The organism is Microcoleus sp. CZ3-B2 (assembly GCF_036705055.1).
In the GTDB taxonomy this organism is placed as follows: Bacteria; Cyanobacteriota; Cyanobacteriia; order Cyanobacteriales; family Microcoleaceae; genus Microcoleus.
In genome coordinates, this window is sequence record NZ_JAUBTN010000005.1 from 115343 (window position 1) to 168665 (window position 53323).

49 protein-coding genes, 1 tRNA gene and 1 pseudogene (1 of these 51 only partly in view) are annotated in these 53323 nt (G+C 47.0%); 18 read left to right on the plus strand and 33 right to left on the minus strand.

Translation table 11 applies throughout. The features are described from left to right. From QUA97_RS03715 to QUA97_RS03730, 4 genes are all read right to left on the minus strand, one after another. On the minus strand, positions 1–144 hold the 5' portion of the coding sequence (locus tag QUA97_RS03715; RefSeq protein WP_194066308.1) for a hypothetical protein. 15 nt of this gene lie to the left of the window's left edge; 144 of the gene's 159 nt are visible here — the first part of the coding sequence; the start codon lies at positions 142–144; its stop codon lies off the left edge, out of view. 252 nt (positions 145–396) lie between these two features. Continuing rightward, on the minus strand, positions 397–1605 hold the full coding sequence (locus QUA97_RS03720) for a general stress protein (protein WP_194066309.1): 1209 nt from the start codon (positions 1603–1605) through the stop codon (positions 397–399). 445 nt (positions 1606–2050) lie between these two features. After that, positions 2051–2530 carry a BON domain-containing protein gene (locus tag QUA97_RS03725; RefSeq protein WP_194066310.1) on the minus strand — a complete coding sequence of 160 codons (480 nt, stop codon included), beginning with the start codon at positions 2528–2530 and terminating at the stop codon, positions 2051–2053. A gap of 689 nt (positions 2531–3219) precedes the next feature. Next, complete coding sequence (locus QUA97_RS03730; protein ID WP_333193132.1) at positions 3220–3777, minus strand: hypothetical protein; 558 nt, start codon at positions 3775–3777, stop codon at positions 3220–3222. 69 nt (positions 3778–3846) lie between these two features. Here QUA97_RS03730 and QUA97_RS03735 point away from each other — a divergent pair, with 69 nt between their 5' ends. The 4 genes from QUA97_RS03735 to QUA97_RS03750 all read left to right on the plus strand — a co-directional run bounded on the left by QUA97_RS03735 (position 3847) and on the right by QUA97_RS03750 (position 8524). Then, positions 3847–5247, plus strand: coding sequence for an S-layer homology domain-containing protein (locus QUA97_RS03735; protein WP_333193134.1), 1401 nt, complete (start codon positions 3847–3849; stop codon positions 5245–5247). A gap of 433 nt (positions 5248–5680) precedes the next feature. Further along, the gene (locus QUA97_RS03740) at positions 5681–6706 is read left to right on the plus strand and encodes a histidine kinase (RefSeq protein ID WP_333193136.1); all 1026 of its coding nucleotides are present in this window, start codon (positions 5681–5683) and stop codon (positions 6704–6706) included. 609 nt (positions 6707–7315) lie between these two features. Continuing rightward, on the plus strand, positions 7316–8362 hold the full coding sequence (locus tag QUA97_RS03745; protein WP_194066314.1) for a M42 family metallopeptidase: 1047 nt from the start codon (positions 7316–7318) through the stop codon (positions 8360–8362). 89 nt (positions 8363–8451) lie between these two features. Then, positions 8452–8524 (plus strand) — tRNA-Glu (locus QUA97_RS03750). 249 nt (positions 8525–8773) lie between these two features. Here the strand turns inward: QUA97_RS03750 and QUA97_RS03755 are convergent. From QUA97_RS03755 to QUA97_RS03780, 6 genes and pseudogenes are all read right to left on the minus strand, one after another. Next, positions 8774–9154 (minus strand): annotated as a pseudogene (locus QUA97_RS03755) (toxin-antitoxin system TumE family protein). Beyond that, entirely contained in the window at positions 9151–9477 is a 327-nt protein-coding gene (locus tag QUA97_RS03760; protein ID WP_194066315.1) for a hypothetical protein, read from the minus strand. Before QUA97_RS03760 ends, QUA97_RS03755 begins: the two are co-directional and overlap by 4 nt. A 144-nt stretch (positions 9478–9621) precedes the next feature. Then, positions 9622–11301 (minus strand): ABC1 kinase family protein, encoded by a 1680-nt coding sequence (locus QUA97_RS03765; RefSeq protein ID WP_333193140.1) that lies wholly within the window; start codon positions 11299–11301, stop codon positions 9622–9624. A 413-nt stretch (positions 11302–11714) separates the two neighbouring features. After that, positions 11715–13817: a GAF domain-containing sensor histidine kinase gene (locus QUA97_RS03770; protein WP_333193143.1), complete on the minus strand. Its 2103-nt coding sequence runs from the start codon at positions 13815–13817 to the stop codon at positions 11715–11717. Beyond that, positions 13789–14016, minus strand: coding sequence for a hypothetical protein (locus QUA97_RS03775; protein WP_333193146.1), 228 nt, complete (start codon positions 14014–14016; stop codon positions 13789–13791). Before QUA97_RS03775 ends, QUA97_RS03770 begins: the two co-directional genes overlap by 29 nt. Positions 14017–14566: 550 nt before the next feature. Beyond that, a complete protein-coding gene (locus tag QUA97_RS03780; RefSeq protein ID WP_333193149.1) occupies positions 14567–15439 on the minus strand; it encodes a hypothetical protein in 873 nt (290 codons plus the stop codon). 185 nt (positions 15440–15624) lie between these two features. On the opposite strand from QUA97_RS03780, the gene QUA97_RS03785 reads away from it, so the two are divergent. Next, positions 15625–16170 carry a LeuD/DmdB family oxidoreductase small subunit gene (locus QUA97_RS03785; protein ID WP_194066320.1) on the plus strand — a complete coding sequence of 182 codons (546 nt, stop codon included), beginning with the start codon at positions 15625–15627 and terminating at the stop codon, positions 16168–16170. Between the two features lie 397 nt (positions 16171–16567). Here the strand turns inward: QUA97_RS03785 and QUA97_RS03790 are convergent, their stop codons facing one another. From QUA97_RS03790 to QUA97_RS03810, 5 genes are all read right to left on the minus strand, one after another. Then, the gene (locus QUA97_RS03790) at positions 16568–17974 is read right to left on the minus strand and encodes a family 2B encapsulin nanocompartment shell protein (protein ID WP_194066321.1); all 1407 of its coding nucleotides are present in this window, start codon (positions 17972–17974) and stop codon (positions 16568–16570) included. A gap of 187 nt (positions 17975–18161) precedes the next feature. Continuing rightward, positions 18162–19571 (minus strand): family 2B encapsulin nanocompartment shell protein, encoded by a 1410-nt coding sequence (locus tag QUA97_RS03795; protein WP_333193156.1) that lies wholly within the window; start codon positions 19569–19571, stop codon positions 18162–18164. Between the two features lie 83 nt (positions 19572–19654). Then, the gene (locus QUA97_RS03800; RefSeq protein WP_194066323.1) at positions 19655–21949 is read right to left on the minus strand and encodes a family 2 encapsulin nanocompartment cargo protein terpene cyclase; all 2295 of its coding nucleotides are present in this window, start codon (positions 21947–21949) and stop codon (positions 19655–19657) included. 133 nt (positions 21950–22082) lie between these two features. Then, positions 22083–22529, minus strand: coding sequence for an NUDIX hydrolase (locus tag QUA97_RS03805; RefSeq protein WP_194066324.1), 447 nt, complete (start codon positions 22527–22529; stop codon positions 22083–22085). Between the two features lie 332 nt (positions 22530–22861). Then, on the minus strand, positions 22862–23296 hold the full coding sequence (locus QUA97_RS03810) for a DNA-binding protein (RefSeq protein WP_194066325.1): 435 nt from the start codon (positions 23294–23296) through the stop codon (positions 22862–22864). Between the two features lie 146 nt (positions 23297–23442). On the opposite strand from QUA97_RS03810, the gene folD reads away from it, so the two are divergent. Continuing rightward, positions 23443–24318, plus strand: coding sequence for a bifunctional methylenetetrahydrofolate dehydrogenase/methenyltetrahydrofolate cyclohydrolase FolD (gene folD, locus QUA97_RS03815; RefSeq protein WP_194066326.1), 876 nt, complete (start codon positions 23443–23445; stop codon positions 24316–24318). A gap of 198 nt (positions 24319–24516) precedes the next feature. Here folD and QUA97_RS03820 read toward each other — a convergent pair whose 3' ends face one another. Next, complete coding sequence (locus QUA97_RS03820; RefSeq protein ID WP_194066327.1) at positions 24517–25281, minus strand: methyltransferase domain-containing protein; 765 nt, start codon at positions 25279–25281, stop codon at positions 24517–24519. A 69-nt stretch (positions 25282–25350) separates the two neighbouring features. Then, on the minus strand, positions 25351–25839 hold the full coding sequence (locus QUA97_RS03825; protein ID WP_333193161.1) for a GNAT family N-acetyltransferase: 489 nt from the start codon (positions 25837–25839) through the stop codon (positions 25351–25353). A gap of 115 nt (positions 25840–25954) precedes the next feature. On the opposite strand from QUA97_RS03825, the gene QUA97_RS03830 reads away from it, so the two are divergent. The 5 genes from QUA97_RS03830 to QUA97_RS03850 all read left to right on the plus strand — a co-directional run bounded on the left by QUA97_RS03830 (position 25955) and on the right by QUA97_RS03850 (position 30252). After that, the gene (locus QUA97_RS03830) at positions 25955–26842 is read left to right on the plus strand and encodes a LysR family transcriptional regulator (RefSeq protein ID WP_194066329.1); all 888 of its coding nucleotides are present in this window, start codon (positions 25955–25957) and stop codon (positions 26840–26842) included. Positions 26843–27031: 189 nt separating this feature from the next. Then, the gene (crtE, locus tag QUA97_RS03835) at positions 27032–27958 is read left to right on the plus strand and encodes a geranylgeranyl diphosphate synthase CrtE (RefSeq protein ID WP_194066352.1); all 927 of its coding nucleotides are present in this window, start codon (positions 27032–27034) and stop codon (positions 27956–27958) included. A 14-nt stretch (positions 27959–27972) separates the two neighbouring features. Continuing rightward, entirely contained in the window at positions 27973–28431 is a 459-nt protein-coding gene (locus QUA97_RS03840) for a divergent PAP2 family protein (protein WP_194066330.1), read from the plus strand. Between the two features lie 217 nt (positions 28432–28648). Further along, complete coding sequence (locus tag QUA97_RS03845; protein WP_194066331.1) at positions 28649–29773, plus strand: AAA family ATPase; 1125 nt, start codon at positions 28649–28651, stop codon at positions 29771–29773. Then, positions 29770–30252, plus strand: coding sequence for a hypothetical protein (locus QUA97_RS03850; RefSeq protein WP_194066332.1), 483 nt, complete (start codon positions 29770–29772; stop codon positions 30250–30252). The genes QUA97_RS03845 and QUA97_RS03850 overlap by 4 nt, the downstream gene beginning before the upstream one ends. Positions 30253–30340: 88 nt before the next feature. Here the strand turns inward: QUA97_RS03850 and QUA97_RS03855 are convergent, their stop codons facing one another. The 5 genes from QUA97_RS03855 to QUA97_RS03875 form a co-directional block, all read right to left on the minus strand. Beyond that, complete coding sequence (locus tag QUA97_RS03855; protein ID WP_333193166.1) at positions 30341–30844, minus strand: YbjN domain-containing protein; 504 nt, start codon at positions 30842–30844, stop codon at positions 30341–30343. A gap of 271 nt (positions 30845–31115) precedes the next feature. After that, entirely contained in the window at positions 31116–32018 is a 903-nt protein-coding gene (locus tag QUA97_RS03860; protein WP_333193171.1) for a ferritin-like domain-containing protein, read from the minus strand. Positions 32019–32080: 62 nt separating this feature from the next. Next, positions 32081–32287, minus strand: coding sequence for a hypothetical protein (locus tag QUA97_RS03865; protein ID WP_333193174.1), 207 nt, complete (start codon positions 32285–32287; stop codon positions 32081–32083). Then, positions 32284–32508 carry a hypothetical protein gene (locus tag QUA97_RS03870; protein WP_194063180.1) on the minus strand — a complete coding sequence of 75 codons (225 nt, stop codon included), beginning with the start codon at positions 32506–32508 and terminating at the stop codon, positions 32284–32286. Before QUA97_RS03870 ends, QUA97_RS03865 begins: the two co-directional genes overlap by 4 nt. 2 nt (positions 32509–32510) lie before the next feature. Next, positions 32511–32837 carry a hypothetical protein gene (locus QUA97_RS03875; protein ID WP_194008598.1) on the minus strand — a complete coding sequence of 109 codons (327 nt, stop codon included), beginning with the start codon at positions 32835–32837 and terminating at the stop codon, positions 32511–32513. A 76-nt stretch (positions 32838–32913) separates the two neighbouring features. Between QUA97_RS03875 and QUA97_RS03880 the strand changes: the two genes are divergently transcribed. After that, positions 32914–33354, plus strand: a complete 441-nt coding sequence (locus QUA97_RS03880) for a hypothetical protein (RefSeq protein WP_333193177.1) — start codon at positions 32914–32916, stop codon at positions 33352–33354. A 392-nt stretch (positions 33355–33746) separates the two neighbouring features. Here QUA97_RS03880 and glnA read toward each other — a convergent pair whose 3' ends face one another. Continuing rightward, positions 33747–35168 carry a type I glutamate--ammonia ligase gene (glnA, locus tag QUA97_RS03885; protein WP_333193180.1) on the minus strand — a complete coding sequence of 474 codons (1422 nt, stop codon included), beginning with the start codon at positions 35166–35168 and terminating at the stop codon, positions 33747–33749. A 359-nt stretch (positions 35169–35527) separates the two neighbouring features. On the opposite strand from glnA, the gene apcB reads away from it, so the two are divergent. After that, the gene (apcB, locus tag QUA97_RS03890) at positions 35528–36037 is read left to right on the plus strand and encodes an allophycocyanin subunit beta (protein ID WP_194008596.1); all 510 of its coding nucleotides are present in this window, start codon (positions 35528–35530) and stop codon (positions 36035–36037) included. A 108-nt stretch (positions 36038–36145) separates the two neighbouring features. Here apcB and QUA97_RS03895 read toward each other — a convergent pair whose 3' ends face one another. Continuing rightward, positions 36146–36343 carry a hypothetical protein gene (locus tag QUA97_RS03895; RefSeq protein ID WP_333193185.1) on the minus strand — a complete coding sequence of 66 codons (198 nt, stop codon included), beginning with the start codon at positions 36341–36343 and terminating at the stop codon, positions 36146–36148. Positions 36344–36653: 310 nt separating this feature from the next. Here QUA97_RS03895 and QUA97_RS03900 point away from each other — a divergent pair, with 310 nt between their 5' ends. After that, positions 36654–37496: a TlyA family RNA methyltransferase gene (locus tag QUA97_RS03900; RefSeq protein WP_333116060.1), complete on the plus strand. Its 843-nt coding sequence runs from the start codon at positions 36654–36656 to the stop codon at positions 37494–37496. A gap of 136 nt (positions 37497–37632) precedes the next feature. Then, positions 37633–38322: a hypothetical protein gene (locus tag QUA97_RS03905; RefSeq protein ID WP_194066339.1), complete on the plus strand. Its 690-nt coding sequence runs from the start codon at positions 37633–37635 to the stop codon at positions 38320–38322. Between the two features lie 165 nt (positions 38323–38487). Here QUA97_RS03905 and QUA97_RS03910 read toward each other — a convergent pair whose 3' ends face one another. The 6 genes from QUA97_RS03910 to QUA97_RS03935 form a co-directional block, all read right to left on the minus strand. Beyond that, on the minus strand, positions 38488–39147 hold the full coding sequence (locus QUA97_RS03910; RefSeq protein WP_194066340.1) for a type I restriction endonuclease subunit R: 660 nt from the start codon (positions 39145–39147) through the stop codon (positions 38488–38490). Then, positions 39144–40658 carry a GTP-binding protein gene (locus QUA97_RS03915; RefSeq protein ID WP_333193190.1) on the minus strand — a complete coding sequence of 505 codons (1515 nt, stop codon included), beginning with the start codon at positions 40656–40658 and terminating at the stop codon, positions 39144–39146. Before QUA97_RS03915 ends, QUA97_RS03910 begins: the two co-directional genes overlap by 4 nt. Before the next feature lie 198 nt (positions 40659–40856). After that, a complete protein-coding gene (locus QUA97_RS03920) occupies positions 40857–41465 on the minus strand; it encodes a Uma2 family endonuclease (RefSeq protein ID WP_333116065.1) in 609 nt (202 codons plus the stop codon). A 128-nt stretch (positions 41466–41593) separates the two neighbouring features. After that, complete coding sequence (locus tag QUA97_RS03925) at positions 41594–43042, minus strand: YcjF family protein (RefSeq protein WP_333193194.1); 1449 nt, start codon at positions 43040–43042, stop codon at positions 41594–41596. 460 nt (positions 43043–43502) lie between these two features. Continuing rightward, positions 43503–44585, minus strand: coding sequence for an ATP-dependent 6-phosphofructokinase (locus tag QUA97_RS03930; RefSeq protein WP_333116071.1), 1083 nt, complete (start codon positions 44583–44585; stop codon positions 43503–43505). Between the two features lie 130 nt (positions 44586–44715). Then, positions 44716–44958, minus strand: coding sequence for a hypothetical protein (locus QUA97_RS03935; RefSeq protein WP_194011923.1), 243 nt, complete (start codon positions 44956–44958; stop codon positions 44716–44718). 420 nt (positions 44959–45378) lie between these two features. Between QUA97_RS03935 and QUA97_RS03940 the strand changes: the two genes are divergently transcribed. Next, complete coding sequence (locus QUA97_RS03940; RefSeq protein ID WP_194011922.1) at positions 45379–45885, plus strand: hypothetical protein; 507 nt, start codon at positions 45379–45381, stop codon at positions 45883–45885. Positions 45886–46174: 289 nt separating this feature from the next. Next, positions 46175–47281 carry a galactose-1-phosphate uridylyltransferase gene (gene galT / locus QUA97_RS03945; protein WP_333193199.1) on the plus strand — a complete coding sequence of 369 codons (1107 nt, stop codon included), beginning with the start codon at positions 46175–46177 and terminating at the stop codon, positions 47279–47281. Positions 47282–47614: 333 nt separating this feature from the next. Here the strand turns inward: galT and QUA97_RS03950 are convergent, their stop codons facing one another. The 3 genes from QUA97_RS03950 to QUA97_RS03960 all read right to left on the minus strand — a co-directional run bounded on the left by QUA97_RS03950 (position 47615) and on the right by QUA97_RS03960 (position 50479). After that, complete coding sequence (locus QUA97_RS03950) at positions 47615–48067, minus strand: clan AA aspartic protease (RefSeq protein WP_194066345.1); 453 nt, start codon at positions 48065–48067, stop codon at positions 47615–47617. A 112-nt stretch (positions 48068–48179) separates the two neighbouring features. Next, a complete protein-coding gene (gene pdhA / locus QUA97_RS03955; protein ID WP_194066346.1) occupies positions 48180–49214 on the minus strand; it encodes a pyruvate dehydrogenase (acetyl-transferring) E1 component subunit alpha in 1035 nt (344 codons plus the stop codon). Positions 49215–49252: 38 nt separating this feature from the next. Beyond that, positions 49253–50479, minus strand: coding sequence for an RNA-guided endonuclease InsQ/TnpB family protein (locus QUA97_RS03960; protein WP_194066347.1), 1227 nt, complete (start codon positions 50477–50479; stop codon positions 49253–49255). Positions 50480–50955: 476 nt separating this feature from the next. Here QUA97_RS03960 and QUA97_RS03965 point away from each other — a divergent pair, with 476 nt between their 5' ends. Beyond that, positions 50956–53247, plus strand: coding sequence for an IMS domain-containing protein (locus QUA97_RS03965; RefSeq protein WP_194066348.1), 2292 nt, complete (start codon positions 50956–50958; stop codon positions 53245–53247). Positions 53248–53323 lie beyond the last annotated feature (76 nt).

A 53323-nucleotide genomic window follows, 5' to 3' on the forward strand; every position in this document is an offset into this window, starting at 1 on the left:
AGCGTTCAACGCCCATCCCATAAACAATCCGAGTGCGGGAGAGGCACTACCCTGCCGTTCGTAGAAACAATACCCAAACCGAGTTTGAAGTAGTGAACTACCAGACGCTGATGCGTAGCATACAGCACTGGCTTCCTGATTCATTGGGATGTGCTGTTGCTATCCGTTGAAGCAAGTAGTCTGATCTTCCCTCCACAGGCAGGAGTCCTAGTTCCTAAGACCCATACTTTTTCTGGCTACACGCTCCGTTTAGCTTGGTTTTCGCCTAGGAGGATAGTGGTCAAGATAGTGCAATTGTATCACTGATTCGCTATCGCTCAACTTGTTTCTGGTTCGTTTTCATCCCGTCACCCACCTGAGTACAGGTAGGGTGCGGGACTTCCCACTCACATTCAGTTAAATTCTTGGGTGGCCGGTCAGGCCCTGATTGGGGTCGTAAATACCAGGTGTAGTATCAACGCCGGGAGTGCCGGGAGCGCCGTAATCTGCGCGAGCGCCATCGACGCTGGGAGAGTCGTAGATGCTCCAATCCTGAATGCCGCCGCGGCTCAAAATCTTTTCAGCTCTGGCGATTTCTGCTTCGCTACCGTCAAGCAGCACCAAATAATCTCCCCTTGCCACCCGATCGCTGTATACTCTAGCTTGCTCTTCAGGAATTCCCAAACCGACCAAAGCTCCGAGCAAACCGCCTGCCGCCGCACCCAAAGCAGTACCGGCAAGTGTAGTGGCGATCGCCGTAGCGGAAGCTCCTGCCAGCATAATCGGCCCGATACCAGGAATTGCCACCAGGCCCAGACCCACCAACAAGCCCGTCAAACCGCCCAAGGTGCCGCCTGTGAGCGCGCCCTTGGTCGCCCCTTCATCAGCCTTGTTGTCGGCGCTGTCGTGTACGTCAATCCCTGCGATGTCGCCTTGAGAATCAGCATCTTTAGCGATCACCGAAACCCGATTCATGTCAAAACCCGCTGTTCTGAGTTCTCCCAGGGCGTGCTCGGTCTCGCGGCGGGTTGAAAATACCCCCACAGCGCGCTTGTCGTGGGTCGAAGCTCTGCGGCCGGTGTGTGTCGGCACATCGTAAATGCCCCAATCCTGAATGCCCCGCACGCTCATAATTCCTTCAGCAGTGGCAAGTTCGGCATCTGTTCCTTCTACGAATACCAAATATTCTCCGCGCGAGAGGCGATCGCTATAAACTTTAGCTTTGTCTTCGGGAACGCCCAAACCTATTAAGCCGCCCACCAAACCGCCTGCTGCAGCCCCAATCGCACCTCCGACTACAGTATCGGCCAGCAGAGTCGCGATCGCGCCCCCCGCCATGATCGGGCCAACTCCCGGAATCGCCAGCGCCCCAATGCTGCCGAGCAACCCAATCAAACCGCCCGTCACGACTCCCGCCGTCGCGCCAGCTTTCGCGCCGCCGCCCACTTTCTCATCGGTGCTCTTAGCAGTGCTAGCGCCCCCAATTTCGTTCCCATTGAGACTTTCCCCAACTACCGAAACTTTATTCATCGGAAACCCGCTACTTTGCAGTTCCAACAGGGCTAGTTCCGTATCGCGGTAATTAGAAAAAGATCCTACAGCTCGCTTGTTTTGACCTAAAGCCATTTTTTTGTCCTTCAAAATAAACTACTTTTACACAACTACAGAATTTATGCTCTGCTTGCTACCATTAATCACATTTATTCATTTTTTTCGACATTTTTCATCGGTCGCTGGGAATAACTTCGCCCTCTTTCTTCAGGCGGATTTACCCTGATTTTCAGGAATTGGAAATCTGAAATTGGGAATGGGAAATTGCAGGTATTGCACGAGTTTTGAGTTGGGAGTTTTGAGTGCGTGAATCTTAAAACTTTTAACTTAAAACCCCGTTACCCACAAGGAAGAGTCACCTAAGCATTGAGAGCCGCTTTTAAAAGCACTTTTAAAACTCCCAATTTTCCGTTTGCTCTCTTCCTTCTTTCCCTTTTCCTTCTTTTTACCCGCTCGCGACTTGTGAGCCAGCATAGCTGAAGCAAGCCCAAGGGCCTTATTGCTTCTTCCTGCTAATTTATTACTTAGGCGATGCAGGTGCAGCCGGGGCAACAGTAGCCGTAACGTTCACCATTTTGACACCCTTAATTTCTTTAGCTAGCGGCTCAATTTTAGCTAAATCTTCTTGATTGGGAACAGTGCCAGCTACGGTGACAACCCCATCTTTGGCGTCCACAGTTAGCTGACCTTTAGTGATGTTCACTTCCAACTTGGAGCGAACTTCACTTTGGAGGTCGCCATCGGCTCTGATGGCATCGCCTCCAGTCACGTTGTTGCGCTGTTCTCGGGCTCTGATATCAGCATTTGCTTGGTTTTTGCGAATGTCGCTAGTGGCGTCGGACTGAGTTTTTTTAACCGTCTCCGCTGGGGGCGGGCTGGCGGCATTTTCTGTGGTGGTGGTAGAATTAGGAGCGTCAGCACTTGTTTTAGCTCCATCGGTACAAGCCGCAGCTCCAAATAATAGGAGAGCGCTGATGACAATTGGTGTTAGTTTGTTCATAAGATCTAATAACCTCCGGGTAAGCTTTCGATGAGTCTAGACTTGGTTGAGCACTGCGCCGCGCCTGACAGAATCTGTGTTGGCTACGTAGTTTGTGCTTATTGCGGAAAAATCCTTATCTCAAATATATAAATTTGAGGAAGTTCTTACATCGCTCTACAGGTGTAAATTCTATATTATAAGTTACGCAATTGTCACGCTACCATCAACTTATAGGGTACGTCAGACGCATTATTAGATCGAGATCATCAGGGTTTGGACTTCCGGGGCATCCTACTAATTCTGCCATTTGCGTAAGTGGTGTATGTATTTCGTTAGATAGATGACAAAAAACAAAACAATGTGTTGCGTCCTGTTTAACTTGTAGCAAGTTCGAGCCAAATATCGGGTATTGACCGATCGAGTTATCAATCCCCCAATCTAAAATCCTCCAATCTAAAATTATCACCTTTTTGAGAAAAAATATCATTAGTTATAAACCCACTATTCCTCAAAAGCCCGATCGTTCTCGATATTTTTCGTTGCCAAAGTCAATATTTTCGTGCAAACAAAGTTGAAAAGCCTCAATTTTATTAATAAATTCGATCGTCGCCACTCCCAACTAATTTTTCCCTCCCACCTCGAACCTATTACCCACTTCGGCTAAATTCGTTAAACGCCACAAACAATTACTTGCCTATTTTCTGGCTTCAAAACAAACGAAAAGAATCAAGAAATTTTTGAGCGTTTTCTGGTTTTGAGGTAGTCGCAACCAAGCCGTAAACGCGGGTTTCCACCAAAAATACTTGGCCCACACCTACAGGTGCAGCCGGAGAAAGCGGTTGAAACTCAAACTCTTTTCCCGGATAGCTGCCGAGGGAAATATCCCGCACTTGCAGCAATTTAGCATTTGACCCTACAACAAAGAAATCAACGGCATTATTTAAAGTAATTTTGATATTATTATTACTATTATTGTTGCCGATCCGAAAATCGAGATCGAAGTATTGAAGTAAATAACTGTCTTTGTTTTTTAATACAGACCTGTAGGTATGAGCGATAATTTGAGTTGAAAAAGTTTCGGCATTAATTTTAGGATTTCCCGGCATATCGATCGCAAACAAACCCATCGCCGAGCAAAACGGCTGCCACTCTGGCATCTCCAAAGCAGGCCGCTGCGGGGCGGCTTGAGCTTTTGCCAAAGTGGCAAACTTGACAGGGAATATCAGTAATGTAGCAGTAACTAAGAATAAATGCAGCAATTTCATTTGGGTAAAAATTATATTTGCCCGATCGATCTGCGCTAGCCTAGAAAGATATCCGCAAACGAGGGATTTATGCTGAATACTATATTTACTCAACGACAACGCAAGTCGATCGGGCAAGCCAAAACCAGTAAAACCAATAAAACCAATATACTCTTTGGTGTAAAGACTGGGCTGGCCCTGTGTCTGCTAGCTGCTGTCACAGCTTGTGCAAACAGCCCCAACAGCAAAGCACTCGAAGAATCTTTAGCCGCCGATCCCAAATTACAACAAAATCCAGTAGTTTTATCTCCCCCGCCTCCTCCGCCAGCAGTCGAAACCAGCACAACCGCCAAACTTCCTCCCGACTTCCCCACCGAGATTCCACTCTATCCTAACGCTCAGTTAATCGAAGTTGGCGGGCAAACCGATCCGTCGCCAAAAACTGTACGGCTGCGCTGGGAAAGCACAGATCCGATTAATTCCGTACAGAACTTTTACACCAAAGAATTTGGGCGCAGCAACTGGCAAATAGTCAGCAGCCCCAGCGCCGACGAACCAGGTACTTTAGTCGCAACGCGAGATAATTTGCGGGTAACAGTGTCGCTTTCTCCTACTCAAAAAGTAGGGGGTTCTACAGAATTTGCGATCAATTATAGCAAAGAGAGTTCAGAAATTGCCAGCAGTCCCCAACCTAACAATTCCGAGTCTAGCCCATCTCCCACCGCTTCACCAACTCCATCTAACTCAGAGGAAACCACCCCAGCGCCATCAGCTTCGCCAAAATCAGCAAAAGTTAGCGAATTAGACAGCCAAATTCCTCAACAATTGCGCCAGTATGTGGCAGATTTGGCTCAGTTGGAAGTGCTGAAAGTGCGAACTACAGAAAATGCTAACTTAGAAACTAACAGCACTTTGCCCAAACCCAACAAAATTATCACCCGCCGCGAATACGCCCGCTGGTTAGTAGCAGCAAACAACCAGATTTATGCCAGCCGTCAAGGCAAACAAATTAGATTAGCAGTAGACTCTAGCGAACCCGCCTTTTCTGACGTATCCAAAACAGACCCAGATTTTTCAGTAATTCAAGGTTTAGCAGAAGCAGGTGTAATTCCGAGTTCGCTTTCAGCAGACACTAAAGATGTGAAATTTCGCCCCGATGCACCTTTAACTCGCGAAACAATGATTCTTTGGAAAGTGCCTTTAGATACTCGTCAAATTTTACCGACAGCTAACATAGACGGAGTGAAAGAAAAGTGGGGTTTTCAAGACGCTTCTAAAATTGACTCCCAGGCTTCGCGGGCAATTTTAGCTGATTTTAACAATGGAGATTTGGCAAATATTCGCCGAGTTTTTGGTTTTACAACTTTGTTTCAGCCGAAGAAATCGGTGACTCGCGCCGAAGCTGCCGCTAGTTTGTGGTATTTTGGCGTTCAAGATGGGGGATTGTCAGCTAAAGATGCTCTGCAAGCAAAGTCTCAACCTACCCAGTAAAGTTGTTTGAGTGTTTCAAAGTTCACACAAAGCCTCTACTTATTCTGAAGCAAGTTCGATCGTTCCGACTTAGGTTCTCAGCAAAAGAAGCACCCAAGTCAGAACCATCGAACCTTTTTGATTGCGGTAGTCACCGCAGTAGAAAATTCCCGTTTCTGTAATTTCTGTGCGCGAGTCACAGTCACAAATCCTTTCAAAAACCGTACATCAACATCTTTCTGCTTGAACGGCGCACGCTGCGGGATCAATTGTTTTCCCTCAGTCTTCATTTATGTATCCTCCGACACAATTTCTGGGAATTCCGAGAAGATTTTGTACGTATTTTAACCAACAGTTTTCAATCCTCTCAGTAGGACTCCGGATGCGGTAGCGGCCTTAACGATAAATGAAAAAGAGTGTTTGAGCTCTGGGAGAGCGTTTTTTAATGTACGATATGACCCGATTCACCCCGCAAGACATGGCGAAATGCAGCTTAGTCCTGCGCCAGCTAGGTAGAAATACAGCTAGTATGGAGGCTTGCAGCCAGAAAATTGTTAAATTTATTTATCAACATTTTTGCAGTTCGGAAACAGGAGAAAATAGCTGTGTTTTGGTGCGTTTGTTCAAAACTCATCCCTACGGCGAATTAGAAGACTCATTGCAACAATCTGTCCGCCGTTTGATGAACAATAATTCCCCTGCATCCGACATGAAATGCTGGACTTTGCTAGCAGCAGCAGGCTCCCAACCGCAGTGGAATTCTCGGCATACAGCAGCCCAAAATACTGCTATTGGGTTAGTTAGCGCCGAATTAGTAGCCGAAATGCCGGCGATTTCGGCAATAATCCGGCAGTTTGGTTTAGACATTCCTACAGTCATCGGAACCCAGCCAGAAAGGTTTCTGCAATTAGAACCCGCAGTATTAAATATTTTTCACGTTTCAGAGGCAAAAGGCAGTCTCTTGATTCCCGAACAAAAATCTTTAATTATTCCCTACCAAGTCAAATCTGTGTTGGTATTTGGGGGACTTCTGCCGTCTGGGAGTTTGTTTGCTGTAGAGATTTTCCTGAAAGTTAAAATTTCACAAAACACGGCCCAAATGTTTAAACATTTAGCACTGAGTGTCAAAACAGCTTTGTTGCTTAGTGGTGAAAAAGTTGTATTTGATTCCTCAAACACTGCGGCAAAATCGGGCATCAATAATGATTTTCACGAAACTCAATTTCTGGAATATCAAATTTCTAATTTGATTCAATTGCTGGATTTTTCAGAACAAGAAATGCTCAGACAAGCCTCTCGTTTTCAACAGATAATTGATAAGTTGCAACGCGAAATTGCCGATCGCAAAAACAAGGAACAAGCTTTGCCACTAAGTCAAGAGTCATTCACGGGTATCCTCAATGTTCCCAATGATGGTATTGTTCGCCTTGAGGAAAATCAAGGAAGTCAGCGTTTTGATCGAGGAGACGAACAGATTTAACTCAACTTCTGTTGTTAAAATAGATTCGCAGCATGGGAATGCAATTTTTTAGAATCTTAGATTGATGTTTGAGGTGAATTTCAAAATTATAATTAGCTTCGTAGGCGTGAATCACGTTCTGGGAAACTTGTTTTTTGCAGCAAGAGGAAATAGCCCGACCTTGGCTCAAATATCAATAATTGTTCTTGGATATTGGGAGAATTGCTCGACTCCGCAGCAGTCATTTAAAAGCACTTCTATAAATTCTCCCTCTAGGCTTTTTTTTGCAGGGACGTTTACTTGATACCGCTTTTTTTGCACAATTAATTATTTTAGCAATTGAAAGCTAGCAAATATAGCCTTGCTCATAAAGATGAGGTACTATCCGGCATAGGGCTCCGTGGGCATAGGACTATACTCACTTTTGTTATCGCCGCTATATGTTGATTTTTCACTAATTTTTGGGCTATGATTTTGCGCTGCATTAGTTGCGCTAAATCTTTGAAAAATAAAGCCATAATTTACTTTGTCGTTACTGTCAAAATAACAACATTTCGGAGGGTTTGAACTCTCAGGAGTAAATCTGCTTTAATGTATGTCAAAATGCGATTCCAAACGCGGGAATAAAAAATGTTAGAGTTCGATCGCCTGTTTCAAACAATCGAAGAATTAGTCATGCTGCACTCGCCCAGCGGTGTAGAGTCGGAAATTAACCAGCGGTTGATGGAAAAATTCGCCGCTTTGGGTGTGAATGCTTGGATCGATCGCGCGGACAATGCGATCGCCCTAATTCCTGGCCGCAATCCCGAAAGGTCGATCGCCATTACGGCCCACAAAGACGAAATTGGGGCGATCGTCAAAACCATAGGCGATCGCGGCCGCGTGGAAGTCCGCAGATTGGGCGGCACGTTTCCGTGGGTTTACGGCGAAGGCGTTGTCGATTTGTTGGGCGACAAGCAAACAATTAGCGGCATTCTCAGCTTCGGAAGCCGCCACGTTTCTCACGAATCTCCCCAAAAAGCTCAGCAGGAAGATGTTTCTCTCAAGTGGGAAAATGCCTGGATTGAAACCAAGTGTACCAGGGAGGAATTAGCCGAGGCGGGCATTCGGCCTGGAACGCGGATGGTGGTGGGAAAGCACCGCAAGCGCCCGCTGCGGTTGAAGGATTGGATAGCGAGCTACACCCTGGACAACAAGGCTTCTGTGGCGATTTTGCTGGCTCTGGCCCAATGTTTGCAAGAGCCTGCGGTGAATGTTTATCTGGTGGCTTCGGCGAAGGAGGAGGTTGGGGCGATCGGGGCTTTGTATTTTTCGCAGCGCCAGCCGTTGGACGCGCTGATTGCTTTGGAAATTTGCCCTCTAGCGCCAGAATACCCGATCGACGATGGCGAAAAGCCGGTTTTGCTGGTTCAGGACGGCTACGGAGTTTACGATGAAGGATTGAACGCCCAATTGCGCGCAGCCGCCGCCGCAGCCGATGTGGAGGTGCAGTTGGCGGTAATTAGCGGTTTTGGGAGCGATGCTTCGATCGCCATGAAGTTCGGCCATGTAGCCCGCGCGGCTTGTTTGGCTTTCCCGACGCAGAACACCCACGGGTTTGAAATTGCTCACTTGGGGGCGATCGGCAACTGCGCCAGCATCCTCAAAGCTTACTGCGAGCAGCTTTCGGACGACTAGAAAAAAAACTTTCACAAAGTAGTTGACAGATTGGGAAAAATTAGTTAAGGTAATAAAGGTGCGGAACACAAGCAAACGCAGCGAAACGCGCCCCCATCGTCTAGAGGCCTAGGACACATCCCTTTCACGGATGCGACGGGGATTCGAATTCCCCTGGGGGTATTAAAAATCTAACTCTGATATCAAATTGATATCTAGCAACTGGTAAAGGCAAAAACCCGAACCCACACGCTAGGTATCATTTTTGCATTTGGGGTGGGTGAGAAACTTAGTTTTTGATTAAGGGTAAGCTGTTGCTCATATAGATTGTGTATGGCGATTGAGGGGGAGAGGGTCCGATGGGGATCGGGGGAGAGAATTTGACGATTTTTGATTGTCATCAAAATATACAATGTTTATTTGCACAACAGCTTACAAATCTTGTTCTATTAAATCAATCAATTCAAGAATATTTATTGAACAGCTAGGTTCAACATTTGACTCTTCGCCAATATGAACATGATGGGGAAAATTGGGTAAGTTCGGGAAATGTTCGACATTATCCCACCGCTTCCGTAAAGTTTACTGAGTTTCATCCATCCACTGATATCGATAACTTTCGCTAATGCAACGATTATCGAGAACGGTAAAAAATTCTACAACTTCTAAAAAATCGCCATTTCTGAGGGTTAACCGATCGCGAAAATAGCCGCTTTCGAGCAAGGTTCGTTCTTTAACAATCGCCACAGTTATGACTGCAGGGCTTGCCAGCAATTTAGCTTTGATTTCTGTGAGATACTGGGCTGATATCATGCTTGGGAGTTAGAGAGCAGAATCTGCAAGCGTTCTCGCACAGAACACGACATTTGATAGAAAGAACTCCACTCGATAAAATCGATATCATCTCCTAATTCTCCAGCCCGAAATTTTTGGTTAAACTCAGGGGATGGCATTTGATACTGAGTTTCAAATTGCTGTAAATCAGTTTCTAGTTCTGCGGCTTGTTGTTTAGCAACGGCAATTTCGTGGGCGATGATTTTTGAGAGTGAAAGTTCTACAACTTCGCTGACTTCGCCTCGGTTATAGAGTTTTTCTAAAATTTTGAGCTGTTCTAGAATTTGATTTTTGGTGGCCATTGCCTAGTGGTGGATAATTTGGCTTGAATTTAGTTTAACTTAATTTTATTTGAATCTGGAAAGGGCGATCGCACGCTCCATCGGAAAACTATTTTTTTGAGACTAGCGGAAACCCTATTCCCAATTCCCAATTCCCCAGCATATTTATTTTTCAGCGATTTGATCGAGCTTTTCCTTCACCAACAAATTTAATAAAAAGCGCAGCGCAAATAAGCCGCCGCATCCCGCAACAGCAAAAGCCACGATCGCCCCCGTTTGATATCCGCCCACCAGCAGCACCGCACCCGACAGCACCGCAAAACCAGTCACACAGGCAAAAATTAGAGTTTTCAGAGCTAGGTTGATGCGTTTGAGGGCGCGATCGCTCGAACTATTTCGCACTCTAATTTGCAATTCGCCATCTTCGATTCGCTGCTCCAAACGCTTGAGGAAAACTTGCGATTTGCTCGGGCTTTGCAATTTGTAGGTGATAAAAGCTCGGGCTTGTCTGGCTAATTCTGCGATCGCACTTCCCCGGCCCTTACTCACAGCAATACTCTTGACAAAAGGCTGAGCGGATGCTAGGAAATTGTAGTCAGGGTCAAGAGTTCTAGCAATGCCGTCGAGAGTTGTCAGAGACTTGACAATAAACATCATTTCTGCAGGCAAGCGAAACGGTTGCTGCTCGAACATAATGTAAAGTTCGTTCTTAATTTCATTAAAAGCTTGAAAGTCGATCGGCTTATCAATAAACTTATCCAACAAAAAAGTAATCAGCCTCCGCACCGGCATCATATCCGGCATCGGCTCAACTAAGCCGATCGTCATTAAAGTATTGAGTACCTCATCAGTATCTTTTCTGAGCACCGCAAAAAAAGTATTGACCATTTGGTCTTTAGCCAGAGACTTCACCTCAGCCATCATCCCAAAATCGTAAAAAATCAACCTACCATCTTCTGTCACCGCCAAATTGCCCGGATGCGGGTCAGCTTGAAAAAAGCCGTCAATTAATAATTGCTTCAAGTAACAGCAAATCCCCACTTGATTGAGCTTAGCAATATCTACTCCCATCGCTTCTAAACTCAGGCGATCGTCCACCTTAATGCCGGGTGCGTATTCTACAGTCAGAATTTTTTTAGTAGTATATTGCCAGTAGACTTTAGGAACAATAATCTGAGGATATTCTTGAAAATTATGGCTGAAGCGATCGGAATTTTTACCTTCTTGCACGTAGTCAATTTCTTGATATAAAATCTTAAAAAACTCGTGATAAATAGATTCCAAATCGTACTTGCGCGTCGCCGGAAAATAGCGATCGCAAAAACGCATCACTTGGCGCACCGCCTTCACATCTAAATCGAATAAACTTTCTAAACCCGGACGCTGCACCTTGACAACCACATCTTCCCCGGTGTGCAGCCTCGCCTTGTGCACCTGTCCCAGACTCGCCGCAGCAATGGGAAACGGGTCAAAATCGCGGTACAAAGCATAAATATCTTTGCCTAATTCTGATTCTACAAGGGCGATCGCCTCTTCGGAACTAAATTCAGGAACCCGATCCTGCAACTGTTCGAGTTCCTTGACATACTCCAGCGGCAGCAAATCTGCCCTCGTCGAGAGAGACTGGCCGATTTTGATAAAGGTGGGGCCCAAATCCAGCAAAGTATTGACCAACCAATGGGCGCGAATTCTTCTAGTTTGAGGAGAATTATTTTGCAGCAGTCCATCCCACCACAAAAAAAACATAAACTTTGCCGCCGCAGCAAAAACGTCTATTTGTCGTGCCAGGGGCGAATATTTAGAACGCTGCCAACGCAGGAGTTTTGGTGCAGCTTTTGTTAGCATAATATTCAGGTTCTAGTTCCATGCAGCGCGATAATTTTTTAGGGCTATTATATAGCATAGAAACCTGCTTCGACGTACAAAAAGACGCGTTGCAGGCTTTTGAAAAATTTTAAAAACCCGGTTTATGCGGTCAAAAATGGATGATAAACTAAGGAACTAAAATTTAATAATTTAAACACCTCCTCCAGTCCTCTATCTCCTATAGAACCTGTTTAAGAGCGGACTTAATTCCGCAGGCGCGAACCTGTTTAAGAGCGGACTTAATTCCGCAGGCGCGAACCTGCTATTGAGACAGGAAACCTGACAAACAATTTTAAAAGCAGGATTTACTAGGTTTGCGAGATTTTCCAATCTCCGAATCAAGGCAAGTCTTCGCCTGTTTGTTGCCAATTAAGCGTTGCTTTTCTACCTAACTATTCTTCTAGTTGACAGAGCTCCGCTGGAGATTTTAGCAGAGTCAGAGTAAAAGATGTGCGCCACAAGTCGCCAGCTTCAGAACTTTCTGCAGGAGAGCTAGACACCTCGATCGTACCATTCAAGTGCTCTACTAAACACTTTACCAGCGCTAGACCCAAACCCGTACCCGCGATCGCTTGGTCAGTAATGCCAGTCCCGCGGCGGAATTTGTCAAAGATGTGGGGTAAATCAGCAGCAGAAATGCCGCGCCCGAAATTAGAGAGGCTCAAGACAATGCAGTCACCAGCCTCAGATGCCTCCAAAATCACCGCACTTCCAGCAGCCGAGTATTTGCCAGCATTCGTCAGCAGTTCCAGCAGCACCCGCTTGAGACTGTCCGGGTCGGTTTGCAGCGAAGGGGAAGACTTCGGCAAATTTACCTTCAGAGTCAATCCCCTATCCGCCCAATTTTTTTCAAAATCCCCAGCTAAATCTTGAATTAAATGCTTGAGATCGATTTCGATCGGAGCAATAGGGACTTGCTGCGGTTCAAACTGCTTGAGAGCCAGCAAATCGTTAACCAGAGCGGTTTGCTTAGAACACTGTTGCTCTAGAATGTCGAGATACTTAGCCCGACTTGCTAAGGGCTGTTCGGCTTGTTTGAGCATCAGAATCGCCAGCTTCATGATGGTTAAAGGGGTACGCAACTCGTGACTCATTGTACTGAGAAACTCGTCTTTCATCAGTTTCAATTTGCGTAGTTGCTCTCGTTGATTGGCAGATTTTGCGTACAGTTTTTCCTGCACCTCGAGACTTTGTTGCAACTGAGCGGTTCTATCTTCGACTAGGGTTTGCGCTTGCTTGAGTTTCTGATTTTGGATAATCGCCTTGCTGACTCGGAAGCAGACTGATTCGAGCACTTCCAATTCTTCAGGACTCCAAGGGCGGGGCTCGGAGTGCTGCAACACCAAGAACCCCAAGACGGTTTGCTCTTTGTTGGTGTCGGTGAGGGGAACTAGCAATAGGGCGCGAATGTCTTGGAGTTTCAAGATTTCTGCGAGTTTCTCTGGTTCGTTGCCGATTAATTCGCTGGCGTCAGCGAGGGTGAGGGGTTTGGGTGCGGTGTGGAATGCTCGATCGCACAAATTAGATTCCGACAGCCAAAAAGCGGGAGAATTCTTTGATTTTGAATCGGAGATTTGAGATGTGAAATTAGCTGTTTTTTCTAAATTTTTTGTTTTCCCACTCGCACTTTGTTTGTGGATCTTATTTGATTTTATTGTTTGTTTATTGGCACTTTTTTTAACAGCGAATTCGCAAACCAATTCGACTTTTGCTTTGGGCGTTTGAGTCAGGGAAGATGTTTCTAAGAGGGAATCTGTATATTTCAACAGCAGGATTTGACCTCTATCTACTTGCAGGGTATCGACGGTACGTTCAATAACTCGCTGCAAAATTAGATCTACTTCTGAACTCGTCTCCATCGCTGCGGCCACAGACTTGAGAAGATTTTTGTATTGAGCTTGTTGCTGTAACTGTTGTTTTAAAATGGCAATTTCTTGATTTTTTTGAATGTGACAAATCGCGATGCCGATCGCGTCTGATACTGCTTCTAGGCGCTTTTTGTCGGCGGCCGACCACTCGTGAGGTTGCGACTTACCAACAACTATTATCCCATTTACAGCTCCTCCAAATCGTGCTGGGCCTGCCAAAATTGCCCTCCCAGACAGCGGTGTCGCGGAGGAATTGGGCGATGAAGCTGCTGCAGTATCGAGATAGTCTGATATCGCCACTATCTCGCCCTCTGCTAGGACTTTGGCCAGGAGTGGATGGTCGAGTGATATGTTGGGCGATTCTAATTTGGTGGTTTGGGACTGTTCCGCTGTTTGAGTTGAATCCGCTGCGACAGGGGCAGGATTTGGGCGATCGCTCTTATTTTCCCAGCAAGCATTGGGATTTATTAGTTTCTGGTTAGCTACAGCAGCAACCAAACAGAAATCTACCCCCCATGCAGCCCCCAAAGTATTTGCTATTTGCAGGAGGATTTCTCGATCGATGCTGGTAGCGAGAATTTGGTAAAATTGCGGCCCATTAAGGGCGGGATCGACCTGATACTGCATAAGACGATCCAGAAATTTTGGGACTGATACTGGTTCTGTGATTTGTGGTAGATGCAAAGTGCAAGACTGGCGATCGGTCGATCGGTCGATCGATCTGAATAACGTCTTGATTTCCCTGGCGATCGATCATGGCAAATAAGCCTTTATTTTTAAATAGTGTTTGAGCTGGCTCGCGCTGCAAATAGAACCTATCAATCACAGTCAGCTTAACTGTTATGAGCCTGCTTTCTGTGTTTGTGTAGCTTGCGGGCGGGTCATTGTCTGTAGGAAAATATACCTCAAGCGGATCGAGTTTTATTTTGCTGTTTTCTACCCTTTACCCGATCGGGATAAATCCCATCCCACTAATTTTCATGCCCCCAAAAACGGGTACTTACTTTCCGACACTTTTGTCATGGAAATCCCAAGATTTTAGAGTCTTGTTCTGGTTCCTAGATTGAATGCTGAAAGTAAATCTTCAATACGAAAATCGACTGACCGTTATTATTATCAAGCTTTTCTAGAGACCGCTTGGTGACACTCCTCTGCTGAGTCTGTGATGTTTCCTATTTAAGTTTGTGATCCTAGCAAAATTTTATTGTGATACAAATCAGCCCATCAAGTGATGGCGATCGCAAAAATTAAAAAATCCCCAAATCCTCACTCGCGGTCTGGCTGATGGTTACGAAGTTTTTGCTCAAAAAAACATTTTTCACTGCTTCTAGAGACACTGAGATAGCTCTCTTGTTAAGTTTATGCAACCTTCCTGCTTACTTATTTTCTGCTTCCTGTTGGGCGTTATCGCTATTTTGGCGGTAAACAGCCCTCCGGTTGACAGCAGTCGTGTAGCGGGGATGATTTGGAGGCACGGCGGCCATCAAATCCGAAGCTTGCTGCCACTTAGCAGCTACCATTAACCAATCCTGGCGAGATTGAGCATTTTTGCCCTCGGTGGCTGCTTGCTCGGCCGTTCGCACAGCTTGTGCAAAAGAGTCCACAGCAGAATTAGCAGTCTGCGGAGAAATTTTCTTTTCTGGTGTTGCTGGACTTGGAGTAGCAACGGCTTGGGTGGTGGCTGCGGTGCTGTTTGGCACTTGGGAATTGAGCCCTTTGTAGATGGCGGCGATCGCAGCGAGCAACAGCACGGTCAAGCCGACACCTGCGACGAGACCGCGCGGTAATTTTCGCGGTTCCTGCATCGAGCGAAGTGGAGCAATTCTCGGCAAAGCCCGCTTGCCCCCTCGATCCTGGCGTTCGTGATGGGCGGCGGCCAAACGCTTGAAGAAATTCGGCTTTCTGAGTTTAATTTGTTGAGACCACAGCAGTTGATTTTCGGGATCGCGGCTAATTTCTTCGAGCCACAGCAGTTGGTGTTCTCGGACAAGCCTGCTGTTGATGTTGACTCGGCGAATATTGCGGGGATCTAAGCCCTCCAAAATTTCTCGGACTCGATCGACCAAACTAGACTGTTCTAGCAGTTGGGGTGTGGCAGCTTCGCACAGCAGTTGCAGCACACCTTCGGCAAAAACGGCTCTAGCCCTGACTCCTACCTGTGCGAGCTGGTCGTTAAGGATTTGAATAATCGCTGCCACGGATCCCAGGCGAGCTTGTCGAGCAATATCATCTATTTGTTGATTCACCATAAAACTTCTTGACGCTTAGCAGTCTGTATATTTATCAATCCAAAGTCTCGGATCTAATTTTTACTTCTACAGGTTATCACTGGCGCTGCCAGGTTAAAATGAACTGGTGCAAATTTTGCATACCGATCGCACTTAAAACTATCAACACAGCCGAAGAGCTCGCGCCAAAAGGAAATAAATAAACTATGGGTAAAGTAATTAGCGGTAAAATTTTTGTTTTAGACGACAACATCGATACAGATCAAATTATTCCTGCCGAATATCTGACCCTGGTGCCCTCGAAGCCCGACGAGTACGAGAAACTCGGCAGTTATGCGATGATTGGGTTGCCCGATCGCTACGGCAAGTTTATCGAAGCAGGCGAAATCAAAACCCAGTATCCGATTATAATTGCCGGCGAAAATTTTGGCTGCGGTTCTTCGCGGGAGCACGCTCCGATCGCTCTGGGGGCCGCGGGCGTCACAGCAGTGGTGGCTTTGTCTTACGCGCGGATTTTCTTTCGCAATTGCTCGGCTACTGGCGAATTGTACCCGATCGAATCGGTCGATCGACTTTGCGATGTATTTTTAACTGGCCAAGAAGTGACGATCGACTTTGCGGCAGAGCAAATTATCAACCACACTCTCGATCGAACTTTCTCGCTCAAACCTTTAGGAGAAGTAGGCCCGGTAATTGATGCCGGAGGGTTGTTTGACTACGCGCGCCAAACGGGAATGATTGCTGCTCGGTAAAGACTGCAAAGAAACCCGATAGCAACCACAGGGATTGCCTACAAAAACCGGGTTTCTTGATTTTGTTTGTATTGATGTCGGCCTACTTTTATTTTGAAATTTGGTAGTGCCTAACAAGTAGAAAACTTATGCAACTGGCACAATTCTATTGACTTGTAGAGTGCTCTACTACTTTCGTTATAATAGGGCGACTATCGAAAGTTTGGGATAGTAGAGCACCTTACTACTTGTTACACTTCCGTAAGTCCTAAAGTAATAATATCTCCTAGAGTTTTGTGGGAACTCTGGCGTTGCTGAGTGAAGGTTTTCTTGGCTAGCGATCGGGATTTAGGGCAAGCAATCGAGGTCTCGGATCGGACAATTTTTCCCACAGAACCTGCTCAATAGCTGTACCCTCCTAGCGCCCGATTTCAACATCTTCAAGGATACCGAGGGCGTCGGGAACAAGGACAGCAACGGAATAGTAGGCGCTGACCAGGTAAGAAATAATAGCCTTTTCCTCGATGCCCATCAATCGGACAGACAGGCCAGGTTGGTATTCGTCGGCGATACCCGTTTGGTGCAAACCAATCACGCCCTGGTCTTCCTCACCAGTCCGCAACACCAAGATAGAACTGGTCTGGTTCTTGGTAATTGGGATCTTGTTACAGGGAAGAATGGGTGTATTGCGCCAAGTGATTACCTTGCTCCCATCCATGTCAATGCTGTCTGGGTAGATGCCTCGGCGGTTGCACTCCCGACTGAAGGCGGCAATTGTTCGGGGATGAGCTAGGAAGAACTTCGACTTCCTCCGACGAGTAATCAATTCATCAAGATCGTCGGGGGTGGGAGGACCGCTGCGGGTGTAGATACGCTGTTTCAGGTCAGCATTGTGCAGCAACCCGAATTCCCGGTTGTTGATCAACTCGTGTTCTTGACGTTCCCGCAATGCCTCCACGGTCAGCCGCAGTTGTTGTTCCGTCTGATTCATCGGTTCGTTGTACAGATCCGCGACGCGAGTATTCACCCGCAAGACAGTTTGGGCAACGCTCAATTGATATTCGCGGGGTGAGAGTTCGTAATCAACGAAAGTCCCTGGCAACGGGGTTTCGGCAAGATGACCGGCAGACAGCGCGATCGAAGCTTCGCCCTGCTTGTTTTGCGGTTGTTCGGCACGAGTCCTAAACTGTTCAACCTGAGCCTGCAACGCGCCCGACTGGTTGAGCAGTTCCCGAAACGCCTGTTGTGGTAGCGCCAATACCGTGCATCGGGTCACAGCCTTGATTGTAAACTTCCAAGTGCTTTCTGACTCCACCAACACATGATCGCCAAAATGATCGCCATCTGCCAGCATATCCAGCAAAGGCTCCTCGCCATACTTGCCAACAACCATCTTGTTGACCTTGCCATGAGCGATCGAGAAAAGCCGATCGGCCGGCTGACCTAACTGCACGATGATGTCACCAGGTGCGAACTCCTCTTGCACAAACCGACCTGCTAACGCACTCAACACCGCGATGTCGTCAAACCCTCGCAGCAAGGGCAACTCACACAGTTCTTGGGGAATCACCTGCACCCTCGCTCCGGTGTTGGTGAAAGTCAACCGCCCATCACCCACCGTATAGGTCAAGCGACGGTTCACCCGATAGGTGCCACCCTTCGTCTGTACCCACGGCAACATCTTCAACAACCACCGCGATGTAATTTCCTGCATCTGCGGTGCAGATTTGGTCGTCGTCGCCAAATTTCGGGCTGCTGCCGTACCCAAACTCAGTTGAGGTTGTTGACCCTCAACATCCAAATCCGAATCATTAGAATACGTCATTACCTCATCCTCTAGTTACTAACAAAAATGCAAGGACTTACGCAAATTCTGCCATTAACCGCTATCTAGTAGGATGACATTTGCGTAAGTCCTGAGTGCCTAATCCAATAGATAAGAAGTTAAGGCGATAACCCTTTTGCCAATTGCTCATTGACACAAGTTATTTCCCTTAATCTCTCACAAATATTTAGCGCCCGATTTCGACATCTTCGAGGATGCCGAGTGCGTCAGGTACTAGGACGGCTGCCGAGTAGTAAGCAGTGACCAGGTAGGAGATGATAGCTTTTTCGCTGATACCCATGAAGCGGACAGAGAGGCTGGGTTGGTATTCGTCGGGGATACCCGTTTGATGTAAGCCGATCACCCCTTGTTTTTCCATACCAGTGCGGAGCAAGAGGATAGAACTGGTGCGGGCCTTGGTGATGGGGATCTTGTTGCAGGGGAATATGGGTACGCCGCGCCAAGCCGTCACTTGAGCGCCGTTCATATCTATGCTGCTTGGATAGATACCCAAGCTGTTACACTCGCGACCGAAGGCTGCGATCGTGCGGGGGTGAGCTAGGAAGAACGATGGCTCCTTCCATACCGTTGCTAGCAGTTCGTCGAGGTCGTCGGGGGTGGGTGTGCCACCACGGCTGTAAATGCGCTGTTTGAGGTCAGCGTTGTGCAGTAACCCAAAATCTGGGTTGTTGATCAACTCGTACTCTTGACGTTCCCGCAATGCTTCGACGGTCAGCCGCAATTGTTGCTCGGTCTGATTCATCGGTTCATTGTAGAGATCGGCTACCCTGGTACTGATCCGCAACACGGTTTGGGCGATGCTCAATTCATATTCCCGGGGTGCAAGGTCGTAATCGACGAAGGTTCCCGGCAACTCGGTCTCCGCGAGATGTCCCGCTGCCAGGTCGATGCAGGCTTCACCGTGCATGTTCTGCGGCTGTTCCAAGCTGGCTCTGAACTCCTCAACATGAGTTCGCAACGCTTCCGACTGGTCGAGCAACTGCTCAAACGCCTGTTGGGGTAGCGACAACACTATGGTTCTGGTAATCGCCTTGAGGGTGTACTGCCAAGTGTCCTCGGACTGCACCACAGTTTCATCGCCGAAATGGTCGCCGTCGGCGAGCACATCCAATACGATTTGCTCGTCATACTTGCCAACACCAATCTTGTTCACCTTGCCATGAGCAATCAGGATCACGCGATCGGCCGGCTGCCCAATCTCGACGATCACGTCGTCTGGGGCGTACTCCCGCTGCACAAACTGATTTGCCAACGCAGTCAACACATCAAGGTTGTCAAACCCTCGCAGCAAGGGCAACTCAGTAAGTTCGTGGGGAATCACCCGCACTTCGGCTCCGGTGTTGGTGAAAGTAACTCGCCCATCACCGACGGTATAACTCAACCGACGGTTGACTCGAAACACGCCACCCTTCGTCTGCACCCACGGCAATAGCTTCAACAACCACCGCGATGTAATTTCCTGCATCTGCGGTGCAGATTTGGTCGTCGTCGCCAAATTTTTGGCAGCGGCTGTACCCAAACTCAGTTGGGGCTGTTGACCCTCAACATCCGCACCCGAATCATTAGAATATGTCACAACTTAATCCTCAACTATCTAGTTACTAAAAAACTCGGTCTAATTTGACCGAACGCTGACAAAAGAACCCACTCCAACAAAACCTATTTTCTTACATAAGGGTCTGAATTGCTCGACCACATATTGTCAAAATTATTTCCCGCACCGACCAACGAGCCGATCCGTGCAGCCGAGGTTCCCAGCCCTGTGGGGCCACTGAGCAGCCGCGCTATCGGGGAAGCACTATTACGCAATTCAAATTCCTTATAGCGGTCTACCTTGATATGCCACCTGAGTACGCCGCACATCCAATTTTCTAATTTCTCGACGTATCCCAGCAATTTCTCGCGGGTACTTTCATCCAGGTTGAAATCGTCGAACAGGGCAGGCAATTCAGTGGCAACAATGTGTTGAAACTGTTGGGCCCGGGCGGTCATCAAATTGTTCACAATCTCGACAGCCTGGGGTATATTGCAGTTGAGGAAATTCTGCACAACTAGCACGAGGTTATGGATTTCGCCCTCAAATTCGATTTCTTTTTGGTAGGAAAAGATGTCGTTCGTGAAACAGGCAAAGTCTGCCGCAGAATTCTCCAGCGATCGCATTGGCCGGCTGTAGTAAATCTCCATCGGGATCTCGCCGCCCTGGGCTAGTCGAGACAAGCTCATCGTCAAATCCGAGCCAAAGGTCTTACGGCGCATCTCGATATAATCGATCGGGTCAGGAATCCGATTTTGGATCTGGTTGGCGAGTTCCCACACCCAACTGTCAGTCATATCCTGAATCGCGCGGCGGAACTCAGTCCGCGCGGTGAGGGACATGGGCCCAGCAGTGCGAGACCAAATATCTGCCAAGCCCCGTTCCACCGGATTAGTCGGCACGGCAGGGGGAGTGGAGTCGTCCAGGGGCATGAAAACCGACATTCGGGCGTTGAACACTTTCGCACCAACTATGTCCCGGTTATTTCCGTAGATGGCTGGGAAGTAATCGTCGGCATAGGTTCCCCACACCAGCCAGCACGCTGTCAGATTCAGCTCATCCTCAGACCCCTTCGGATGGATCAACGCACCGCATAGGGCGACATCGGCAACATCAAACTTGTGGTCATTCCAGATGAAGCCATCAGGAATGCCCGGTAGCTCGTCCAGCATCCCCATCTGGCGTGCCCATTCCTTGGAATGCTTCCGCGCCTCATCCAGATTGGGATTCAAAGTGGTAGAGAAGGGCATATAAAACTTAGGCAGTTTCGCTGGCCCTACAGCCTGGTAGGGAACGTGAGTAAAGCTATTGAACCTTCCTAAACCCAAGGTGGAGTATAACGATTCCAACCGCAACCCCGATGTCCCTAACCCTGTGGGGCCTAGATTCAGCGTCGGTGTCGCAGAATTACCCGCTTCCTCGTTCATGTAGCGGCTCGACCTCATGTGCCACTCGTGACCGCCCGACTGCCAATCCTGAAGTCCTTTGATGTAAAGGAGAACGTTCACACGCTCTACGGGGTCTACTCCGTACTCCTCAAAGAGGGAGGGCAACTCGGTAACAGCAGTGTTGTCAAACTGATATAACCGCGAGTTCAGCAGCTCGTTGGTGAGATTAGCCGCCTCTTGGGTACTAATATTCAAGAAGCGCTCCAAAACCAACACGCAGTTGGAATTCTCACCTTCATCTTCCACTTCTCTCTGGTAGGAGAACAGGTCGTTGCGAAGATGCACTGCATCGGCAAATGTGTCTTTTAAGACTCGCATCGGTCGAGTGGCGGCAATTTTAGCTGGAACTTCTACAAACGCAGCGTGTTCGACGAGATGGGCTGACCAGGGTGCGCCACCGACTTTGCGCCGCATCTCGATATATTCGATCGGGTTAGCAATCCGATTTTGATTGATATTGGCGAGTTCCCACATCGACTCATCTAAGAGGTGCTTGGTACTCTCAAAGAATCGTCGCCGCCATTCCACAGACTTAGTAAAGGCGGTGCGAGACCAGAGGTTTAACAAACCGCGCTCTACTGGGTTGGTGGGAACGGGAGGGGTTTCGTTAGGGAAAATCGGCATAAATGCGGGTAGTCGATCGAGGTATTCCTTCGCCCCAACCAAATCTTGACTGCGCTTATAGATTTCCAGAAAGTGATCGTCAAAAAAGAATACCCACACATACCAGTCGGTTACTAGGTCAAGTTCCGTCCCTGGTGCGTCTGGATGGGTGTAAGAGCAAAGTAAAGCGTAGTCATGGGCATCGAATTTACGTTCGTCCCAAATAGGTTGCTCTTGGGCTTCCTCTTTTGAGCCAAGTATGCCCATATCGTAAGCCCACGCCTTGGAATGAACTCGCGCTGCTTCCAGGTTTGGGTTCAGTCGTGCCGGCCAAGGCATATAAAATTCTGGCAGTTTAAATGGTTGCATGATCTGCGCGTAACCTTCTGTTGGGTCTTCTTGCTATTTTTTGCCGACCAACGGCTGAGCTGTGGCAGTTGGCTAGCATTCTCGCCGCCCTAGCCAGGTCTCATATGTGGTTTGTTAGCGATTGTACTGTACGCTAGTTCATATTCACGGTAGCGATCGAGTCAATAAAATTTAATAAAATACGCTGGTGAGCCATGCCAAAAGGTCGCACATCTCCTGACTGCTCAGAATGGCATTTGCCAGCCCGAATCTGCTCCGGTGTCAACAACTTCATATCCCAACCTTCAAGCAAAACTAAATCCTTGACATCCGCACTAAGTTGTCCGTGAAAAACGTGGCGAACAACATCTCCTTCGACATCGCAACAAAAAAGAGAGATACTTCTAGGAGGAGCAGCATAACTAATTTCTTCTTGCAATTCCCGGAGTACGGCAACTTCCGGCGTTTCCCCCGGCTCCAAGTGTCCGCCAAACAAAGCCCAATGTCCCGGATACCTAATATTAGGAACATCGTCCCGCAACTGGCAGAGAAACTTGCCGTCTCGGTATAAAATGGCGACCGCAACATGAATTTTAGTCATTGGTTATTGGTTATTGGTTATTGGTTATTGGTCATTAATCATATCGTTTCCGGTTGCATCGGAATAATAAAATCGAGTCAACAGTCAACAGTCAACAGTCAACAGTCAACAGTCAACAATCATGTTTGAGTGCAACCGGATTTGATATCATTAGTCATTAATCATAAAAATTTAGCGATTTAGGAGATACGGAATCATTGTATTGTCCTAGGGGCGGTTTCACCAATAATATCGAACATCAACAAACAATTTTAATAAGCCAGCCCCACCCCACAGACAATATCCGAACCACATCAAAATCAATCTTAATTAGCGAAAAAATTCGCCTGTACCTATTGCGAACCATCGGCCGCTGAAGTGCGCTTTAATTGTTTCAGTTCCTCAACATAAACTTCACCTAAATCCTGTCCTGCCAATCCCTTTAGCGTAATACTTTTGTAGCGGACTTCTCCCTTCAGCAAAACTTCATCGCCAAGCTGGGGTAAAGCTTGCTTAGTTAAAATCCAAATCTTACCGGTACTGTCTTGGATTTGATAAGCCGCATTCCCCACAAAAGGAGCGCGATTTTCCACCTTTCCCCGGAGATAAACTTCACTATCGACTTGCCGGTTTTGTTGAATGTCCGCAATATTAGTAACATTAAAACCAAGATTGAGTTGAGACATGGGTAAATTGCCACAACTGAGCAAACCGCTGGTAAGTATTAGCAATAAAGAGCCAGTGGAGAATCTTTGAACCCAAACTTGCTTAATTGCATATGTAGTCATTAGGTCAACTGATTTGAGATTTGAGATACGACTTACTTTAACAGAATCTCCAGACTCGATCGCAAGAGGCGAAATTCCTCTAGTTTAGTCCGAGTCTGCGATTAAGGTAAAATCTAAAATCGTCAGCCCCTAACCCAGAGTCTACAATGGATGCCAAAACTGCTCAAATACTAGATGGCAAAGCTTTAGCGACAAAGATTCAAAGCGAGCTGAGCGATCGAGTCCGCGCCCTACAACCCCAGATTGGGCGTCCTCCGGGACTTGCAGTGCTGATGGTGGGGGACAACCCAGCCAGCGCGGCTTACGTGCGTAACAAAGAGCGAGCCTGCGCTAAAGTTGGCATAGCTTCCTTTGGCCAGCATTACCCAGCCAATGCGACTCAAGCGGAGCTCGAACTTGCAATTAGGGCGCTCAACGAGGACGATCGAGTAGACGGCATTTTAGTGCAACTCCCCCTACCAGAAAACCTAGATGCAATTGCACTGCTGTACCAAATTGCCCCAGACAAAGACGCAGACGGATTGCACCCTATAAATTTAGGCCGCTTAGTGCGCGGGGAAGAAGGTTTACGCAGTTGTACTCCCGCCGGAGTGATGCGGTTATTGGAAGAATATCAGATTGATTTGAAAGGAAAAAATGCCGTTGTTTTGGGGCGCAGTATTTTGGTAGGTAAACCGATGGCGCTGATGCTGTTAGAAGCTGATTGTACTGTGACTGTAGCTCATTCGCGGACGAAAAACCTAGAATCAATTACCAGCCAAGCCGATATTTTGATAGCTGCAGTCGGGCGCACAGAAATGATTTCAGCTAATATGGTCAAACCGGGAGCAATAGTAATTGATGTAGGTATTAACCGCGTCGTAAATCCAGACGGTACTAGCCGTTTGGCCGGAGATGTAAATTTTGATGCTGTGAAAACAGTAGCCGAATTTATCACGCCGGTACCGGGAGGAATCGGGCCGATGACGGTTGCTATGCTGTTGGAAAATACAGTTTCGAGTTATCAAAAAAAGATGGTTTAATACGCCTGTAGTAGTAAGGTGCGCCTGCTGGACGCACCCTACATCATGCGGGTTATGCGATGGATTGTATCTCTTGCACTCACTCACAAATTATCTGCGTTTATTTGTGTTGATCTCTCTGACATCTACGGTTGCAGGATCGAGCATTTATGCAAAAAGTCTATTAAATACCGTACAGGCTAATTGTGGCTGCGGCGACTATTGTTTGATAGCAACAACGCGAATTCGTCGATAATCCGCAATCCAATTACCATCGCAGTAAAGAGTTGGCCGCAAACGTTCTTCAACTGCGTTAATTACCTGCGATCGCACTTCGTCAGACAACCCCACCAAAAACCCGCCAGCAAACATTTCAATCCAATTTACCATACCCGCGCTGCCGCCGGCTAGGGGAGTCGGGCGATCGAACAAAACCGCATAAACCACCTCAAAACCATGATTTTCCAAAAGCCCAGCATACTCGCCGATACTCGGAAAATACCAAGGATTAAGCGATTCAGGCTCCCCCAAGCCAATTTCTGACAAAACACTCAAAAGCGTCCGGGCGATCGCCCCCACATTCCCCTTACCGCCAAACTCAGCCACAAAACGCCCTCCCGGCCTCAGCGCTTTTTCCACACAATCGATCGCAGCATCCGGCTGCTTAATCCAGTGCAAAACAGCATTAGAAAACACAGCATCCAGCGGTTGCTCTACTTGAAAATCCCTAGCATCAGCAGCAGAGAAATTAATGTGAGGATAGTTAACTTTTGCCGTAGAAATCATCGCCAAAGACGAATCAATACCTTGCACAAAAGCACCGCTTTCAGCAATCTTTCCAGTTAACTGTCCCGTACCGCATCCCAAATCCAGAATTTGTTCACCAGCCTTCGGAACCAGCAACTCCAAAAGCGATTCACCGTACTGCCAAACAAAAGCATGATTTCCCTCATAAAGAGCTGAATTCCAAAAAGCTTGTGCCATCTCATCTCTCCTCTTCTCTTCTTTTCTCTTCTCTTCGCGTTCTTCGCGCCTTCGCGGTTCGTTATTAAATCATTTCCCAGCAAGCAGATTAATTCCATCCCCCTCAATTCTGCAAACCCTAATATTTTCCAAAATGCGCGCACCCTGCTTTTCATAAAAAGCAATACCAGGCGCATTCCCAGTATTAACAGTCCATTCAATCCGCCCGCAATTTGTGGACTCAGCAATTTGCGCCAAATGTTTCAACAAAGCTGTACCCACTCCCATACCGCGCATAGGAGCTTGCACAAACAAATCATCAAGCCAGAGGCACGGCTGCGCCAACAAACTTGAATAGGAAGGATAAAACATCGCAAATCCTACCGCTTTTCCTGCAACTTCCGCCAACAAAACCCGCACTAGCGGACGATTGCCAAATAAAGTTTCCTGCAATTTATCTGTTGTTGCTGCTAACAGATGTCTGGCTCCATCAAACTCGCTTTTTTGCGAAATAAAAGCCAGAATGAGTTCCAAATTTGCCAGCTCTACTTCTCTAATTTTGATATCCAAATTAGCCATTATTTGAATTCTCAATTTCACCTATTAATCACTGTATTAAATGCCCTCATAAATGTCCAATACTTGTTTAAACAACAATTTATACTTTTAAAATATTATTAAGGAATGGGAAATTATGGAACTGCGACATTTGCGTTATTTCATTGCGGTTGCAGAAGAGTTGAATTTCACTCGCGCAGCCGAAAAACTGCACATGGCTCAACCTCCGCTGAGCCAACAAATTCAGCATTTGGAGGCAGAATTGGGTTTTCAATTGTTTCGCCGCACCAAGCGGACGGTGCAGCTAACGGAAGCGGGACAGGTTTTTTTTGAGGAATCACAAAAAATTATGCAGCAAGTCGATCGCGCAATTCAACTCGGCAGACAAACCAGCCGCGGCGAACTCGGCCAACTAACTGTAGGCTTTGTGAGCTCTGCCGCGCACAATGTGGTTCCACCTATTTTGCAGGCGTTTCGCACTCGGTGTCGGGCCGTCAAACTCGAATTGCACGAACTCACAACTAACGAACAGTTGCAGGGGTTGCGGGAAGGCCGCATTGATATCGGCTTCGTGCGGCCTCCAGTCGAGGAAGATGCCATAAATTCCGAAATCGTGTTTCGAGAACCTCTGATGGTGGCGCTACCAGAAACGCATCCTTTGACGAATCGCCCTTACGTGGAATTGCGCGAACTCTCAGGCGAACCGTTCATCTTATTTGGGCGTTCCCAAGCTCCGGCATTGTACGATGCGATCGTCAGTCTTTGTCAGCAAGCCGGTTTTAGCCCGATCGCCGGTCAAGAAGCGATGCAAATGCAGACAATTATCAGTTTGGTAGCGGCCGAGATGGGCGTGGCGATCGTCCCGGCATCCATGCAAAATTTCCAGCGCAGGGGGGTTGTTTACAAATCTTTGCCAGAATCAACCTGCATGGTGGCGATCGCCCTAATTTGGCGCAACCATCCTACGGCAGCGGTGCAGCGGTTTTTGGAAGTTGTCAGGCAAAGTGGCGGATTTGAGATTTGAGATTGTAGATTTTAGATAAACGGGTAATTTCACAAAGTTATCAAAACTCAAAGATTTTCTGTGCAACAACACCCTTAGAATGATTAATTGATACTGGGAGTGCGGATAACCACCGCCCTAGAAGTCGGCCAGATTCGACCTGAACAACTCAAAGTATCTCCATTCACATTCAGTACAAGAGAGCAAGGGATGGTATTGGCAACAGAAATGGATTCTTCCACACCGGAATCCGCTTTCGACTTATCTACTTACTTAGTCGAGCAAAAAAGGGCGGTCGAGGTAGCTCTCGACAGTGCACTACCGGTGATCTACCCAGAGAAAATTTACGAAGCAATGCGCTACTCGCTGCTAGCGGGCGGCAAGCGCTTGCGTCCGATCCTGTGTTTGGCTAGCTGCGAACTGGCCGGCGGCACTACCTCGATGGCAATTCCGACAGCTTGCGCTTTGGAAATGATCCATACAATGTCGCTAATTCACGACGATTTGCCGGCAATGGACAATGACGACTACCGGCGCGGCAAACTGACGAACCACAAGGTTTATGGCGAAGATATCGCCATTTTGGCGGGCGATGGTTTGTTGACCTATGCTTTTGAATTTATAGCCAGTAAAACTGAGAACGTACCCCCCCAGCAGGTGTTGCAGGCGATCGCCCATTTGGCGCGAGCTGCCGGGGCTGGTGGACTCATAGGCGGTCAGGTGGTTGACGTGGAGTCGGAAGGAAAGACAGATGTTTCTCTGGAAACTTTAAATTACATTCACGCTCACAAAACAGGGGCGCTGTTAGAGGCCTGCGTAGTTTGTGGGGCAATTCTGGCTGGGGCTTCGGCTGCTGATTTGCAGCGGCTGTCTCGTTTTGCCAAGAATATTGGGCTGGCTTTCCAGATAATTGACGATATTCTGGATATTACGGCTACTCAAGAAGAATTGGGCAAAACTGCTGGGAAAGATGTTCTAGCAGGGAAAGTGACTTATCCGAGTTTGTGGGGAATTGATGAGTCTCGGCGTCAAGCTTCGCAGCTTGTTGCTGATGCTAAGTCTCAACTGGCAGTGTTTGGGAGCAAAGCTCTACCGCTGCTGGGGATTGCTGATTTTATTACAAGCCGCAGTAACTAGAAATACCAAACAGTATGCAGGAAATTTGCAGCGGCATTTTAAACAATCATGTACTTATAGTGGCTTTGATCGCTTGTCTGGCGGCTCAAGTATTAAAGTTGCCGATCGAATTAGTCAAAAATCGTAAATTCAATCTTCGGAATTTAGTAACCACCGGCGGAATGCCCAGCGCTCATTCTTCCTTTGTCGGCGCTTTAGCGGCTGGTGTGGGACAAACGATGGGGTGGGAAAGTTCCGAGTTTGCGATCGCCGCGATTTTTGCAATTATCGTTATGTATGATGCTGCTGGCGTCCGCCAAGCCGCCGGCAAACAAGCCCGCATTCTCAACCAACTAATTGACGAGTTTTTTGAGGAAGATCACAACCTCAATGAAGCTCGCCTGAAAGAGTTGCTGGGACACACTCCCTTTCAAGTGGTCGTCGGTTTGGGGCTGGGAATCGCGATTTCTTGGATTGCAGGGCCTGCCTATTAAGTTTTAAGTACGGAGTAGACTTGGAGCAGTGGTGTTTTTTTGACAAGTTGGAGGTAAATGTCGGCTGCGGGAATTAATATTTCGGCAACTAATCTGTCTCAAGATCAGAAAAACACCCGAATTTTTGGGAATTTTATGGCAATACCTATTATTTAATTAAGCAGTTTAAAAGGTTCAAAAATTTTTTTTAGTTACCGCTCCTTGGAGTAGTTTTGTTATGATCCAAAGACTATATATAAACAACTTCAGATGCCTAGAAAACTTTGAACTGAAGATACAGGGAATGCCATCTGCTCTTTTGATTGGAAAAAACGGTGCAGGTAAATCAACTATTGCCTCTGCATTAGAAGTCCTTCAGAAGATTAGTCGAGGCATCAATAGAATGCGCGAACTTGAAAAACTGAAGCTGATTAGCCCAAAAGATTTCGCTCGTGGGAGGTCTGATGTCCCGATCCGCTTTGAAATAGAAGTATTACTTGAAGATAAATTATACAAATATATCCTGGCGTTTGATTTGCCAGAAAAATTTAAAGAGCTGCGAGTTTTTGAAGAACAACTGCTAGTTGCAGGAGATCCAATTTACTCTAGAAAAGAAGCTCAAGTCACTCTTCACATCAGTTCGCAAAATCGTGAAGCTCAGTTTCTCCTAGATTGGCATCTTGTTGCTCTTCCAGTAATTCAGGAGCAATCTGAGACTGATCCGCTGCATATTTTCAAGACTTGGCTGGCTCGCACGATAATTTTAGCCCCGATTCCCAGCTTGATGACTGGAGACTCCAATGGTGAAACTTTGGAGCCAAAGCGAGATGGTTCAAACTTTGGGGAGTGGGTTTCTGGATTACTCAGTCGCTATCCTGCCGCCTATACACAGGTTGACAAATATCTCCGAGAAGTTATGCCTGACATTCAGGATTTTCTGAATGAACTCATCGGCAAAGACTCCAAAAGCATGATTGTGCGATTTGAAGCAAATAATGCGAATCTGAGTGTTGACTTTGAAAGCTTATCTGACGGTGAAAAATGCTTTTTTCTTTGCGCTCTTGTGTTGGCTGCTAACAAATCCTATGGCCCTCTTTTTTGCTTCTGGGATGAACCTGACAACTATCTATCCTTATCGGAGGTTGGACATTTTGTCACATCACTGCGACGCTCATTTAAGAATAGCGGACAAATCTTAGTGACATCGCATAATCCTGAAGCAATCCGCAAGTTTTCCAATGAAAATACCTTTGTATTAGATCGCAAAAGCCACTTAGAGCCAACTTTAGTCAGATTGCTCAGTGATATACCTGTTAGAGGCGACCTGATAAATGCCTTGATTGGTGGCGACATAGAGCTATGAGTAATAAGTATCAACCGCACATTCATGTGTTGGCAGAAGATGATGCTAATCGCCAGATTGCCAACGGATTTCTTCTTTGGCCAAACCTTAATAACCGTGCTGTTAAAGTCCTGCCACTTCCTGGTGGTTGGAAAAAAACTGTGGAGGAATTCACTAATAAGTATGCGTCTGAAATGCGACAATTACCAGAAAGAATGATGGTTTTGCTCATTGATTTCGACGATAGTAAAAATCGGTTGAGTTATGTAGAAAGTCATATTCCAGACGATCTAAAAGCAAGAGTATTCGTGTTGGGAGTGCTATCAGAACCCGAGAATCTAAGGACAGACATCAAAAAGACTTTTGAGGAGATTGGAGAAGCTCTTGCAAAAGATTGTTCTGACAATACAAATGAGTTATGGGGACATAATCTTCTCAAACACAACAAGCCAGAACTAGATCGTATGGCGAAGTTTGTCAAACCATTTTTGTTTAAATAAATAGCTAAAAGTCACGCACCCACTTAAATGTGAGGTACGCAACTGCCAATAATTTAGCGGAGTATCGATGGCTTAAAAGTCGTGCGCCCTACAGTCCGAATTCTGCTTGTAGCAAGTCGTCGTTGTCATCGGCGATGGTGGCGACAATAGTAATAATTCTAGAAATTTCCCCGGCAGAGATTTCGGCGATCGTCCGAGTCGAGATTACTGCAACTTGATTGTCCACAATCGCAAAATGAGATTCTAAGGTAGACAGCCAATTCATTTCTAGAATTTTCCGCATTAATTTAGCTTCATTCTTTGCCGGCAACTGCAGTACAAAAGCCCAAACAGTCAAAGTATCATCTTCGGTTTCGCCGCTGAGTTGTACGAATACTTCGACGCTGCCGTACTTGAATTTCCAAAGATGCCCGCCGGCTTCATTTTGACCCACCATGACTTTTTGGTCTACAGCCATGCTGGCAATCACAGTCTCAATTTCTTCTGCATAGGTGACTGCTGTGGCTTTTTCTACCTGCTCGGAGGCGATCGCGCTTTCACTAGATTGGCTTTCTGCGGAAGCTGTTTGTATGTTCGGTTCGCTGTTAGTCATGATTAATATTTATAAGAAAAACTATTCCAACAATCAGTTTACTTCCTATTTAGGACTTACAAAAATACGACTCACTTACAAAAACCCTCATCAACCCGGTTTCTTGACAAAAACCGCTCCCCAAAAGGCTTCTCCCAGACAAAACATCGGAGTCAGAGCCTCCCATGTTGCGTCACCAAGCTTTTCCTGGTAACGAGTAGAACGAGTCTATTACTGGTTCCCAGGCTCTTCCTGGGAACCCATATCACTTTTGCTCTGCCTCCCTAGATGTTTAAGCCTTGGGTTTAGCCGCCGACTTCTTCTCAATGGTATTCATCCCGTTGAGGAACATCGGCACAAATTTCTCCACAAATGCCTGCGGGTCACGGTTCCAGGCGCGCTGAGCCACATCGACTCTAGTCATTTGCAAGTCGGGGGCCAACAGAGTTGCGGGCAAGCGCTCCATCAAATATTGCGGGCGTTCCCACATCGGCATCGTGTTGGCAATGTCTACCAAGCGGGTGACGCGGCGGAGTTCTGCCCCCAGCATAATATCCATTCCCGATTCAAATGCTGCTTGTTCGATCGCCACATACTTGCGTTTAGCCTGTTCCACCTTCTGGCGGTGTTCCGGGCTTTTAGCAGCAATTGCGCCCAACCAGCGATTCCCCCAGCGGACGTGGCCTGCTTCTTCGGGAAAAATCTTTTCGATAGTTTCGCGGATTTTGATGTTTTCGTCGGTTTCAGGAGCCTTTTTGAGGGCGTGGATGTGGGCTGAGAAATACTCGCATCCCCGCTTCTCGGTGACATTAATCGCCGCTAGGGAAGAAATTACAAAATCTTCGCGGTCTTTGGTAGGGTCTTGTTGCTCGCTGTCGAACAACCTTTCAAACTCGTCAATGTAGGATACTCCCGGCGGCTTGCCCACATTCTGGCCCAAGTCTACCAGCAAATCTGTCAGCCACATGGCGTGCCGCGCTTCGTCCGAGATGTGCCGGGAAAGATCGCGCACAAGTTCGGCCGGTTCGCCGTCTAGCTGCTCGATCAAGTCGGTGAGGTCTTTGCAACTGCGCTGTTCGCTAAACCGATAGCGGTTGAGGGTGATCAGGTGAATTTCGCGATCGCGCACCACTTGAGCTAAAATTTCGCGTGCTCCCATTGCGTTGCGGAGCTTGCGGGGATAGGCAACAGTCATGATTTTATGTTTTTTTGTAAAGATACCTATATAAGTGTAACGCAATTTTTTTGCTTCCCAATTCACAATCCCTCCGCTTCGCTCCGCCCAATCCCCAATCCCTCCGCTTCGCTCCGCCCAATTCCCTGCGCGGGCCAATTCCCAATCCCCAATCCCTCCGCTTCGCTCCGCCCAATTCCCTGTTTTGCCAATCCCTCCGCTTCGCTCCGCCCAATTCCCTGTTTTGCCAATCCCTCCGCTTCGCTCCGCCCAATTCCCAAACTGGTCAAGTCTCAGTTGAGTCTGAAACCAGAACCGAAGCCGACTCTTGTTGAAATTTTTGTGCTTCCTCCACCTCCAATCTGGCCAGCGTACTCGCCGCATCCGCCAACTGCAAAGCCAAATTCATTCGACCAACTGGGTTTTTTTCCTTCCAAAGGTCTTTTGCCAAGAAATGCACTCGATAGCGGAACATTTTAATTGATTGTGATGGAATAACTTTAGCTGTCATGGTTATAGTCTATCTTCAACAGTAGCTAGAATGCGAAGGAGTACCCGTTCCGGTTCTAGATAAACAAATGTCAGTATGATGACTCGATCTTTTTTGCCAATCGTGACATCCCATTTGGCAGATTGTGGTTCAACCTGTTCGTGCCTAACTATTACAGTATATTGTCCTGGTGCCAAGTCATCAAATCCCGCATCTGCCTCCATCAAAGCAACCGTTTCCTCGGCCAGTACCCGTCCGTCCCGATTCAGTAAAGTAATGAAGGCAATGCCATCAACTGAAGTCATGGCGACGTTATTTTGATTGCGAACCATCACAAAAATATCGGACATCGTTTGGTAATTGCTAATGGCTAATTGCTACTTTATACTGACAGCAGCACTTAACACACAAACAAGGATAATTACTGTGAATAATTTTAAGATTTTGTTAATTTTTACAGCTTTTGCAGCGGTTCTCGGTTTAGAAAAAAGTGGGGCGCTAGCTGCTGTCTCAAATATCTCTGAGACAAAGCCTTGCGTGCAGCTTCACAGTCTACAAATAGCAGAAAAGAGCGATCGCAATTTAAGCAACTCGAAAGGTACATTAAAAGAAGGCAGTGCCCTCTCTGTCGATCCTGATGAAGTTACGGGCATACCAAAAGCTGAGGCGCGACAGCGTTTCATTTTGAATAAAATATATCGGGTTCAAGAAGGCACTACCGCTGACGATTTGTTTATTGTCGATGAGAAAGCAAATAAATGGGCTGTAGAGGATGTCTCTGACGCTACAATGGGCCCTACCACTCACAGCGTCGCCCTCATGGTTTCCGGTAACGGCAAAGTTTGGGCGCTAATACAGATGTTCTAAAATTTGGGAATTGGGAATGGGTAATATCAAATCCGGTAGCATCCGAATGATTCCGATATATATTCTCGGACTCTGTGTACTCTGTGTTCTAGCGCCGGTTAAATCACCTGACGATGCAAGCGGAAACAATATAATTGGGAATTGGGAATTGGAGTTCGCATTGATTTAATATAAAAAAAAATCGCCTGCAACGGCGACCTTTTTTAGAATCCTATCATGTTCGGTCGATCGCCCGAAATAAAAGCGGTTTGTAGTGAGGAATGCAAGTCCTTCGATTGTCAAGACTAAATTCCTCACCACAAAATCATCCGATCGCGATCGTTCGATTGCACATCATATCACACCTCAAAAAATGATAATTTTAATTTTTTGAAGTGTAATTTTTAACTTATCTAACAGTCGTAGTAGAGAGCAAACTCGTAGGGGTGAGGACGCAAGCGCATCGGGTTGACTTCGTTGTCGAGTTTGTAGGAAATCCAGGTTTGGATGAATTCTTCGGTAAATACACCGGTTTCTGTTAAGAAACTGTGGTCTTTTTCCAAAGCTTCCAAAGCACCTTCCAAGGAACCGGGAGTCGAAGGAATTTTGCTCAATTCTTCCGGCGAAAGGTCGTAGATATCCACGTCCAAAGGTTCGCCCGGATCGATTTGATTCTTGATGCCATCTATGCCGGCGCACAGCATGGCTGCAAATGCTAAATAGGGGTTTGATGTGGCATCGGGACAGCGGAATTCTAACCGCTTGGCTTTGGGGTTGGTTCCCGATAACGGAATCCGCACTGATGCCGATCGATTTCCTTGAGAGTAAGCTAGGTTTACAGGCGCTTCAAAGCCGGGAACTAAACGCTTGTAGGAATTAGTCGTCGGGTTGGTGAGTGCCAAAAGTGCCGGGGCGTGCTTGAGAATGCCGCCGATGTAATGCAGTCCCATTTGACTGAAACCTGCATATCGATCGCCTGCAAATAGAGGTTTGCCGTCTTTCCAAATCGACTGGTGAACGTGCATCCCGGAACCGTTGTCGTTAAACAGCGGTTTGGGCATGAAGGTGATGGTTTTGCCGTATTTTTTGCCGACGTTTTTGATGACGTATTTGTATGTCATCAAGTAGTCGGCGGCTTGTACTAATGTGGCAAAGCGGAAACCGAGTTCGCATTGCCCGCCGGTGGCGACTTCGTGGTGGTGTTTTTCGATGGGTACGCCGCATTTGGCCATTGTCAGCAGCATTTCCGTTCTCATGTCTTGAGAGGTATCGGTTGGTGCTACTGGGAAATAACCTTCTTTGTAACGCGGTTTGTAGCCGAGGTTGCCGCCTGGTTCTTCTTTGCCAGAATTCCAGCGACCTTCGATCGAATCTACGTAATAGTAGCCGGAATTTTGGGTTTGGTCGAAGCGAACGTCGTCAAAAATAAAAAATTCTGCTTCCGGGCCAAAAAATGCTGTATCGCCCAGACCAGTTGTCAGTAAGTAGTCTATGGCTTTTTGAGCTATGGTGCGGGGACAGCGATTGTACGGTTCGCCGGTGCGGGGTTCTTTGATGCTGCAAATGAAGCTGATGGTGGGTTCTGCCATGAACGGGTCCATCCAAGCGGTGGTCGGATCGATGACCATCGTCATGTCTGATTCGTTGATGGCTTTCCAGCCCCGAATGCTGGAACCGTCGAAGGGTATGCCGTCTGTGAAGGCGGTTTCGTCGATTTGGTCGTGGTACAGGGAAAGGTGTTGCCAGATCCCCGGCATATCGATGAATTTTAGGTCAACGATCTGGATTTTATTTTCTTTTATGTAGTTTAGGGCTTCTTGGGGTGTCTGGAACATCACTTACTCCTGATATTGGTGTGGTTGCGGGCGATTCTCTTCTGCAAGCTTCGCTAACGGCAGATTTCAGACTGTTTGGGCGATCGTAGGCCTTCAGCTATCAATTTTTTGTAGCAAAAGATACAATAATTCAAAATTGAGCCGATCGCGGTTGGGTAGTTTGTGATTCTTATTTTGTCTGTGTTTCGGCTGTTTATACAAAACGAACGGCAGAATTTTGCGGCTATTGGTCGGGGATTGACTGCCGATCGTGCAAATCCTATCTCAAATCTTAATCAAAGGCCGATTTGTAGTAGTCTACAATAGGCGGTCTATCTCAGATAGCAAAGTATTGATAAAGATTTTTGGGAGACAAACTAATGCGCGATGCAGTGACGAGTCTGATTGAAAATTATGATGTTGCTGGCAGGTATTTAGACCGGGATGGTATCGATCGGTTGAAATCTTATTTTGCAACCGGCACAGCACGGGTACAGGCTGCTGCGGCAATCAACAGCAATGCTGCGTCAATTGTCAAGCAAGCTGGTATCCAGCTATTTGCCGAACAGCCGGAACTGATCCGTCCCGGTGGAAATGCCTACACGACTCGCCGTTACGCGGCTTGTCTGCGGGACATGGACTATTACTTGCGCTATGCTACTTACGCCCTGGTGGCTGGAAGTACGGATGTGCTCGACGAGCGCGTGCTGCAAGGTTTGCGGGAAACTTACAATTCTCTGAGCGTTCCCATTGGCCCTACGGTGATGGGGATTGGCATTATGAAGGAGATGGTTAAGGCTGAGGTGGAAGCTGCAGGCTTGTCTGTGGGGCCTTTCCTGGAGCAACCTTTTGATTACATGATTCGCGAATTGAGCGAACAAGATATTTAAGTCAAGCAAGCTCTTTCTTTTAGCAGAAAATTGCTTTTGTAGCTTGTAGGTAGCACCCTCTCGATCGCTTTTTTGGCATCACAGCCTCTAAGCGATCTTTTTTATTGGTTAAAAGTCGCCAACACATCCCCAGACGAGGCATTTGTCGAGGGGATTTTTGGTTTGGCGGCGATCGATTTGCTCGGTTGTTGTTACTTCTACTTCGCCGTTGGGATAAAGAATGTGGATGATGTTGCCGCTGACGAAGGCTAAGGGGTTTTCTTGACAAATAGTCAAATTTCTGATATGAAAGTTAATTGTTTTCATGCTCGATCGCCCTGATTGTGTGTGTGGCGCATTCCCCTGTATTTACATAATCCGCTACTAGCCAAAGTTTTTGTGTGATTCTAAGAATGTTTATTTGTGATCGAACTATCCACAAAAAGCGCTCTGTGTCACATCATGCAAGATAAGGGGTCTCACCCCGCAGCTCTCTCAAGCACGGAAAAAATGACAGCGGGCTCGTGGCGGTACTTCTGCTGGAAAAGCAAAATAATCGCCAAAAATCCGCAGTCGGGTTTTTGCGTAAGTGGTAATCTGGTTACTGTCAACAACCGTGGCGTACAGATTAAAAACCTTGGCTAAACAACGAATAGACACTTTATTAGTAGACCTAAATTTGTGCGCTTCCCGACAGCAAGCTCAGGCATTGATTCGGACGGGGAAAGTCTCGATCGACCAACAGGTAGTTGACAAACCGGGCACTGAGGTTGACATTGCAGCAAAAATTAAGATTAAAGAGCGATCGCGCTACGTTTCCAGAGGCGGCGACAAACTAGCCAAAGCTTTAGAAGTGTTTGCGATTCCCGTAGCGGGCAGAATTTGTCTTGACGGTGGCATTTCCACAGGCGGCTTTACCGACTGTCTGCTGCAAGCCGGTGCAGCCCTCGTCTACGGCATAGATGTTGGCTACGGTCAAGCTGACTGGGGCTTGCGTAACGATCCGAGGGTAATTTTGAAAGAACGCACCAATTTGCGCTACATGACTGCTGCTGAGCTTTATGGGGAGTCACCGCGAGCCGATTTGGCGGTAGTCGATGTGTCGTTTATTTCCCTAGATAAGGTTTTACCGGCGCTGTGGGAATTGTTGGCACCGCCGCGAGAAGCGGTATTGTTGGTAAAGCCGCAGTTTGAAGTTGGGCGCGATCGTGTCGGGAAAAAAGGCGTAGTGCGAGACTCAGCAACTCAAGCCGATGCGATTTTTCAAGTGTGGAAAGCAGCGACAGCTTTAGGATGGCAGCAACGGGGTTTAACGTGGTCGCCTTTACTTGGCCCGGCCGGTAATATCGAGTATCTTTTATGGTTGGGGATCGATCGCCAAGAGGAACCAGAGCCGGGGGCGATCGAAGAAAGTGTTGTCAAGGAAAGCATCGCACAAATAGCAAAAGCGGCAGCGCGGGAACTTGTCAATCGATTTTAGATTTTAGATTTGAGATTGACTTCAACCCATCGAGCTAATCAATTTTAAAAGTCAAATTTGGAGAGCAAAACTTATCTAAAATTTGAAATTGTTTTGTCAATCAGACTCCTAAACTTTCACAAGAGTGAATAATTTCATGCAGCCATTAAAACAAGCCGGTTCAATTTTTCTGTACATTCTAGGGGGCATCGGGTATTTAGCGATTGCAGCTACTATTGTAGGCGTTTCAATTCTGATCAAATTCGCAGCCCTGCTGCTAGCGGACAAATTATTATATACAATTCTGATTATCGGTGATTTGTTGAGAGGCATCGAAATTATTGAACTGTTAAATATTTTAATATTTGCTTTTATCGGCATGGGATTTGGGGTAGCTACAAAACTTTTGATTCCTCAATACGGACGCAAAATTAGTGCAGCATTATTAATAGTTGTAGTTCCCTTAGTTTTCATGATTACGCCAGTAATTAGATATAATTCTTGGTTAGAAAAAGTCGGAGAATCGGATAACTTATTGCCTGCAGAAACAGCAACATTAACTAACTCTTTTTTGCAGAGAAAAGTAGGATTGCAAGGTTTTCTCGGTTATTACGTATATACTGGTCAGTTTCCAGTAATTCCGACCAAACAATCGGAGATGAAAGACTTAGACAGCTTTGAAAAAAAAGTTAATTCCAGATTTGTGCAGTTAACAGGTGTGGCTCCTACCATTGTTACCTGGTCAATGCGGATTTGTTTTTGGCTGATCAGACTGTTTTACTTTTCAATAGCGGTAATTGCCACGATCGCCCATTTTAGGGAAGGTGTGAGAATCGCCGGAAGGTAATAGGATTTTAGATTTTAGATTTTAGATTAAAGAATTGAAGAATTGGGAATCATATCAAATCAGGTAGCATCGGAATTAATATTACCCACAATCAGGACACGGCAATGCCGTGTCCCTACAATTAATCCGGGTAGGGAAACGGCACTGCCGTGTCCTCCGTTTATATCATTCCGGTGCCACCGGAATTAATATCAGTTGACCAATTTTTCTCAAGACTTGAAGAACCGTATAAAGTTCGTTGGTTAGAGGAAGCGGTGAAAATATTCTTGATAAGTCATATTGAGGTGGATTCTGAAAGTCTAGCTTGACGAATACAATTTCACTGCCATTTGTCATCGCAGCAAAACTCGGTCTATCCTTCCGGGGATTGGCTGTCATGTATGCTAGTGTTTGGGGAAGTGCAGACCTTACTGAGATGGTGGTGCGCTTCGACTCTAAAAGTGTCACCCAAAACTGATTTTGCATCACTAAAACATCAATCCTTCCTTGGATAGTTTCTATTTCTTCATCTTCCTCATCTAAAACAATTTGTACAGATTTTTCACCAGTCATTTTAAAAGGTGAATCGTAAAAACCCGCTCGTTCCAAGAGAGGTGAACCCATGATTAGCGTGACGGTTCCTTCTGTCAGACTTCCATCATTTAAATGATAGAGATATCTGCGCCGGAGCGAATTAAGACCGGCTCGATCCGCTTCTGTAATTTCGGGCAAATCTGTATACCATTCTGGGAAAAATCCCTCGGCTTCTGTTCGTGTAATATTGAATCGAGATTCAACATCTGCTAAAGTTTGGATGATTTCAGTAATGGCTGTTGTTTGTGTCATATTTTAAATTCTTGCTGGAGGCGATCGATAATTGTATTGCGCTCGATAGTGGCGAGAATTTCTTGAATTACCGTATCTTGTCCCAGAGGGCCCCAAGTGCAGCCTTTTTCTAAATAAACTTGAGCCGCCCGACCGACAGCGTAGGTTCCGTAAGCTGCTAAACTAGCTTGAGTGACAGCGACTCCGGCAAAAGTAGAAAAGCCAATTTGTGGAGCAGCAGCAGCGGCACTTTTGCCAAATCCCAAGAGGAAACTGCTACCTAATTCTCCCAAAAGTACGCCGCCTGCGCTGGAGAAAATAGTCTGCCAAAGTTTCCCCGCTTCGTAACCAGTCATGGGTAAACCGTAAAGTCTGGATAAGGAGCGAATTAAGGCTAAATCTGCGACAGTTGCTCCCATGACATCTAGGAAAGCAATGGGATTTATCCCCACAGCCAAAGCTTTGTATTTGGCAAATTGCCAGATTAAATCGTCGGCTTCTGTTTGCCGCAATTTGAGAACTTGACGAGCAATGTTTGCTTCGGCATCTCTAGCTTCTACTAAAGCATTGAGAGCGAGGAGCGATCGCCCTTCTCTGTTAAGAATTGTCAAAATTTTGTGCTTGAGTTGGTCTATCTGGGGGGGAGGCGACTCCCATTCGTGGGTGACACTTCCATCTGACCATTCGACGCGCACTTGCACCGGTGCGGGTTCGGCGGCTACCATGACTATTTCTAAAGATTTAGCAATTTTAGGAGCGGATTTTGGTGTAGATTGATCGGAAGTGTTGTTTGGTCGATCGCCCGAAATTTCCGTATCTGTGGCATCTGCTACCGAATCTGCTGCTAAGCCTTCAGAATTTCCCAGTGATTGCAAACTTTGGTAAATAGCTTTTCTGTCTAATTCTGGATACAGGTCAATTTTATTAAAAACTAAAATCAGCGGTTTTTGAGCTGTTTGCAATTCGCACAAAGCTTGATATTCAGTGCGGGTGATATCGCCAGCCACGACAAACAGAATTAAGTCAGCTTGGCGAGTGACTTGTTTTGCCATATCGCCGCGCACTTCGCCGCCAACTTCATCAATTCCGGGAGTATCAATTAACTCTACTTGAATCCCCCCTTGTCCCCCCTTACTGAGGGGTGGTTCCACAGGCACGCCCTTACCAAGGGGGGGTTGGGGGGGTTCTACACTGTCAAGGAGGGGCAAAGGCACGCTCCAGCGCACGGAACGCGGCCACTGAGTAACGCCGTTGAGAGGGCCTGTTTGCAAGATTTTTTGACCCAGAAGCGCGTTTAATACCGCTGATTTGCCGCGGCTGACCATGCCGAAAGTGGCAATGCGAATCACATTGCGATCGAGCTTTTCTGAGGTGTAACTTAAGATATCTAACTGAGCTTGCAGCGCCGCTTCTAATTCTGTGTTGTTCGAGTTTTTTTTGCCTTGGCGCAAGTGAGAATACCGCGCGAGGGCTTCGCGCAAACTGGCACGGGCTAGGGACAAGCGATTTTCTTGGATGGAATTGTCAGCCATTGGCGATCGGCTTTTTTAAGCAATGTAATTGAGCGTCGAAATATAACATTCTATTTCTTATTTTAATACAATTTTTGATAAAAATCTAGTTTTTTATTGGGGAGTTTTTCAAAAAATATTGAACGGGTTCTCCGGCCCGTTCCACAATAACAAAAAAAAATGTGGCACAGGCCGGAGAGCTTGTTCTTTTCCCTAACACTAGGCTCCGCCTCTGAAAATTGTATCGACGTTGAGCTCCATATTAGGAAATGTAGGTGAAATAATGCGATCGCTCCCTCTGAATTGTGTAATCCTATACTCTCCGTCCACAAGCTGGCAAACCGAGAGGGTGGGTTGTTTGGGGTCGCCAATATGACGTATTCCGCCGAATGCAGCATAATCCGCAATCCAATATTCGAGGATTCCCATCATTTCGTAATCTGCCAACTTTTTGAGATAATCGTCGCGCCAGTTGGTACTGACGACTTCAACAAGCAGCGGGATAGATGTTCCTTGGGTGATTGTTGCTGACTTCAACCATAAGGGTTCGGAGGCTAAAGCCTGACGGTTTAATAGCAAAACATCAGGGATATATCCTGTATCTTTAGCTGGTGGCTTAACTAGCGCTTTCGAGGGAATGCGGTATGGGAGTTGCAGTTGGGTGTAGAGCAGCGTAAATTCTTGAACAAGGTATGCTGTGATATCTTCGTGTTCTCCTGTGGGCTGCATTTCAACCATTACCCCATCGTGAAGTTCGTAGGATTTGTTATCGGGTTTGTCTTCTATAAATTGTTCAAAGGTTAGTATTTTGGGTTGAGTTTGTATCATCGTGCCAACCTTATTTAGGAATAACAAAAAAGGAAAATATTAGCTGGTTCCGTAACGGGAAAGATGCCCGTTCCACAATAAAAAAAATTCTTGTGGAACAGGCATATTGCCTGTTGCTTTATTTCAACTTAATTGACGGCTGAATTTACTGCCTCGGACTGAGACATTTGAGGCGCGAGACGACTTGCGATTTGGTTGATGAAACCTTGCAAGAAGGAAACTTGCTGATTTTGCATAAATACTGCTTGCAAAGTTTTCGTCAGTTCCGTAAGATTGAAGATGCCTTTAGCATTTTCCAATTCTTGAGTTGAGAAATATTCAATCAAACTCAGTCCGGCTATTCTGGTAAAGTAGGCTGCACTAATTCCCTGCACCGCGCCTCCTGCTGCATAGGTGACGGCATTGCTTTTCAGCAGTCCAGTAATAGTTTGGGTAGACAGTTCTACTAATCCGAGTTTGAACATTTGGGTTGCTAAGGTTCCCGCTACTGTTTTAGCTTGGTCTAAAGAAAACTTTTGCTGGTAGATAGCGCCGAGGTCGATGACGAGTTGGGTGCTGATGGCGGTTGTTGCTAGCAAGTCTAAGGCGGGAACTGGGTTAGCAAAAACGGCGGCGGCGGCGATGTACTGATATTGTTCGATGATGGGAATTGCCCGATCGCGCCTGACTGCATTTAACAAAGTTTTTGCTTCTAATTTAATAGTTGCAGCTTCGCGCACCGCACTCGCCCAGACCAACTGTTGCCGTTCTTCGGTTACGATTTGAGTCAATCTTGCTGTCAGCGGTTCGAGTTGAGAGACTTGATTTTCGATCCGTTCTTTAACAGTGCCGTCTGCTTGGTGCTGCCGCACTTTAATAGAATTTGGGGAAGCTGCGATCGCAATTATATCTTCTGTTCCCAATATTCCTTGCATTCTTTGGTGCAACTGCTGCAAAACTTGCGACTGCTGCGTTGGCAAATATTGGTCTAGTTTGTTCCAGACTAGCAGCACGCGCTGACCTGCTGAAATTAGCTGAGATAATGTTTTAAATTCAGAATCCGTAATGTCGCCCGCTGTTACAAACAACACTAAATCACCGCTGATTTTAGCATCGGCATTTGTGGTATTGGTAAACAGCGGTGCTGTTTCTGAGAAAATCTGCTTTGACGGTTGTTGGGATGCCCAATTAGAATTTAAAACTTGAATTAAGGCAGTTTTGCCGACAGCTTTGCCGCCGCTTACGGTAATCCGCAAGTCTTGTCTGTCTAATTCCGCTTTGAGCCGATCGAGCTTTGCTGTTAGATTAGCCGGATTTGCCGAGTTTTGAGCTTCCTGAGCTAGCAAATTAATCGCGGCGGATGCCGTGGCGATCGCTTTTTCGGCTGCTTCGCGGTTGACCAGGGGTTCCGCGAGTGCGAGTTCGAGTTTGGGGGATTGTTGCTTCCACCACCAATAACCCGCACCAGCGGCCGCCAAGCCGATGAGTGCCGTTTCGCCCATTTCTGAACCCGAATGCTGTAAAGTTTCCAGCAGCCACAGCGCCGCTGAAAGTCCTATTCCGCCTATCAAAATCGGTCGCCGCAAGTTAAGTGTCATTGTTACCTTCCTGTGGGTATTATTGCCAAGCTTAACCTTAACGGGCTTGGTCTTTGTCCCTATATTCCATCGTACCTCTGGGACATCGAAACTGGCAGGCGGGCTACCCGTGCGGATTACACCCTCAAGTTTTTGGACAAGTGCCAAATCTACTTTCAGCATAAATCACAGGATCGATCGCAGTTGTCAAGTCGATCGACACAGATACACACCGATGGTTTTCTGATGGGAAAGTGAAAAACATGGGGCCAGAAACCGGGTTTTTTAACTAATACCAATTTCAAAAAATAATGCAACAGTATTCTTGTCCCCCCCCTTGCTAAGGGGGGGCTAGGGGGGGTCGGAGAGTATTGCATGATTTTAGAGAAATGGTATAAATACTAGCCAAAAACCCTCTATTGCCAAAAAACCCGGTTTCTTTGCTTCTTGTTACTGTTTGAGAACTAAGACAAATAATTGTCTAATCTCCCAAACAAATTCCCAAACCGCGGGCCGTTTTAACCAAAGTACCGTTGAAGTCTACCGGTCTATATTTGGAAATCGCATCTTCCAACGGAACGCTGACAACTTCTCGCTGCTGCCAAGATACCATGCAGTCGTATTTCTCTTCGGCAATTAAATCAACTGCTGCAACCCCAAAAGCAGAAGCAATTAATCTTTCTAACGAAGAAGGCGTTCCCCCGCGTTGAGTGTGTCCCAAAACCGTGACGCGGGTTTCTGCACCGCTACATTCCGAAATTGTATCAGCTAAATACTGACCGATTCCGCCTAATCGACTTTGACCTAAGCGATTTGTGTGCATTACTAATTCGCCTGCTTCTGTGCGAACTGCCTCCGCTACTACAACTAAACAGTAGTTTTTTCCGCGTTGTTGGCGTTCTTGAATTTTGGCACAGATTTCGGAAATTTTGTAAGGAATTTCGGGAATCAAAATGATATCAGCTCCCCCAGCAATTCCGGCACTAATTGCAATATGTCCGGCGTCGCGTCCCATGACTTCAACAATTATCACGCGGCTGTGACTTGCCGCAGTAAAATGCAATCTGTCTAGTGCTTCTGTAGCAATATTGACAGCAGTATCAAAACCGATCGAACGCTCGGTAACTCCGACATCATTATCAATAGTTTTAGGAATAGCCACTAAATTCAAATTACCTTCGAGAGCAATCTTCCTGAGAATGGCGAGACTACCATCGCCACCTATGCCAATTAAGGCATCCAGACCGAGTTGATGATAGCCTTGAATAATATCATCGGAGCGATCGCGCACAGTTCCGTCAGCCATCGGGAAAGCAAAAGGGTTGCCCTTATTTGTCGTGCCCAGCATTGTACCGCCAATGGTGAGCCAAGAGTCTACTTTCTCAATATTCAAAGGAATTGCTTCCGGGGGACGACTCATCAATCCGTTGGTGGCTTGACGAATTCCCATTACTTTCCAATTGTAAGTTCCCGTTGCGCGGTAAACAACGGCTCGTATCACGGCATTTAAACCTGCACAGTCACCTCCGCTAGTGAGAATGCCGATACACTTTTGTTCTCCCATAATTTATGCCAGACTTTTGTTACTCAGAACATGGGTTGATTTTTTGAGATCCCGATCGTCCAATCCTTATTTGCGACGTAATTTAGCGGCTCTAGCCTCCCAAATCACCGTTTCAAATACAACATAAATTTTACTTGGGATTGAGGCGTTTAGAAACTTGGTTAATGATACCGCTGAGAATTGCACCGCCCATGAGAATTCCCAGGGCGGGATTGAATACGGGTTGCCACAGACTGTACCATAAATCGAAACCGAGATTCACTCCGGTCGATCGCCCAACTACGGCGATCGCAAACCACCCAAAAATAGCAAAGACGAAAAACACATCAGCTACTAGAATCAAGTTGATAAAGTTAAGAATTTTATCTTTCATGGTCGAGGGTTCCTTTTGAGTGTATATTTGTCAGCTCTTGACTGTTGACTGTTGACTGTTGACTGTTGACTGCTGACTGTTGACTGTTGGCTGTTGACTCTTGACTGGGGGTCGAAAAACTCAATGGTTGAGTGTTAACTTTTGATTCGATTTTATGATTACGATGTCACCGGAAACGATGTCAGTCGATTTTAGATTCGGGCCTTGAAGATTTAAGATTTGCTCTCCCGCTGAATCTGGAATCTTGAAGTTTGAGCTAAAAATTTTCTCTCTCCATGACTTAAATTGGGGGCTTGTATCCATTCTAAGGGCGTCAAATTTGGGCAAGCGGTTAGCAAGGAAGCGGAACGATCGCTGCAACAGGCGATCGAATAAAGATAAAATATCATTCAATTGTTGTCGCACACTTGTGGTCAAAATATGGTTCGCTATACACTCCCTCAAAGCCCCGAAATTATTTTAACTGTCAGAGGGAAAGATTCAGTCAAAGCCCGCGAACAAGCGATGGATAAGCTGATGCTGCTGATGGATGAAGGTCAGCTACCTACAGAGCTCGCAGAAGGATTTGGGCCCAAGCAGTTTGTTGAAGTTAAGGATATCGAAGATGCCGCCTCGGATGGCGAAGACGCAATTACTGAAGCGGTGCAGATTTTGAGCAATTTGGCAAGTCTCAAATTGAAAGTCATGGAATCCCGCGAAGAAGCACTCAAAATCCGGGAGGCGATCGACATTTTGTTTACAGATGAGTCTGTGACGGCAGAAGAAATTGGTCGTCTCAAAGACGGTTTCAAAGTTCTCAAAACCTTCGCTCAAGCTAACGTCCGCTATCGAGAAGCTAGGAGCCAAGCTGAGGAAGCGCGGACAATTCTCGACGGAGCTTTGCAATCAGTAGAACCCGAAAACAAGGCGCAGAAATCGGCGAAATAAAAGTACAAAGAAAGCTGTTTTTACAGGGCATATCGCAGAGATATAGCCTTTCGATCTCTCATCTGAGGTACTATCCGGGATAGGGGATAGGGAATAGGGCATAGGGCATAGGGCATACCTCACCACGCTTGAGAACCGCTATACCGCCCTCTGAATACTACCCATATCCCATTAATTAACAGTCATCAAAAGTTCGGACAGTTTTTTTAACGGGCCTGTAAGCCGATCGCGAGCAAGCCCGGTCATTTTTAACACATTTGAGGAAACTTAGGAATAAAATATATTAAAAATGCTCGATCGCCCACAAAAAATGTACCGCCAAACATTGCGAAAACCCGACGGCCGCCCGATCGCACTTTACAGCCGCTACCCAATTCCAAAAGGCATCGCCGCCGTAAGTCCCAGCAATGAACCTGTAAAAGCCAACCCGCACTTTCGCTGGCATCCCTTGCGGGGGGAATGGGTAGCATATGCCAGCCACCGTCAGGAAAGAACTTTCATGCCACCGCCGGAATATAACCCGCTGGCTGCTACAATTAATCCTAGATTTCCCACAGAATTGCCGCGAGGAAATTACGACATAGCAGTTTTTGACAACCGCTTTCCATCGATGAGTTTCCCGGCAAATAATGCACCTACAAATATTGTGGAAACTGTACCGGCTAACGGCGTTTGTGAAGTTGTCGTTTTTACTCAAGATCCGCTGGCTTCGTTGGGTTCTTTGGAATTAACTCACTTAGAATTATTGTTAGAAGTGTGGGCAGATCGCACTTCAGTTATCAGCAGCAATCCCGAAATTCAATATGTCTTGCCTTTTGAAAATCGCGGCGTAGAAGTTGGAGTAACTTTGCACCACCCCCACGGTCAAATTTATGCTTATCCGTTCGTGCCACCGGTGCCGGCGCGGATGTTAGAATGTCAGTCGATTTACTATCAAAAAAACAGCAGCGGTTTGCTGCAAGATTTGATTCAAAAGGAAATTTCAGACAAACAGCGAATTCTGTATTTAGATGAATATGCGATCGCCTTTGTGCCCGCTTGCGCCCGCTACCCTTACGAAGTGTGGATTGCGCCCATCGCACCGGTTGCCACATTTATCGATCTTACCGAAAAACAGCGTCAAGGACTTGCCAAGGCCTTAAAAACAGTCGCCCTTAAATATGATGGTTTGTGGCACCGCCCATTCCCTTATTTGATGGCTTGGTTTCAAGCGCCCACAGACGGAAAGCCTCACCCAGAGGCGCATTTGCACGCTGAGTTTTATCCGCCCTACCGATCGCGCGATCGGCTCAAATACCTAGCGGGAACCGAACTCGCAGCGGGAATGTTTGTCAACGATGCTTTACCGGAAGAAAAAGCTCAAGAATTGCAAGCCGTATCTGTCAATCTCTATTAATAACCTCGCTCAATTTAGTTCGTAGTGATGACTTTAGTTCTTCTTTATTAAACACTTTTTTAAGAAAAACTAAAGTCCCAGGGGGAACCTTGCTGGTTACCAGGCTCTGCCTAGTAATGCAGGTGCGGAGGCTCTGCCTCCTTTGAGGAAGGCAACTTACAGTAGAGAGAACTGTAGGAGGTATTTAAGTTATTAAGTTTTCAATCCTAAAATCCTTACTACGAACCTTTTTTCAGAAGAAGTGAAGTCCTCACGACGAACCAATACGGTTCACTTAAGATTGTCATATATCTATGAAAAAACCGGGTTTATGAGGTGTCATGAATATGGTTTTTATACTCTCAACACAGCTCTTTCGGGATTTTCGGGATTTGGAACTAAACGCTGATTTTTCCAATCTACCAGCAAGTCTAAAGTTTCTAACACAGTTTGACCGATGAGCACGATATCGCCTAAAACCATTGCGGCCTCGATCGTCTCGCGCCCTGCCATTTCAATAATCATAGGCCCAGTCAATCCCACTGTTTCTTGTCTACCATCAGCATATTTTGCTATTTCCTGACTCCGAATTCTCAAACCAAGGTGTTCGCAAACTTCTACAGGAATTGCTGTGCGTACTGCACCAGTATCTATCAGTGCTTCTGCTTCGTACACTCGCAGAAGATTTGGATTGAGCAATCCTCTCTTGACTAACTCTTCATCAATGGCATTTGTTAGTTTGACTTTGACTCGAACTGCACCCATATTTTTGGTTGTTTGACTCCAATTGCGATCGATATTTATCATAGCGCCTCTCTTTTTCTACAGAAAGTCTACCTTCGATTATAGCTTGAAATGCGGGCAGCCACAGGTTAACACCTGCGGCTGCAATTCAACGCAAATTATCGCGAACTAACTACTAATCTTCAGCATAGATATACCGATACAATTCGCTCGGATCGGGTTCGGGACTCTTCTCCGCAAAATCTAGCGCATCATCAATTACAGCTTCGATCTTTTTGTCGATCGCTTTTAATTCTTCAGCAGTAGCCAAAGTGCGATCGATCAAATCAGCAGCCAACTTCTTAATCGGATCGCGGGGGAACCAATATTCCTTCTCTTCCTTAGAGCGCAACTCATCAGGATCGGCCAAAGAATGACCCCGAAAGCGATAAGTCAAAGCCTCGATTAAAGTCGGGCCTTCGCCAGCCCGCGCCCGTGCTATGGCTTCCTTGGCGACTTCCCGCACCGCCAAAACATCCATCCCGTCAACCTCGAATCCAGCCATGCCAAAAGCATGAGCTTTTTTGTAAATCAAGGGGTCAGAAGTGGCTCGCTCGTGGGCCATGCCGATCGCCCATTTGTTGTTTTCCACAACATAAAGAATCGGCAATTTCCACAAAGCAGCCATATTCAAACATTCAAAAAACTGCCCGTTATTTGCAGCACCATCGCCAAAAAAACAAGCAGTTACGCCATCGGAGCTCTCATCGCCCAAAGCTTCGCGCCGGTACTTCGATTGAAAAGCCGCCCCCGTAGCTACCGGAATCCCCTCAGCCACAAAAGCATAGCCTCCCAACAGCCGATGTTCGGCCGAAAACATATGCATCGAACCGCCCCGGCCCTTCGAGCAACCGGTTTCCTTTCCGAACAACTCCGCCATCACTTCCCGCGCCGGTACGCCCGCGCTCAAAGCGTGAACGTGATCGCGGTAGGTGCTGCTGACGTAATCCGTACTATCGCGGCGCATCGATCGAATCACGCCAGTAGACACCGCTTCCTGGCCGTTGTACAAGTGGACAAAACCAAACATTTTGCCCCGGTAGTACATCTCAGCGCACTTGTCTTCAAACAAACGCCCCAAAACCATATCCTCGTAGAGCATCAAGCCCTCCTCACGAGAAATAGTTACGCTCTGTGCGTCAAAAACTGGTACAATCCGTTCCTCAGCCATAAAAAATTAATACCCGATCGCCTACTTAAACATGTGAATTACCCGACGTTCGTCTGAGTACAGATAGAACGCGGGCTTCCCAATTCAACCGCAACAGCCTCTACAGTAGTAGACTTGCGTCCATACCGTTTTGGTCTTACATTGCGTCCAAGGGCAGTAGCGCTGATTCCCAACGCCAAAATCCGTAAGCCTTCATTTCTGATATTGATCGCCGCATTCACATCTCGGTCATGTCGCTGATTGCAACGAGGGCAATCAAACGAGCGGACACAGAGATCCATCTTTGGGATTTGTAGCAGCGTATTTGAGCAAAGGTCAGAAGAGGGAAAAAACCTGCCTATTTCTAGATAAATCTTGCCGTCAAACTCTGCTTTGTATTTGAGCATGGTGCAAAACATTTCCCAACCTGCATCACTAATTGCCTGGGCAAGGTGATGATGTTTGACCATGTTTTTCACTGCTAGATTTTCCACCACGATAACTTGGTTTTCGTTAACTGTCTTACGGGACAGCTTGTGGAGGAAATCCGAGCGCACTCTCGAAATTTTAGAATGCACTTTTGCCACAGCAATACGAGCTTTACGCCGCTTGTTCGTGGTCTTATCCTTTTTGCGAGATAGCTTTCGCTGTTTGCGTTTTAAGTTAAGCTCATGCTTCTTAAGATGCCGTGGGTTTTGGTATTTTGAGCCATCCGAAGTGACGGCAAAATCAATCAGCCCCAAGTCTAGCCCAATCGTCTTGCCTTGACTACTGGGTTCTGGCGAGTCAAGACCATCCTCGACCAATAGCGAAGCATAATAGCGACGATCGGGCATCCTCGACACCGTAACAGTCCTCAACTTTCCTTCTATGTCTCGATGAACCTTAGCTTTTACCGTTCCTAAGTAACCTGGGAATTTAATTTCGCCTTGGCTCAATAGTTTGACATTTGCGGGATATTGAAGGGATTGCCGACCATGGCGATTTTTGAAAGATGGATAACCAGTACGTCCGTCAAAAAAGTTAATGAACGCTTGAGATAGATTTAGCACAGATTGCTGAAGACATTGTGAATAGCAAGTTTTTAGCCATTCGTGTTCAGCTTTCCAGAACGGAATCTGCTTTTTCATATCAAGAGCAGACAAACCTTTACCCGTCTCTTTGTAAGCTATTGACATAGCCGCAAGTGACTGATTCCAGACCCAACGGGCACACCCAAAAGCTTGAGCCAAATGAGCTTGCTGTGCATCCGTGGGGTAAAGTCTGACCTTGACTGCTTTTAACATTCCATTATGTTAACACGGTTTACAGAACATGATAAATAATAGGGTGGTGGCAAAGATTATTTGCTCGTCGGCGGGGCATCGAACCCCTTGACTCGCACAGCGAACATCCCGTCGCTCAAGGTCGTAAGTAGTAGTTCCGAATTAATTACACGAGATTTCTACTGAAACCCTTACCTAGCAAGGAGTCTTTATGTAATTAATTTTGTGTGGTTACTTACCATTAGATCGCGGGGCTTCCCGCGACTAAGCTAAATGTAAACCGACAGAGGACACAACCCAGCAGAAAATGGTCGAAAATTTTCTCGCCCTGCTGTTGGGAAGTTGTTAAAATCAGGGAAGCAGGGGGCTGGCGTGCCGCTCCGACAGCACGGACTATTGCAGAAACCCGACTAAGTTGTCACTAATGCTTTTGTTAAAAACCAACCTTAGCTAAGATAGGCTAATTTAGTTGCTAGCGCTTTGGGGAAGTGGACGTAGTGTTAATTCCACTAGATTACTACCGGATTTTGGGTCTACCGATTCAAGCTACTGCCGAACAGTTGCAGCAGGCTCACCGCGATCGAACTTTACAGCTTCCGCGTCGGGAGTATTCCGAAGTTGCGATCGTCGCCCGCAAACAATTGATCGATGAAGCCTGCGCCGTTCTGTCAGACTCAGACGCGCGCAAAGCTTATGATGCGAGTTTTTTAGCCAAAACATACGATCGAGAGTCGGAAGCAGCAATTGCAGCCAAGCAGAGGTTAAAAACCTCAAATGGGCCGGCCACTGTTTTGCAAGATGCAGGAGAAACTGCTCCGGCAGAATCTAAGGCTTTAGACGCCGCTCCCGACCCCCACACTCCAAGTATTGAAATCGATGACAACCAATTCGTAGGAGCCCTGCTCGTACTGCAAGAACTGGGAGAATACGAACTCGTACAGAAACTGGGTCGCCCGTATCTCAACAATGGCAGCATCGCGATCGACGAAGGCCGCTTCGGCGATCGCCAGCTCGTGCGGCCGGATATAGTTTTAACAGTAAGTCTTGCGTGTCTAGAACTCGGTCGCGAACAGTGGCAGCAAGGTCAATACCAAAATGCCGCCAAATCATTAGAAGCAGGTCAAGAACTGCTGCTGCGCGAAAGCCTATTTCCAAGCGTGAGGGGTGAAATGCAAGCCGATATATACAAACTCCGTCCGTACAACATTTTAGAATTACTCTCGCTCCCGGAAGAAAAAGTCGCCGAGCGCCGTCAGGGACTGCAAATCCTGCGGGAAATGCTCGAAGAACGGGAGGGCATCGACGGTTCGGGGGACGATCGCTCCGGTTTAGGCATAGAAGACTTCCTCCGCTTCGTCCAGCAACTGCGGAAACACCTAACCAGCAGCGAACAGCAGACTCTATTTGAAGCCGAAGCCGGTCGCCCTTCGGCAGTCGCTACTTACCTGTCGGTTTACACCCTGTTAGCCCAAGGATTTGCCACCAGAGCACCTGCGATGATCCGCCGCGCTAAGCTGATGCTGATGCAGCTCGGCCGCCGCCAAGACGTTCACCTCGAAAAAGCCGTGTGTTCGCTGCTGCTGGGCCAAACAGAAGAAGCCAGCAGAGCCCTAGAACTCAGTTCGGAAAAAGAACCCCTCGCTTTTATTCGCGAACATTCCCAAGATTCTCCCGATTTGTTGCCGGGACTGTGCTTGTACGCCGAACACTGGCTGCAAGAAGAAGTGTTTCCACACTTCCGCGACTTGGCAAATCAGCCAGTCTCGTTGAAAGATTACTTTGCTGACCCGAAAGTCCAAGCTTATCTAGAAGCTTTGCCTTCGGATGCAGAAACGGCCAACGAATGGGTTGTGGTGCAGCCCCGATCGGGCAAACCCCAGGGACGACTGCAACCAACGGGCGATCGCCGACCCACACCCCCGCAGCCCCCAGCAGCCAAACAGGGAGCCAGTAGCGTTACCTTGACCCCCGTACCGGCAGACAGCTCTACCGCAGCCTCAGCCCCGAAAGACCACGCAACGGCTGCAGCACTAGGCGCCGTCTCCGCCGTCTCTCTCCCGACAACTACAGCGCCACGACCCACAGCCTCGACCTCCACCCGGAGGCGCACAGGTTCCAGCGGGCGCAGCGGAGCGACTGGCCAGGGTCTAGCAGGCGATTTAGTCGATCGGACGCGCACCAAAGCAGCACAAATTTCCGCCCAAGTCAAGTCCATGCCTCCAAACAGGCTGGCTCTGTTTGTCGCCGGAGGTGTCCTGAGCCTGTTAATCCTGTGGTTAATACTCAGTTTGTTGGCGAATGCCCTACAATCCGTGCGAGAAGAGCAACCCTTGCTCAGCCTAGAAGCACCGCCCATCCAAATCCCGGTGGCTTCCCCGGCTCCTGAGCCGAACGCGGCAGTGTCGGGAGTAGTCACTGAGGCAGCAGCCAAACAAATAGTTGAAAGCTGGCTGTCGGCGAAAGCGGCGGCTTTGGGCCCTAACCACGCTGTCGAAGAATTAAAGCAAGTTCTCACAGAACCGGCTTTGTCTCGCTGGCAATTGATGGCAGACGCTCAACAGAAAAACAACGCCTACCAGAGTTACCAACACAGCCTGCAAGTTAAAGGAGTTACGACAAATCCGACTAATCCCGATCGCGCGCAAGTAGAAGCCCAAGTAACGGAAAAAGCTAAAGTGTTCGATGGCGATCGGCTAGTTAGTTCTCGCAACGAAGACCTGCGCGTGCGCTACGACTTAATCCGTCAAGAGGGACAGTGGCGGATTATGGATTGGCAAGTGATGAAGTAGGGAATTGGGAATTGGGAATTGGGAATTGGGAATTGGGAATTGGGAATTGGGAATTGGGAATTGGGAATTGGGAATT

What these genes read in the sequence shown, in the direction of transcription:
- QUA97_RS03720 (WP_194066309.1), bottom strand. Translation starts at nt 1,605, where the DNA reads ATGGCTTTAGGTCAAAACAAGCGAGCTGTAGGATCTTTTTCTAATTAC.
- QUA97_RS03725 (WP_194066310.1), bottom strand. Translation starts at nt 2,530, where the DNA reads ATGAACAAACTAACACCAATTGTCATCAGCGCTCTCCTATTATTTGGA.
- QUA97_RS03730 (WP_333193132.1), bottom strand. Translation starts at nt 3,777, where the DNA reads ATGAAATTGCTGCATTTATTCTTAGTTACTGCTACATTACTGATATTC.
- QUA97_RS03735 (WP_333193134.1), top strand. Translation starts at nt 3,847, where the DNA reads ATGCTGAATACTATATTTACTCAACGACAACGCAAGTCGATCGGGCAA.
- QUA97_RS03740 (WP_333193136.1), top strand. Translation starts at nt 5,681, where the DNA reads ATGACCCGATTCACCCCGCAAGACATGGCGAAATGCAGCTTAGTCCTG.
- QUA97_RS03745 (WP_194066314.1), top strand. Translation starts at nt 7,316, where the DNA reads ATGTTAGAGTTCGATCGCCTGTTTCAAACAATCGAAGAATTAGTCATG.
- QUA97_RS03760 (WP_194066315.1), bottom strand. Translation starts at nt 9,477, where the DNA reads ATGGCCACCAAAAATCAAATTCTAGAACAGCTCAAAATTTTAGAAAAA.
- QUA97_RS03765 (WP_333193140.1), bottom strand. Translation starts at nt 11,301, where the DNA reads ATGCTAACAAAAGCTGCACCAAAACTCCTGCGTTGGCAGCGTTCTAAA.
- QUA97_RS03770 (WP_333193143.1), bottom strand. Translation starts at nt 13,817, where the DNA reads ATGCAGTATCAGGTCGATCCCGCCCTTAATGGGCCGCAATTTTACCAA.
- QUA97_RS03780 (WP_333193149.1), bottom strand. Translation starts at nt 15,439, where the DNA reads ATGGTGAATCAACAAATAGATGATATTGCTCGACAAGCTCGCCTGGGA.
- QUA97_RS03785 (WP_194066320.1), top strand. Translation starts at nt 15,625, where the DNA reads ATGGGTAAAGTAATTAGCGGTAAAATTTTTGTTTTAGACGACAACATC.
- QUA97_RS03790 (WP_194066321.1), bottom strand. Translation starts at nt 17,974, where the DNA reads ATGACGTATTCTAATGATTCGGATTTGGATGTTGAGGGTCAACAACCT.
- QUA97_RS03800 (WP_194066323.1), bottom strand. Translation starts at nt 21,949, where the DNA reads ATGCAACCATTTAAACTGCCAGAATTTTATATGCCTTGGCCGGCACGA.
- QUA97_RS03805 (WP_194066324.1), bottom strand. Translation starts at nt 22,529, where the DNA reads ATGACTAAAATTCATGTTGCGGTCGCCATTTTATACCGAGACGGCAAG.
- QUA97_RS03810 (WP_194066325.1), bottom strand. Translation starts at nt 23,296, where the DNA reads ATGACTACATATGCAATTAAGCAAGTTTGGGTTCAAAGATTCTCCACT.
- folD (WP_194066326.1), top strand. Translation starts at nt 23,443, where the DNA reads ATGGATGCCAAAACTGCTCAAATACTAGATGGCAAAGCTTTAGCGACA.
- QUA97_RS03820 (WP_194066327.1), bottom strand. Translation starts at nt 25,281, where the DNA reads ATGGCACAAGCTTTTTGGAATTCAGCTCTTTATGAGGGAAATCATGCT.
- QUA97_RS03825 (WP_333193161.1), bottom strand. Translation starts at nt 25,839, where the DNA reads ATGGCTAATTTGGATATCAAAATTAGAGAAGTAGAGCTGGCAAATTTG.
- QUA97_RS03830 (WP_194066329.1), top strand. Translation starts at nt 25,955, where the DNA reads ATGGAACTGCGACATTTGCGTTATTTCATTGCGGTTGCAGAAGAGTTG.
- crtE (WP_194066352.1), top strand. Translation starts at nt 27,032, where the DNA reads ATGGTATTGGCAACAGAAATGGATTCTTCCACACCGGAATCCGCTTTC.
- QUA97_RS03840 (WP_194066330.1), top strand. Translation starts at nt 27,973, where the DNA reads ATGCAGGAAATTTGCAGCGGCATTTTAAACAATCATGTACTTATAGTG.
- QUA97_RS03845 (WP_194066331.1), top strand. Translation starts at nt 28,649, where the DNA reads ATGATCCAAAGACTATATATAAACAACTTCAGATGCCTAGAAAACTTT.
- QUA97_RS03850 (WP_194066332.1), top strand. Translation starts at nt 29,770, where the DNA reads ATGAGTAATAAGTATCAACCGCACATTCATGTGTTGGCAGAAGATGAT.
- QUA97_RS03855 (WP_333193166.1), bottom strand. Translation starts at nt 30,844, where the DNA reads ATGACTAACAGCGAACCGAACATACAAACAGCTTCCGCAGAAAGCCAA.
- QUA97_RS03860 (WP_333193171.1), bottom strand. Translation starts at nt 32,018, where the DNA reads ATGACTGTTGCCTATCCCCGCAAGCTCCGCAACGCAATGGGAGCACGC.
- QUA97_RS03870 (WP_194063180.1), bottom strand. Translation starts at nt 32,508, where the DNA reads ATGACAGCTAAAGTTATTCCATCACAATCAATTAAAATGTTCCGCTAT.
- QUA97_RS03875 (WP_194008598.1), bottom strand. Translation starts at nt 32,837, where the DNA reads ATGTCCGATATTTTTGTGATGGTTCGCAATCAAAATAACGTCGCCATG.
- glnA (WP_333193180.1), bottom strand. Translation starts at nt 35,168, where the DNA reads ATGTTCCAGACACCCCAAGAAGCCCTAAACTACATAAAAGAAAATAAA.
- apcB (WP_194008596.1), top strand. Translation starts at nt 35,528, where the DNA reads ATGCGCGATGCAGTGACGAGTCTGATTGAAAATTATGATGTTGCTGGC.
- QUA97_RS03895 (WP_333193185.1), bottom strand. Translation starts at nt 36,343, where the DNA reads ATGAAAACAATTAACTTTCATATCAGAAATTTGACTATTTGTCAAGAA.
- QUA97_RS03905 (WP_194066339.1), top strand. Translation starts at nt 37,633, where the DNA reads ATGCAGCCATTAAAACAAGCCGGTTCAATTTTTCTGTACATTCTAGGG.
- QUA97_RS03910 (WP_194066340.1), bottom strand. Translation starts at nt 39,147, where the DNA reads ATGACACAAACAACAGCCATTACTGAAATCATCCAAACTTTAGCAGAT.
- QUA97_RS03915 (WP_333193190.1), bottom strand. Translation starts at nt 40,658, where the DNA reads ATGGCTGACAATTCCATCCAAGAAAATCGCTTGTCCCTAGCCCGTGCC.
- QUA97_RS03920 (WP_333116065.1), bottom strand. Translation starts at nt 41,465, where the DNA reads ATGATACAAACTCAACCCAAAATACTAACCTTTGAACAATTTATAGAA.
- QUA97_RS03925 (WP_333193194.1), bottom strand. Translation starts at nt 43,042, where the DNA reads ATGACACTTAACTTGCGGCGACCGATTTTGATAGGCGGAATAGGACTT.
- QUA97_RS03930 (WP_333116071.1), bottom strand. Translation starts at nt 44,585, where the DNA reads ATGGGAGAACAAAAGTGTATCGGCATTCTCACTAGCGGAGGTGACTGT.
- QUA97_RS03935 (WP_194011923.1), bottom strand. Translation starts at nt 44,958, where the DNA reads ATGAAAGATAAAATTCTTAACTTTATCAACTTGATTCTAGTAGCTGAT.
- QUA97_RS03940 (WP_194011922.1), top strand. Translation starts at nt 45,379, where the DNA reads ATGGTTCGCTATACACTCCCTCAAAGCCCCGAAATTATTTTAACTGTC.
- galT (WP_333193199.1), top strand. Translation starts at nt 46,175, where the DNA reads ATGCTCGATCGCCCACAAAAAATGTACCGCCAAACATTGCGAAAACCC.
- QUA97_RS03950 (WP_194066345.1), bottom strand. Translation starts at nt 48,067, where the DNA reads ATGATAAATATCGATCGCAATTGGAGTCAAACAACCAAAAATATGGGT.
- pdhA (WP_194066346.1), bottom strand. Translation starts at nt 49,214, where the DNA reads ATGGCTGAGGAACGGATTGTACCAGTTTTTGACGCACAGAGCGTAACT.
- QUA97_RS03960 (WP_194066347.1), bottom strand. Translation starts at nt 50,479, where the DNA reads ATGTTAAAAGCAGTCAAGGTCAGACTTTACCCCACGGATGCACAGCAA.